The organism is Rhizobium sp. L43 (genome assembly GCF_002531725.1).
In the GTDB taxonomy this organism is placed as follows: Bacteria; Pseudomonadota; Alphaproteobacteria; order Rhizobiales; family Rhizobiaceae; genus Rhizobium.
Genome location: NZ_NWSQ01000019.1, coordinates 115343 through 157134, shown reverse-complemented (window position 1 = coordinate 157134; position 41792 = coordinate 115343). Strand labels below are relative to the sequence as shown.

42 protein-coding genes (1 of these 42 cut by a window edge) are annotated in these 41792 nt (G+C 62.2%); 18 read left to right on the top strand and 24 right to left on the bottom strand.

What is annotated here, in order from left to right; translation table 11 throughout:
* Nucleotides 1-157 precede the first annotated feature (157 nt).
* Nucleotides 158-1423, bottom strand: coding sequence for a peptide antibiotic transporter SbmA (gene sbmA / locus CO667_RS24180; RefSeq protein ID WP_097620824.1), 1266 nt, complete (start codon nucleotides 1421-1423; stop codon nucleotides 158-160).
* A gap of 125 nt (nucleotides 1424-1548) precedes the next feature.
* A complete protein-coding gene (locus CO667_RS24175; RefSeq protein ID WP_097620831.1) occupies nucleotides 1549-2733 on the bottom strand; it encodes a YbfB/YjiJ family MFS transporter in 1185 nt (394 codons plus the stop codon).
* Between the two features lie 166 nt (nucleotides 2734-2899).
* Between CO667_RS24175 and CO667_RS24170 the strand changes: the two genes are divergently transcribed.
* On the top strand, nucleotides 2900-3475 hold the full coding sequence (locus tag CO667_RS24170) for a PadR family transcriptional regulator (protein ID WP_097620823.1): 576 nt from the start codon (nucleotides 2900-2902) through the stop codon (nucleotides 3473-3475).
* A 106-nt stretch (nucleotides 3476-3581) separates the two neighbouring features.
* Here the strand turns inward: CO667_RS24170 and map are convergent, their stop codons facing one another.
* The 7 genes from map to glpK all read right to left on the bottom strand — a co-directional run bounded on the left by map (nucleotide 3582) and on the right by glpK (nucleotide 10117).
* Complete coding sequence (gene map / locus CO667_RS24165) at nucleotides 3582-4340, bottom strand: type I methionyl aminopeptidase (protein ID WP_097620822.1); 759 nt, start codon at nucleotides 4338-4340, stop codon at nucleotides 3582-3584.
* A gap of 39 nt (nucleotides 4341-4379) precedes the next feature.
* Nucleotides 4380-5441 carry an LLM class flavin-dependent oxidoreductase gene (locus CO667_RS24160; protein ID WP_097620830.1) on the bottom strand — a complete coding sequence of 354 codons (1062 nt, stop codon included), beginning with the start codon at nucleotides 5439-5441 and terminating at the stop codon, nucleotides 4380-4382.
* 379 nt (nucleotides 5442-5820) lie between these two features.
* Nucleotides 5821-6111: a GIY-YIG nuclease family protein gene (locus CO667_RS24155; RefSeq protein ID WP_097620821.1), complete on the bottom strand. Its 291-nt coding sequence runs from the start codon at nucleotides 6109-6111 to the stop codon at nucleotides 5821-5823.
* 153 nt (nucleotides 6112-6264) lie between these two features.
* Nucleotides 6265-6732 carry an SRPBCC family protein gene (locus tag CO667_RS24150; RefSeq protein WP_097620820.1) on the bottom strand — a complete coding sequence of 156 codons (468 nt, stop codon included), beginning with the start codon at nucleotides 6730-6732 and terminating at the stop codon, nucleotides 6265-6267.
* Nucleotides 6733-6820: 88 nt separating this feature from the next.
* Complete coding sequence (locus CO667_RS24145; RefSeq protein WP_097620819.1) at nucleotides 6821-8080, bottom strand: RNA polymerase sigma factor; 1260 nt, start codon at nucleotides 8078-8080, stop codon at nucleotides 6821-6823.
* Nucleotides 8077-8451, bottom strand: coding sequence for a YciI family protein (locus CO667_RS24140; protein WP_097620818.1), 375 nt, complete (start codon nucleotides 8449-8451; stop codon nucleotides 8077-8079). The genes CO667_RS24145 and CO667_RS24140 overlap by 4 nt, the downstream gene beginning before the upstream one ends.
* 172 nt (nucleotides 8452-8623) lie before the next feature.
* Complete coding sequence (gene glpK / locus CO667_RS24135) at nucleotides 8624-10117, bottom strand: glycerol kinase GlpK (protein ID WP_097620817.1); 1494 nt, start codon at nucleotides 10115-10117, stop codon at nucleotides 8624-8626.
* A 157-nt stretch (nucleotides 10118-10274) separates the two neighbouring features.
* Here glpK and CO667_RS24130 point away from each other — a divergent pair, with 157 nt between their 5' ends.
* The 4 genes from CO667_RS24130 to xdhC all read left to right on the top strand — a co-directional run bounded on the left by CO667_RS24130 (nucleotide 10275) and on the right by xdhC (nucleotide 15978).
* Entirely contained in the window at nucleotides 10275-11051 is a 777-nt protein-coding gene (locus CO667_RS24130; RefSeq protein WP_097620816.1) for a 3-hydroxybutyrate dehydrogenase, read from the top strand.
* A 28-nt stretch (nucleotides 11052-11079) separates the two neighbouring features.
* Nucleotides 11080-12546, top strand: coding sequence for a xanthine dehydrogenase small subunit (xdhA, locus tag CO667_RS24125; protein ID WP_097620815.1), 1467 nt, complete (start codon nucleotides 11080-11082; stop codon nucleotides 12544-12546).
* Between the two features lie 214 nt (nucleotides 12547-12760).
* The gene (gene xdhB / locus CO667_RS24120) at nucleotides 12761-15100 is read left to right on the top strand and encodes a xanthine dehydrogenase molybdopterin binding subunit (RefSeq protein WP_097620814.1); all 2340 of its coding nucleotides are present in this window, start codon (nucleotides 12761-12763) and stop codon (nucleotides 15098-15100) included.
* 62 nt (nucleotides 15101-15162) lie between these two features.
* Entirely contained in the window at nucleotides 15163-15978 is an 816-nt protein-coding gene (gene xdhC / locus CO667_RS24115; protein ID WP_097620813.1) for a xanthine dehydrogenase accessory protein XdhC, read from the top strand.
* Here the strand turns inward: xdhC and CO667_RS24110 are convergent.
* Nucleotides 15954-16145 (bottom strand): hypothetical protein, encoded by a 192-nt coding sequence (locus tag CO667_RS24110; RefSeq protein WP_097620812.1) that lies wholly within the window; start codon nucleotides 16143-16145, stop codon nucleotides 15954-15956. The two genes, xdhC and CO667_RS24110, sit on opposite strands and share 25 nt — an antisense overlap.
* 101 nt (nucleotides 16146-16246) lie before the next feature.
* On the opposite strand from CO667_RS24110, the gene CO667_RS24105 reads away from it, so the two are divergent.
* Nucleotides 16247-17143: a LysR substrate-binding domain-containing protein gene (locus CO667_RS24105; RefSeq protein WP_097620811.1), complete on the top strand. Its 897-nt coding sequence runs from the start codon at nucleotides 16247-16249 to the stop codon at nucleotides 17141-17143.
* A gap of 174 nt (nucleotides 17144-17317) precedes the next feature.
* Here the strand turns inward: CO667_RS24105 and CO667_RS24100 are convergent, their stop codons facing one another.
* Both CO667_RS24100 and CO667_RS24095 read right to left on the bottom strand, forming a co-directional pair.
* Nucleotides 17318-17650, bottom strand: coding sequence for a hypothetical protein (locus tag CO667_RS24100; protein WP_003565666.1), 333 nt, complete (start codon nucleotides 17648-17650; stop codon nucleotides 17318-17320).
* Between the two features lie 163 nt (nucleotides 17651-17813).
* A complete protein-coding gene (locus CO667_RS24095) occupies nucleotides 17814-18500 on the bottom strand; it encodes a Type 1 glutamine amidotransferase-like domain-containing protein (RefSeq protein ID WP_097620810.1) in 687 nt (228 codons plus the stop codon).
* A gap of 126 nt (nucleotides 18501-18626) precedes the next feature.
* On the opposite strand from CO667_RS24095, the gene CO667_RS24090 reads away from it, so the two are divergent.
* The 3 genes from CO667_RS24090 to CO667_RS24080 all read left to right on the top strand — a co-directional run bounded on the left by CO667_RS24090 (nucleotide 18627) and on the right by CO667_RS24080 (nucleotide 22431).
* Entirely contained in the window at nucleotides 18627-19865 is a 1239-nt protein-coding gene (locus CO667_RS24090; RefSeq protein WP_097620809.1) for a urate hydroxylase PuuD, read from the top strand.
* Complete coding sequence (gene guaD / locus CO667_RS24085; RefSeq protein WP_097620808.1) at nucleotides 19862-21169, top strand: guanine deaminase; 1308 nt, start codon at nucleotides 19862-19864, stop codon at nucleotides 21167-21169. Before CO667_RS24090 ends, guaD begins: the two co-directional genes overlap by 4 nt.
* Before the next feature lie 119 nt (nucleotides 21170-21288).
* Nucleotides 21289-22431, top strand: a complete 1143-nt coding sequence (locus CO667_RS24080; RefSeq protein WP_097620807.1) for an alpha-hydroxy acid oxidase — start codon at nucleotides 21289-21291, stop codon at nucleotides 22429-22431.
* 46 nt (nucleotides 22432-22477) lie between these two features.
* Here the strand turns inward: CO667_RS24080 and CO667_RS24075 are convergent, their stop codons facing one another.
* From CO667_RS24075 to CO667_RS24065, 3 genes are read right to left on the bottom strand one after another with little or no spacing between them, the layout of a single operon-like run.
* Entirely contained in the window at nucleotides 22478-22918 is a 441-nt protein-coding gene (locus CO667_RS24075) for a hypothetical protein (protein WP_097620806.1), read from the bottom strand.
* Entirely contained in the window at nucleotides 22915-24243 is a 1329-nt protein-coding gene (locus CO667_RS24070) for a phosphatase PAP2/dual specificity phosphatase family protein (protein ID WP_097620805.1), read from the bottom strand. The genes CO667_RS24075 and CO667_RS24070 overlap by 4 nt, the downstream gene beginning before the upstream one ends.
* A 9-nt stretch (nucleotides 24244-24252) precedes the next feature.
* Nucleotides 24253-26037, bottom strand: a complete 1785-nt coding sequence (locus CO667_RS24065) for a bifunctional alpha/beta hydrolase/class I SAM-dependent methyltransferase (RefSeq protein WP_097620804.1) — start codon at nucleotides 26035-26037, stop codon at nucleotides 24253-24255.
* A gap of 200 nt (nucleotides 26038-26237) precedes the next feature.
* Between CO667_RS24065 and CO667_RS24060 the strand changes: the two genes are divergently transcribed.
* The 4 genes from CO667_RS24060 to CO667_RS24045 all read left to right on the top strand — a co-directional run bounded on the left by CO667_RS24060 (nucleotide 26238) and on the right by CO667_RS24045 (nucleotide 30555).
* Nucleotides 26238-26849, top strand: a complete 612-nt coding sequence (locus CO667_RS24060) for a CDP-alcohol phosphatidyltransferase family protein (RefSeq protein ID WP_097620803.1) — start codon at nucleotides 26238-26240, stop codon at nucleotides 26847-26849.
* Between the two features lie 138 nt (nucleotides 26850-26987).
* Nucleotides 26988-28139 carry a PspA/IM30 family protein gene (locus CO667_RS24055; protein ID WP_097620802.1) on the top strand — a complete coding sequence of 384 codons (1152 nt, stop codon included), beginning with the start codon at nucleotides 26988-26990 and terminating at the stop codon, nucleotides 28137-28139.
* Nucleotides 28140-28144: 5 nt separating this feature from the next.
* Nucleotides 28145-28792, top strand: a complete 648-nt coding sequence (locus tag CO667_RS24050) for an OB-fold-containig protein (RefSeq protein ID WP_097620801.1) — start codon at nucleotides 28145-28147, stop codon at nucleotides 28790-28792.
* Nucleotides 28789-30555 (top strand): flotillin domain-containing protein, encoded by a 1767-nt coding sequence (locus CO667_RS24045; protein ID WP_097620800.1) that lies wholly within the window; start codon nucleotides 28789-28791, stop codon nucleotides 30553-30555. The genes CO667_RS24050 and CO667_RS24045 overlap by 4 nt, the downstream gene beginning before the upstream one ends.
* 22 nt (nucleotides 30556-30577) lie before the next feature.
* On the opposite strand, the gene CO667_RS24040 is transcribed toward CO667_RS24045, so the two are convergent.
* The 8 genes from CO667_RS24040 to CO667_RS24005 all read right to left on the bottom strand — a co-directional run bounded on the left by CO667_RS24040 (nucleotide 30578) and on the right by CO667_RS24005 (nucleotide 36074).
* Complete coding sequence (locus CO667_RS24040) at nucleotides 30578-31318, bottom strand: metallophosphoesterase family protein (RefSeq protein WP_097620799.1); 741 nt, start codon at nucleotides 31316-31318, stop codon at nucleotides 30578-30580.
* Nucleotides 31319-31675: a hydroxyisourate hydrolase gene (uraH, locus tag CO667_RS24035; protein WP_097620798.1), complete on the bottom strand. Its 357-nt coding sequence runs from the start codon at nucleotides 31673-31675 to the stop codon at nucleotides 31319-31321. It lies immediately after the preceding gene.
* Nucleotides 31672-32172, bottom strand: coding sequence for an ureidoglycolate lyase (locus tag CO667_RS24030; protein WP_097620797.1), 501 nt, complete (start codon nucleotides 32170-32172; stop codon nucleotides 31672-31674). Before CO667_RS24030 ends, uraH begins: the two co-directional genes overlap by 4 nt.
* A 5-nt stretch (nucleotides 32173-32177) precedes the next feature.
* On the bottom strand, nucleotides 32178-32540 hold the full coding sequence (locus CO667_RS24025; protein WP_097620796.1) for a HepT-like ribonuclease domain-containing protein: 363 nt from the start codon (nucleotides 32538-32540) through the stop codon (nucleotides 32178-32180).
* Nucleotides 32537-33037, bottom strand: coding sequence for a 2-oxo-4-hydroxy-4-carboxy-5-ureidoimidazoline decarboxylase (gene uraD / locus CO667_RS24020; protein ID WP_097620795.1), 501 nt, complete (start codon nucleotides 33035-33037; stop codon nucleotides 32537-32539). Before uraD ends, CO667_RS24025 begins: the two co-directional genes overlap by 4 nt.
* A complete protein-coding gene (gene puuE / locus CO667_RS24015; protein ID WP_097620794.1) occupies nucleotides 33037-33960 on the bottom strand; it encodes an allantoinase PuuE in 924 nt (307 codons plus the stop codon). Before puuE ends, uraD begins: the two co-directional genes overlap by 1 nt.
* A 113-nt stretch (nucleotides 33961-34073) precedes the next feature.
* A complete protein-coding gene (locus tag CO667_RS24010) occupies nucleotides 34074-34781 on the bottom strand; it encodes a DUF1045 domain-containing protein (protein WP_097620793.1) in 708 nt (235 codons plus the stop codon).
* Between the two features lie 114 nt (nucleotides 34782-34895).
* Complete coding sequence (locus CO667_RS24005) at nucleotides 34896-36074, bottom strand: FAD-binding oxidoreductase (RefSeq protein WP_097620792.1); 1179 nt, start codon at nucleotides 36072-36074, stop codon at nucleotides 34896-34898.
* Between CO667_RS24005 and mnmD the strand changes: the two genes are divergently transcribed.
* From mnmD to CO667_RS23990, 3 genes are all read left to right on the top strand, one after another.
* On the top strand, nucleotides 36073-36789 hold the full coding sequence (mnmD, locus tag CO667_RS24000) for a tRNA (5-methylaminomethyl-2-thiouridine)(34)-methyltransferase MnmD (protein WP_097620791.1): 717 nt from the start codon (nucleotides 36073-36075) through the stop codon (nucleotides 36787-36789). The genes CO667_RS24005 and mnmD overlap by 2 nt on opposite strands.
* 82 nt (nucleotides 36790-36871) lie before the next feature.
* Entirely contained in the window at nucleotides 36872-37120 is a 249-nt protein-coding gene (locus tag CO667_RS23995; RefSeq protein WP_097620790.1) for a type II toxin-antitoxin system ParD family antitoxin, read from the top strand.
* Nucleotides 37117-37425, top strand: coding sequence for a type II toxin-antitoxin system RelE/ParE family toxin (locus CO667_RS23990; RefSeq protein ID WP_097620789.1), 309 nt, complete (start codon nucleotides 37117-37119; stop codon nucleotides 37423-37425). Before CO667_RS23995 ends, CO667_RS23990 begins: the two co-directional genes overlap by 4 nt.
* Here the strand turns inward: CO667_RS23990 and CO667_RS23985 are convergent.
* Nucleotides 37419-40802 (bottom strand): response regulator, encoded by a 3384-nt coding sequence (locus CO667_RS23985; RefSeq protein WP_097620788.1) that lies wholly within the window; start codon nucleotides 40800-40802, stop codon nucleotides 37419-37421. The two genes, CO667_RS23990 and CO667_RS23985, sit on opposite strands and share 7 nt — an antisense overlap.
* Nucleotides 40803-41130: 328 nt before the next feature.
* Between CO667_RS23985 and CO667_RS23980 the strand changes: the two genes are divergently transcribed.
* Both CO667_RS23980 and CO667_RS23975 read left to right on the top strand, forming a co-directional pair.
* Nucleotides 41131-41439 (top strand): hypothetical protein, encoded by a 309-nt coding sequence (locus CO667_RS23980; protein WP_097620787.1) that lies wholly within the window; start codon nucleotides 41131-41133, stop codon nucleotides 41437-41439.
* A gap of 76 nt (nucleotides 41440-41515) precedes the next feature.
* Nucleotides 41516-41792: the start of a DNA alkylation repair protein gene (locus tag CO667_RS23975; protein ID WP_097620786.1), read on the top strand. 824 nt of this gene lie beyond the right edge of the window; only the first 277 of its 1101 coding nucleotides appear in the window; its start codon is at nucleotides 41516-41518; its stop codon lies beyond the right edge, outside the window.

Below are 41792 nucleotides of genomic sequence, written 5' to 3'. Positions count from 1 at the left end.
CAGGCCGCTAAGCGCGGCGTATCCCTCCTCCTCTCAGCTTTCGATGATGTGTGAATCTGATAGCCCCGAGGGGAGAAAGTGGCGGCAGCCGGATGAGGGGGCCATAGGGCACACCAGGCATTGAAGCCATCTGTCCCATCCGGCCAAACCTGACCCATCAGCCATCGGCGTGCACGACACCCGCCTCGCGCGCCAAGTAGCGCTGCTCGATCTCAGGCAACGGCTCGTTATCAATTGCGGCTTCGAAGGCCCGAAGACGCTTGTAAATGGAAATCAGCTCGATGATCGTCGTCCATGAGCCGACAAGATACTGAAATGATCCACGAACCTGATCGAAGACATTGGTGATCTGCGTCATCAATCCCAGCGTCAACTTACCGGCGACGATCGAGGGAACTAGCACAACGAAACTGAATATATTGTCGGCCTGAGAATAGAAGATGCGCGCAACGTTGAAATACGCGTAGTGAAAATATATGCGGAAATAGTTCCGCCGGACATTGGCGAACAGTTCCGCCACGGTCGGCGGCGTTGCGCGATCCGCATAGTCTTCGCCATACACCAACTCCTTACGATACCTAGCCTCCACGCGCTGATTCAGGAATTGCAATCCTGGAAGCTTAACGCCGACAATCGCCAGGAAGATCGTTCCGAACAGCGACCAAAAGATCGCAGCCCAAACAAGCGCATGTGGCACATTGCCGATCAACGGCAATTCAGTGATGTTTGCGCCCAACCGAAAAAGCACGGGCAGAAATGCGATCAGTGTCATGACCGAGCTGACAAGGCTGACGCCCAAGCTTTCAATGGTCGATGAGAAGCGCATCGTGTCATCCTGCACGCGCTGAGATGCACCTTCCACATGCCGCAGTTTGGGCCAATGTGCCATATAATAATCGTTCATCGCCGTGCGCCAACGAAATACCCAATGGCTTACGAAGAACAGGTTAAAAACGCCGACTGTGATTGCCACGAATGCGATACCGGCGAAAACCAGCATGCTTCCGTAGAACTCGGACGCTGGAACGGAACCGACAGTCTGCAGCGCCTTCTGCACCAGATCATAGAAGGGACCATACCAAGCGTTTACCGCCACGCTGACCTGTACCGAAAAATAGGTATTGAAAATGATTAGTGCAGTACCAAGAATGGACCAGTACTGCCAAGGATGCGGACTGTACCAAAACCAGAACGCCGTAAACAGCGCAACGACGATGACGTAATAGATATAAAACCACAAGAATGGCGCAGACCAGAAGACAGACACGCCAACCGGCGCTTCCTGCCCTTGCGCCAGTGGCGGCAAACCAAACACAGCGCCAGCCTGCTCGCCACCAAAGTACCACAGAAGGACCGCGGCCAGACACCAGATCATAGCCGATATGAAGAAAGCCTTGGGCTTTGGGAAAAAAGATAGAAACACGGGGAGCTTTGCTTTCCTGAACTGTGAGTCTCGGGAGTGTCGTGGAACACTGATTTTGCCGGAAACTAAGGCAGTTCGAAGGAAGCAGCAATGGGCTCGGCCGATTGTTACGCAGATGTAACCGGTTAAGCGATTTTCCTGATAACCGGCATCACCATTGCAGCACAGGCGACGAGTGCGGCTGCGGCGATGATCGTCGGGACGGTGAAACTGCCCGAGCGCTCGGCGATCCAGCCGGCAACAACAGGCCCGACGATCTGGCCGACGCCGAAGGCGGCGGTCATCATGGCGAGAATCCGCCGCGGGCTCTCCGGGGAAAGCTTGCGGCCGATCTGCAGGCCGTAAGCGGTGATCGCCAGAAAGGTCGCCCCGAACAGCGCCCCGCCGATCAGCGGTGCGACAGAAGGCGCCAGCGCCACGGTCGCCAGCACGCCGGCGGCTTCGACCAGAAGCGCCGCGACATAGACGCCGCCGAGCCCGAGCGGTCTGACCAACGGCTTCCAGGCAAACAGCGCCACCGCCGCCGTCAGGCCGGCAATGAACCAGCAGAGGAATTCGACGAAGGGCCCGGTTGCAGAAAGGCGTGCGATGGTGACGAGGAAGGTCGCGGTAATGACGTAGCCGAAGCCGAACAGGCCGTAGGACAGCGTCAGCAGCACCATCGGCCGGCTCCAGACCAGCGCCGGCTCCTTGCCCGCCTGCGCCGATTGCGCCGGAGCCGATGGCAGCAGCAGGAAGACGACGACGAGGCTTGCCGCACAATAGATTGCGCCGCCGATCCAGTCGGCTCGCCAACCACCCGGCCCGTCGTGAAAGCCGAGGCCGATCAGAAACACCATGACCGAGGACAGCGCAATGCCCGCCCCCGGCCCGCCGAAATGCGCCGCCTGCACATGGTCATTGCCGGCAGCCGCCCCGTGGCTGAGCACGATCGACGAGGTGAAGACCATCGCAAAGGCGCTGGCGAGGCCGGCCAGGAAGCGGATGATTGCAAAGATCGCGACGGAATCGGTGGCGGCCATGGCTGCGAGCAGAATTGCCGTGGCAAACAGCGCCAGCAGCGCCACCAGCCGCTCGCGCCCTGCCGCCCAGCCATAGGCGGCAAGCACGGCGCCGACGAGATAACCGACGAAATTCGCCGAGGCGATAAAGCCTGCATCCGCAGCCGAAAGCGGCACCCCACTGATCATGCCCGGCAGGATCGGCGTGTAGGAGAAGCGCCCGAAACCCATGGCCGCCGCCATCGCAATGGCGCCGGCGGCGGCGGTGGAAACGAGGTTGGGCGGGGAGCGAGGGGTGCGCACGAGCATGCAGCGCTTATCGCGCCGCAACACCGGCACCACAATCAAGTAATTCTGATCGATCGATCAATTTCCGGAAACATCAAAAATTCTGGGGCGGGCTTGAAAGCAAATATCTTACGATATATGTTTTACGACATAGCTAACGATACGTCTAACGATGAAAGGCAAAGCCATGAGAGGTTTTAAAGGCGGCATGTTCGGCGGAGAATTCCGCATGGGCCGCAAATTCGCGGCGGGCGACCTGCAGCTCGTCATCCTGGCCCTGCTCGCTGAGCAGCCGCGTCACGGCTACGAATTGATAAAGATATTGGAGGAGCGCTCTGGCGGTTTCTATGTGCCGAGCCCCGGCGTCATCTATCCCGCCCTCACCTATCTCGAGGAAACCGGCCTTGCCGAGGTGGAGGCCGAGGGCGCCAAGAAGCTCTACCGCATCACCGAGGCCGGCCGCAGCCGCGTCGAGGAAAACCGCGCCATGATCCTGCATACTTTTGCCAAGCTGGAACGCATCGGCGAGAAGATGGCCCATGTGAAGCGTGTCTTCGAAACCGACCGTCACGGCGCCGACGAGGGCGATGACGGCGATTTCATGCAGGACGGCGGCGATATCCGCGCCGCCCGCATGCTGCTGCGCTCGGCCCTGCGCATGCGCTATCCCTGGTCGAAACCCGAAGCCGCCCGCATCGCCGGCATATTGGAACGCGCGGCTACGGAGATCCTGCAGGGCGGCAGGCCGGAACCGCGGGGGTGAAGAGGAAGGCGGCGCCAAAGCTCAAGAGAGCCTCATCCTGAGGCGCCCCGAAGGGGCCTCGAAGGACGAGGCGGGCACTCCCGTCGGAAAACACCGACGCAAGCCTTTACCCCCGCGCATCCGGCAAGGTCAGAATCACCGGCCCGTTGCGCGTCGCCACCACCGTGTGTTCATATTGCACGGTCGGCGCCTTCGGATCGGCATAGAGTGTCCAGGCATCGTCGCCGCCTTCGGCCCAGGTCGCGCCGAGCGACAGGAACGGCTCGACGGTGAAGACGAGACCGTCCGTCATGACACGCTTTTCCGAAGGGTCCGGCCAGGTCGAGAGCTCGGCCGGCTCCTCGTGCAGCGAGCGGCCGACCCCGTGGCTCGCCAGATTGGCGACCAGCGTATAGCGGTTTTTCTGCGCGAATGCGCCGACGGCGGTGCCGATCTTGGCCAGCGGCTCGCCGGATTTCACCTGGTTGAGCCCGACCCAGAGCGCCCGCTTGCCGTCGCGGCAGAGCCGATCGATCTTCGGCTTGACCGGCGGCATTGCGAAGGAGGCGCCGGTATCGGCGAAGAAACCGTCCTTCTCCGCCGAGACGTCGATATTGATGAGATCGCCGGCGCGGATGACGCGCAGGCCGGGAATGCCGTGGGCAATTTCCTCGTTGATGCTGATGCAGGTCGCGCCCGGAAACTGGTAGCAGAACTCCGGCGCCGAGCGCGCGCCCGAATCCTCCAGCACCTTGCGGCCGATCCCGTCGAGCTCCAGCGTCGTCATGCCGGGCTCCATCGCTGCCGCCATCACCTGGATCGCGTTGGCGCAGATGCGGCCGATCTCCTTGAGCTTTACCAGTTCGTCGTCGTTTGCGATAACCATTCGTCTGTCCCGGCCGTGCGCAGGGCGGCCGTGGCCACCTCAAGCTGAGGCTTTCGCCCCTTCGCTCTTTTCAGTCAATGCCTTTCTGACGATCGGCGCGACTTTCGTCCCGTACAGTTCGATGCCGCGCATGATCTGATCATGCGGCATCGGCCCGATCGCCATCTGCAGCAGGAAGCGATCGTTTTTGAAAAGCGCCTGCTGGGCGATGATTTTTTCGGCGACCGTCTCGGGATCGCCGACGAAGAGCGCACCGTTCGGCCCGCGTGACATGTCGAACTGCGCCCGGCTCGTCGGACCCCAGCCGCGCTCGCGGCCGATGCGGTTCATCACCTCGGCCTGCGGCCCGTAGAACTGGTCGGCAGCAGCAGCCGTCGTATCGGCGATGAAACCGTGAACGTTGATGCTGGTTTTCAGCTTCGCCTGATCCTGCCCTGCCCGGTGCGCGGCCTCGCGATAAAGATCGAAGAGCGGCGCGAAACGGCGCGGCTCACCGCCGATGATCGCCAGCGCCACCGGCAGCCCGAGCGCGCCGGCGCGTGCCACCGACTGCGGCGTGCCGCCGACGGCAATCCAGAGCGGCAGCAGATCCTGCAGCGGCCTGGGATAGACGCCGCGCCCGTTGATCGGCGCGCGAAGCTCGCCCTTCCACTCCACGACCTCGCTGTCGCGCAACGCCAGCAGCAGATCGAGCTTTTCCTCGAAAAGCTGGTCGTAATCCTCGAGATTGTAGCCGAACAGCGGGAAGGACTCGATGAACGAACCACGCCCCGCCATGATTTCGGCCCGGCCGTTGGAAAGCAGATCGAGCGTCGAAAACTGCTGGAAGACGCGCACGGGATCGTCGGAGGAGAGCACGGTGACCGCACTGGTCAGCCGGATGTTCTTCGTTTTGACCGCGGCCGCGGCCAATATGACTGCAGGCGCGGATGCCGCATAATCCGGCCGATGATGCTCGCCGAGCCCGAAGACATCGAGCCCCACCTGATCGGCAAGCTCGATCTCTTCAATGAGATGCTTCAGCCGCTCGGCCCCTTCCGCTCCCTTGCTGCGAGAGGGGTTCGGATTGACGTCGGCAAATGTGTAAAGCCCCAGTTCCATCATCGGCATCCTGTTGAATTCCGCCCGGAGATAAGGATGGCGGGGATGGAGCGCAAATACAAATTGTGGAACGGAATGTTCGAGAATTTCGATGGGCGACGTGGCGTGCTCGGTGAGTGAGTTTATTGCTGTCCGGCTTTATCGGCGAGGCGCGGCAAAGAGTCTTTGCGCCGTGGACACGGCGCTGCTGGATTCCTGTGACGAGCACAGGAATGAGGGAGTTCTGGGTATCGGCAGTGCCCAGCGGCAATTGTTTTCGTATGTTTATGCTGCCCCAAATGATGAGGGGTTTTGGTGCACGGTTCCCACCACTTGCTCCCTCATTCCTGTGCTCGTCACAGGAATCCAGCAGTCGCGCGTCCGCGCGACGAAAGACTCGTCACAGACCGAGAAGATGAAACGAAATATCCTCCCACTCCGGATTCTCCCGCTCGATCAGATTGAGCTTCCACTGCCGCGGCCATTTCTTGATCGTCTTCTCCCGCGTAATTGCAGTGGTCAGCAGGTCATGCTCCTCGAACCACACCAGCGTCTTGACGCCATACTTCGACGTGAAGCCTGGCGTCAGTTCATTCTGATGCTCGTATAGGCGCCCGGCAAGGTCCCGTGTCACACCGGTATAGAGCGTGCCGTTGCGCGTAGATGCTAGGATGTAGACGTACCCCTTCATCCCAGAAGCATGACACAAGATGCCGTGGAACGCACCCAAAGAACCACCAATTCGAATCTGAATTCAACCACTTCGAAGCCTTGGCGGAATCATCTTCCGAACCGCCTCAACCCGCACTTGAAGCGTCGGAACGGCGCGGTCTCACTGCGCCGCTTACATCCTCGCCAGCAGCTCCGCCAGTTGGTCGGCCGCCTTGCCCCATCCTTCGTGAAAGCCCATCTTCTCGTGCGTTTCCTTGTCCTCGGCGCGCCAGTGCAGCGCCTTGGCCGTATACTTCGTGCGACCGCTGCCGAGGTCTTCGAGCAGGATGACGCCGGTGAAGAAGGGTTTTTCCGACGGCACCCAGGCGCTGCTATAGGCGTCGGTGAAGACGATCTTCTCGTTCTCGATGACCTCGAGATAGACGCCGCGGTTCGGATACTGATTACCCTCGGGATCCAGCATGACGACGACGCTGGAGCCGCCGGGGCGGACATCGAGCGTGGCTTCCGCCACGCCCCAGGGACGCGGCACGAACCACTGTTTCAGCAGGGTGGGATCGGTCCATGCCTTGTAGATCTTCTCACGCGGCGCGTCGAATTCGCGAACGAGGACGAGTTCATGTTGCGTGCTGGCGGTCATTTCAACATCTCTCCATTTGAATAAACCTGTTTGCTGTCAGGTTGTTACAAGGACGTGTCGAAGTTCACCGTTCCGACAGCAAACTGAATTATTTTGCGACCGGCTGTGCGGCCTCTTCCTGCAGCTTGTCGATTTGTCGGCGGATATGGGCGGCCTCGGCCGCCGAGTGAGCGAGTGCAATGGCGCGGTCGAAGGCTTCGCGGGCCTGGCTGGTCAAGCCAAGCTGTTTCAGCAGACCGCCCCGCAGCCCGTGATAGTAGAAGTAGCCGTCGAGTTTCTCGCCGAGCGGATCGATGAGGTCGAGCGCATCCTGCGCACCTTGGAGCTTGGAGACGACGACGGCCCGGTTGAGCGTTATGACAGGCGACGGCTGGAGACGCTCCAGCGCGCGATAGAGCAGGTCGATCTCCACCCAGTCGGTATCCCCGGCACGTTTTGCCCGGGAATGAACGGCGGCAATGGCTGCCTGCAACTGATAGGGACCGGGCAGACGATGGCGCAGCGCCTTGTCGAGCAGCGCCAGGGCCTCGTTGATGAAGGGCTGGTTCCAGAGCGAACGGTCCTGATCTTCGAGCAGCACGATCTCGTCTTCGGCGCTGAAGCGCGCCGGCCGGCGCGAGATCTGCAGGAGCATGAGCGCAAGCAGCCCCATCAGCTCCGGTTCCGACGGGAAGATATGCAGCATCAGTCGAGCCAGCCGGATCGCCTCGTCGCTGAAGGCGGCGGCCTCATGCTTGGGATCGGCCTGGCTGTAGCCCTCGTTGAAGATCAGATAGATCATCGTGCTGACGATCGACAAGCGTTCGGCCCTCTCCTCGGGGCTCGGCGTTTCGAAAGGCACGCCGGCCTTCGCCACACGCGCTTTGGCCCGGGTGATGCGCTGCTCCATGGCGCTTTCGGAGACCAGGAAAGCACGCGCGATCTGCGGCACCGAAAGGCCGGAAACGATGCGCAGCGCCAGCGCGATCTGCTGGGTCGCCGGCAGATCGGGATGGCAGCAGATGAAAAGAAGCCGCAGGATATCGTCGCGATAGTGGGAATCGTCCAGCCGCTCAGCGATATCGCTTTCGGCGTCCTCGGTATCGGAGATAGTGTCCTCATCCGGCAGGGCTTGGAGCTTCGACCGCTTGCGCACGGCATCGATGCCGCTGTTGCGCCCGACGAAGATGAGCCAGGCTGTGGGATCACGCGGCGGCCCCTTTTCCGGCCATGTCCGGATCGCCCTCAGGCATGCCTCCTGGAACGCCTCTTCCGCGGTATCGAGATTGCGGAAATAGCGCAGCAGCGCGCCGAGCGCCTTCGGACGGGCAGAGGCAAGCGCGAGGTCGATCCAGGCAATGTCGGTCATGTCGAAGCATCTCCCGGCCTGAAGACGTAGAAAGGCCGAATTTCGTAAGAGGTGGAACCTGGATTGACGGATGAAAGCTGCTTGGAAAAGGCGACCGCCTCATCCAGCGTGTCGAAATCAACCACGTAGAAGCCGAGAAGCGCCTCCTTCGTTTCCGCGAAGGGACCGTCGATGACGAGGGCCTCGTCTTTACCCTTGCGCACGGTGGTCGCAGCCGTCGTCGGCATCAGCCGACCGACGGGGCCGAGCTTGCCGGCTTTGGCAAGCGGCTCCTGCACGGCATAAAGCTTCTCCATGACGGCAGCCTCTTCCTCCTTGCTCCAGGCGAAGACAGTTTCCTCATGGGCGTAACAAAGGATTGCGTAAAGCATCGGTCACTCCTCTTTCCGAATGACGAAGGAGTACCGCCTCGACCGACAGCGTGCATCAAAAAATTACTGATCGGAAATTCGTGATCTTCGGCGACACGGGCGACCATAGCTGGAGAAAAGCTGGGCATCTCCCAGGAACAAGCGAGGCTGTATCGGGGCAGTGACCGCCCCTTCACCCCTCGCTCAGCGTCCGCTTGACGGCATTCTTCCAACCCTTGAGTTTTGTCGCCCGCAGCTTTTCGTCCATATCGGGCTCGAACCGCCGATCCCGTTTCCACGTCGCCGAAAAACCGTCCCTGTCCGGCCAAACCCCTGCCCGGCTGCCGGCGAGCCAGGCAGCCCCCAGCGCCGTCGTTTCGAGAATGACCGGACGGTCGACCGGGGCGTCGAGCAGGTCGGCAAGGCGCTGCATCGTCCAGTCGGAGGCGACCATGCCGCCGTCGACGCGCAGCACCGTGTCGTCGCCACCGTTCTTCCAGTCCTTCTGCATGGCATCGAGCAGGTCGCGGGTCTGGTAGCAGACGGCTTCAAGCGCCGCCCTGGAAAGCTCCGCCGGGCCGCTGTTGCGCGTCAGACCGAAGATCGCGCCGCGCGCCTTGGCATCCCAATGCGGTGCGCCGAGGCCGGTGAAGGCGGGCACGAGATAGACCTCCTGCGTCGGATCTGCCTTTTCGGCCAGTGCGTTGGTCTCGGCGGCGCTGCCGATGATGCCGAGCCCGTCTCGCAGCCATTGCACCGCCGCACCGGCGATGAAGATCGACCCTTCAAGCGCATAGGTCGTCTCACCGTTCAGGCGATAGGCGATGGTGGTCAGCAGCCGGTTTTTCGAACGCACCATATCGGCGCCGGTGTTCAGCAGCGCGAAGCAGCCGGTGCCGTAGGTCGATTTCAGCATGCCTGGCTGAAAACACGCCTGGCCGATGGTCGCCGCCTGTTGGTCGCCGGCAACGCCGAGGATCGGGATCGCGGCGCCGAAGATATCGGGATCGACCGTGCCGAAATCGGCGGCGCAGTCCTTGACCTCAGGCAATATAGCAGCCGGGACCCTGAGAATGTCGAGCAGATCCTCGTCCCAGGCGTTCTCGGCGATATTGTACATCAGCGTGCGTGAGGCATTGGTGGCATCGGTGACGAAACTCTTGCCGCCGGTCAGCCGCCAGATCAGGAAGGTGTCGATCGTGCCGAAGCACAGATCGCCTTTGGCAGCACGCGCCCTGGCACCCTTCACATTGGCGAGCATCCAGGAGAGTTTCGTGCCGGAAAAATAGGGATCGAGGATCAGGCCGGTCTTCTTGGTGAACAGCCGCTCGAGATCCTGCCGTTTCAGATTATCGCAATAGCTGGCCGTTCGCCGGTCCTGCCAGACAATGGCGTTCTGGATCGGCCGACCCGTCTCGCGCTCCCAGACGACGACAGTCTCGCGCTGGTTGGTAATGCCGAGTGCGGCAATATCCTTGGCCTCGATTCCCGCCTCGCGCAACGCCATGTGGACGGTGGAGACGACCGAATCCCAGATCTCCTGGGGATCGTGTTCGACCCAGCCCGAGCGTGGATAGATCTGGGTGAATTCCTTCTGGCCCTTGCCGACGACATGCATGTCGCCATCGAAAACGATCGCCCGCGTCGACGTCGTTCCCTGATCGATCGCCAGAATATATCCACTCATGAATCCCTCTCCCAAGCATGTCGATTATCGTGACAAATCAATAGGACACGCAGGCGAACGAGAAAAGCGAATAAAGCGGAATTGCCAGCCTGCCGGCTTTGGGCATAACCTCGCCATAACGTTGCAACGCAGCATCGCGATCTCGGGAGAAAACAGCATGAGCAGAACAGTCGTCGTCACCGGCTCCACCAGCGGCATCGGCCTTGCGATCGCCACCGCCTTCGCCGAAACCGGCGACAACGTCGTCATCAACGGTTTCGGAAATACCGATGAAATCAAGACGATCGTCGCGCGGCTTGAATCATTGTCGAAGGGCCGGGCGATCTACCATCCGGCCGACATGACCAAGCCTGCCGAGATCGCCGACCTGATCGAAACGGCGGCGAAGAGCTTCGGCACCGTCGACGTCCTGGTCAACAATGCCGGCATCCAGCATGTCGAGAAGATCGAGGATTTCCCGATCGAAAAATGGGATCAGATCATCGCGATCAATCTGTCGAGCTCCTTTCATACGATGCGCGCCGCGATCCCGCTGATGAAGGCCAGGAAACACGGCCGGATCATCAACATCGCCTCGGCCCACGGGCTCGTCGCCTCCCCCTTCAAATCCGCCTATGTCGCGGCAAAACATGGTATATTGGGCCTGACGAAGACGGCAGCCCTTGAGCTTGCCGAGTTCGGCGTGACGGTGAATGCCATCTGCCCCGGCTATGTGCTGACGCCACTGGTTGAGAAGCAGATTCCGGATACCGCCAAGGCGCGTGGGATGACCGAGGAACAGGTGAAGAGCGAGGTCATCCTCAAGGCCCAGCCGACCCGTGAATTCGTCAAGGCGGAGGAGATCGGCGCATTGTCGCTCTACCTCGCCAGCGACGCCGCCCGCCAGGTGACCGGAACCCACATCTCGATTGACGGTGGCTGGACGGCGGCTTAACCATTTGGAAAAAACAACCGGGAATATCATGAACGACAGCATCCGCTTCATCCTGAATGGCGAAGACATCACGCTCACCGATGTCGGGCCGACCGAGACGCTTCTCGATTTTCTGCGGTTGAAGCAGCGGCTGACGGGCACCAAGGAAGGATGCGCGGAAGGCGATTGCGGCGCCTGCACCGTGCTCGTCGGCAGGCTCGCCGACGGCAAGCTCACCTACGAATCCGTCAATGCCTGCATCCGTTTCATGGGCTCGCTGCATGCCACCCATGTGGTGACGGTCGAGCATCTGGCCGGCCGCGACGGCGCGCTGCATCCGGTGCAGCAGGCATTGGTCGATTGTCACGGCTCGCAATGCGGCTTCTGCACCCCGGGCTTCGTCATGTCGCTCTATGGCCTGTGGCTGACGACCGAGAAGCCGAGCCGGCGGCAGATCGAAAAGGCCTTGCAAGGCAATCTCTGTCGCTGCACCGGCTACGAGCCGATCGTCAAGGCGGCCGAGCAGGTGAGCCAGATGCGGCCGAGCGCGCTCTTCGACCCGCTGGAGCGAACGCGCTCGGAAATCATCGCGCGGCTCTGGGCCATGCAGGCGAGCGGCACGATCAGGATTGCGAGCGGCGAAGACCGGCTGGTCGTGCCGGCTTCGCTCCAGGCGCTGGCCGAGATCCTCTCGCAGGAGCCCGACGCGATTGTCGTCGCCGGCGCGACCGATGTCGGCCTCTGGGTGACGAAGCAGATGCGCAGGCTGAGCCCTGTTGTTTTCATCAATCACTTGAGCGAACTGCAGTCGGTTGGGGAAAGCGAGGACGGCGTCACCATCGGCGCCGGCGTCAGCTACACCAGGGCCTTCGAGGTGATCTCCAGGAAAATCCCGGCGCTTGGGCGGCTGATCGATCGCATCGGCGGCGAACAGGTGCGCAACATGGGCACGGTCGGCGGCAACATCGCCAACGGCTCGCCGATCGGCGACAGCCCGCCGCCGCTGATCGCGCTCGGTGCGACGCTGACGCTGCGATCGCTCGAAGGCCGGCGCAGAATGCCGCTCGAGGATTTCTTCATCGCCTATGGCCAACAGGACCGGAAGCCCGGAGAATTCGTCGAAAGCGTCTTTGTGCCCTACCCCAAGGCAACCAACCGCTTTGCCGCCTACAAGATCACCAAGCGCCGCGACGAGGACATCACCGCCGTGCTGGGCGCCTTCCTGCTGACGCTCGACGACACTGAGGTGATCACCGACATCCGCATCGCCTTCGGCGGCATGGCGGCGACCCCGAAACGCGCCCGCGCGGTGGAGGCCGAACTGATCGGCAAACCCTGGACGGAAGCGACCATCGAGGCGGCCCGCCCCGCCTTCGACGCCGACTACCAGCCACTCACCGACTGGCGCGCCACGGCCGAATACCGGCAACTGACGGCGAAGAACCTGTTGACGCGGTTCTATCTGGAAACGGTGGGCGCGCCGGCGGAGCTGAAGCGGTTCGAGGAGGTGGCGTGATGGTTTGTTTCGTTAGCCGAGGCCCCGCAGCCACTGTTTTGCCCCTCACCCTAACCCTTTCCCCGCTTGCGGGGAGAGGGGACGTGCCCTGCGAGAGGTGGCGAGGAACGGAGACGGCGCGGCATGTCCCTTCTCCCCGCAAGCGGGGAGAAGGTGGCGGCAGCCGGATGAGGGGCCGCCGTCAACACGGTGCCGGCCATAGAGGATACCGCTAATGGACAAGTCCACCTTCGAAGACCGCAAGGCCATCATCGTGGGCCCGATGCACGGCTCGCAGCGGCATGACTCCGCACACAAACACGTCACCGGAACCGCCGACTACATCGACGACATCCCCGAACCCGCCGGTCTCCTGCACGGCGCCCTCGGCCTTTCCGACCGGGCGCACGCCGAGATCCTCAGCATCGACCTGTCCGAGGTTGCCGCCTATCCCGGCGTCGTCTGGGTCTTCACCGGCAAGGACGTACCCGGCGTCAACGACGTCAGCTCCAACGGCAGCCACGACGAGCCGCTGCTCGCCGAAACTTTGGTTCAGTTCCACGGCCAGCCGGTCTTTACCGTCATCGCCGAAACACGCGACGCCGCCCGCCGCGCCGCGCGGCTGGCAAAGATCGACTATCGGGATCTGCCGCACTGGAGCGATATCGACGGGGCGCTGGCAAACGGCGGCCCGCTGGTCATCACCCCGATGACGCTCAGGCGCGGCGAGCCGGAAACGGAAATGGCGAATGCCGCCATGCGTCTGAAAGGTCAGATGCGCATCGGCGGCCAGGAGCATTTCTACCTCGAAGGTCATATCGCCGTGGCGATCCCCGGCGAGGACGACGAGGTGACCGTCTGGTCCTCGACGCAGCATCCGAGCGAGATCCAGCATATCGTCGGCCACGTGCTCGATATCCCTTCCAATGCCGTGACCGTCAATGTCCGCCGCATGGGCGGCGGCTTCGGCGGCAAGGAGACGCAGGGCAACCAGTTCGCAGCCCTCGCCGCCATCGCCGCCAAGAAGCTCGGCCGCGCCATCAAATTCCGCCCGGACCGCGACGAGGACATGAGCGCCACCGGCAAGCGCCACGATTTCCTCGTCGATTACGAGGTGGGCTTCGATGCCGATGGCCGCATCCACGCGGTCGACGCTACCTATGCGGCGCGCTGCGGCTTCTCCTCCGACCTGTCGGGACCAGTAACCGACAGAGCCCTCTTCCATGCCGATTCCAGCTATTTCTACCCGCATGTGCACCTGGTCTCAAAGCCACTGAAAACCCACACCGTTTCCAACACCGCCTTCCGCGGTTTCGGCGGCCCGCAGGGCATGCTCGGCGCCGAGCGATTCATCGAGGAGATCGCCTATGCCCTCGGCAAGGATCCGCTCGATATCCGCAAGCTGAATTTCTACGGCCAGCCGGGCTCCGGGCGCACGCTCACGCCTTACCACCAAGAGGTCGAGGACAATATCATCGCCCGTGTCGTCGAGGAGCTCGAGGAAACCGCCGAATACCGGGCGCGGCGCAACGCCATCATCGCCTTCAACCGCGACAGCCGCTATATCAGAAAGGGCATCGCGCTGACGCCGGTCAAATTCGGCATCTCCTTCACGATGACCGCCTTCAACCAGGCCGGCGCCCTCGTCCACATCTACCAGGACGGCTCGATCCACCTGAACCATGGCGGCACCGAAATGGGCCAGGGCCTCTACACCAAGGTGGCGCAGGTGCTGGCCGACAGCTTCCAGGTCGATATCGACCGGGTGAAGATCACCGCGACGACGACGGCCAAGGTGCCGAACACCTCGGCCACCGCCGCTTCCTCCGGTTCCGACCTGAACGGCATGGCAGCCTTCGACGCCGCCCGCCAGATCAAGGAACGGCTGGTGGCCTTCGCCGCCGAAAAATGGGACGTTGGCCCCGCCGACGTCGTCTTCCTGCCGAACCGGGTGCGTGTCGGCGAAATCGAGATCCCCTTCCCCGATTTCATCAAGCAGGCCTATTTCGCCCGCGTCCAGCTTTCCGCCGCCGGCTTCTACAAGACGCCGAAGATCCACTGGGACCGCAAGGCCGGCCGCGGCACGCCCTTCTACTATTTCGCCTACGGCGCCGCCTGCACCGAAGTGTCGATCGACACGCTGACCGGCCAATATCTGATCGACCGCACCGACATCCTCCACGATGTCGGCCGCTCGCTGAACCCGGCGATCGACCTCGGCCAGGTCGAGGGCGCCTTCGTGCAGGGCATGGGCTGGCTGACGACCGAAGAGCTCTGGTGGGATGCCAAGGGCCGGCTGCGCACCCATGCGCCCTCGACCTACAAGATTCCGCTCGCCTCCGACCGCCCGAAAATCTTCAACGTGCGCCTCGCCGAGTGGTCGGAGAACACCGAGGCCACCATCGGCCGCTCCAAGGCCGTCGGCGAACCACCCTTCATGCTGGCGATCTCAGTGCTGGAGGCCCTGTCGATGGCGGTGGCAAGTGTCGCCGACTACAAGGTCTGCCCGAGGCTGGACGCGCCGGCGACGCCGGAACGGGTGCTGATGGCGGTCGAGCGGATGAAGCGGGTGTAGCAGATGGAAACGCGTCCGGCTCGTTTGTTGGCCTCGGCGGCGAACCCATCGGCCCTCCAGCCATGACCGACCTCTCCAGCTTCATCGCCGCCCACCCGGACAGCATCCTCATCGACATCACCGGCACGCAAGGCTCCACCCCGCGTGAGGCCGGCACCTTCATGCTGGTATCGCCAACCGCCTTATGGGGCACGATCGGCGGCGGCCAGTTCGAGTTCATGGCGATCGGCAATGCGCGGGAGATGCTGGCGGGAACCGGCGGAATGGCGGAGATGGATATCCCACTCGGCCCCGACATCGGCCAGTGCTGCGGCGGGCGCACGCAATTGCGGTTTCGCCGGATGACACAGGCGGTCGCCGAAGAAATCGAAGCCAGGCGAACCAGTGAGATCGAGTGTCTGCCGCAGGTCTATCTCTTCGGCGCCGGTCATGTCGGCCGGGCGCTGGCCGCGGCCTTGGCGCCGCTGCCGCTGTCGGTGACGGTCGTCGAGACGCGGCAGGAAGAACTCGCCAATCTGCCGGATGAAACCAAGACGCGGCTCGTGCCGATGCCGGAAGCACTGGTGAAGGATATTGCGGCCGGCGGCGCGGTGATCATCCTGACACACGACCATGCGCTGGACTTCCTCATTGCCCGCGAGGCGCTGGAGCGGACCGACCTCGCCTATACCGGCATGATCGGCTCGGCGACCAAACGCGCCACTTTCGCAAGCTGGCTTTCCCGCGAGGGTAGCGGAGAGCGCGGCTGGTTGGAGCGGCTGACGCTGCCGATCGGCGGCTCTGAAGTCAGGGACAAGCGCCCTGAGGTGATCGCCGCCATGACTGCCGCCGAGATCCTGACGGCGCTCGCTGCCTACCGCATGCGCTCGTCCTCGTAATAGGGATCGCGCCCGTCGAGGAAACCGAGATCGCGCTTGACGCGATCCGGCACCGTGTCGAGATCGAGGCTGGGCATGCGCCAGCTCCGCGCCAGCCGGCCGCCGATGCGCCGGAAAATTCCGATGGTCGGCTGCGGCGGGCTCTGTTCGACAACATAGCAATCCATGACATCACCTCGATGGTTTGATGGTATGAGTTGCAGTTTGACGGTAAAAATGCTGCAATTCCAATCGAACGACCGTCTGCCTGCATCAAGAGAACTTATCCATGAAACTCTCCAAACAATTCCCGCTGAATGCGCTGCGCGTCTTCGAGGCCGCTGCACGGCTCGGAAGTTTCACCAAGGCGGGCGATGAACTCGGCATGACGCAGACGGCCGTCAGCTACCAGATCAAGCTGCTGGAGGAGAATGTCGGCGAGCCGCTCTTCCTGCGCCGTCCCCGCCAGATCGCGCTGACGGAGACCGGCGAGCGGCTGGCGCCGAAGGTGACCGAAGCCTTTGCCATGCTGCACGACGCGATGGCGACGGCGCGCGACAGCGTCGAAGGCACGCTCGCCATCAGTTCGACCCATACCTTCGCCTCGAAATGGCTGGCGCCGCGCCTCGGCTCTTTCCACTTGAAGCATCCGGCGATCGCGGTGCGCTTTCAGGCGAGCTCCGACATCATCGATTTTACCCGCGAGCAGATCGATGTCGGCATCCGCTGGGGCGACGGCAACTGGCCGGGGCTGGTGCTGCACCGGCTGATGGGCCTGGAGTTCACCCCGATGCTGAGCCCGAAGCTGGCGGAATCCGCAGGCGGCATCAAGGAGCCGCGCGATCTCCTGAACTTCGATCTCTTCGACGCCGGCGACATCTGGTGGAAACAATGGTTCGAGGCAGCCGGCGTCACCGAGACGGATCTCGATCGCCGCCCGCGCAACCAGCTCGGCTCTCAGGCTGTGGAAGCCGATGCGGCCATCGCCGGCCATGGCGTCGCCATCCTCCATCCAGCCTTCTATGCGGCCGAGATCGCCCTTGGCCGGCTCTATCAGCCCTTCGAACTGACGCGCAGCGACGGCAAGGCCTACTGGCTCGTCTATCCGGAAAATCGCCGCAACGTGCCGAAGATCAAGGCCTTCCGCAACTGGATCCTCGACGAGATGAAGATCGCTGGAAACTAGAGCAATTCCTGGAAAGGGGTGAAGCGGTTTTGCCAGGCAAAGCGTGAAACGCTTTTGCCGGGAATTGCGCGGAAAACAAAGAGAGAGCATTTTCGTGATTCGAAGAAAGACGGAAATGCTTCCCGTCATGACCGGACCCGGCTCAAGAGCCGGGTCCGATGCTGTGGCCGAACTTCAATATCCCATTTCCGGCGCATAGAAACAGCGCGGCGTATCTTCGTTTGGGAACAGGCAGAGATGATAGTCGTTGTCGCCGGATTGCATCGCCTTCGTCATCGGCAGCAGGAAGACGTGAGCATGCGTGACCAGCCGGTGGTCGCCCGGCAGCAAGGTTACACGATATCCGCCCGGCGTCACCGCCACGCTTTTCGAAGGGATCATTTGGCAATCGCCATTATGACTGTCGCCGTTGCAACAATAGGGGTCATAACTCCACCCCGAGGGTGCGTCGTGAGCCGTCGCCAGCGACGCATACGCAATCATCACACACGTCAGAATGCTGCGCATGGGCATCTTCTCCGTTGATGAATGCGCCGCCGATGATCTAACGTTTCTTATTTATTCCGGCGGCCTCAAACATAACTGTAATCGAGTCGTCGTCGTTTCAAGGTCCGCTATATTAGCAGGCCGAGTATAAGGCGGGGATAATGCACAGTCTTCTCGGCAGCTTTTAGGCACGGCGCAGCAGATCGGCGATCCGGCCGCGATCGGCAGCTTCGGCAAAACCGGCGGAAATCATCAGCGGAGCGCCAAAGATTTCGACGAGCCCGTTGCCGAGGATGAGACCCTCGCCGTCCCGGCACGCGAGAATGGAATTTGCCGTCGTCTCGCTGTAGCGCAGCAGCGCGGTGAGATAGCCGGGATCGTCGTTCAGATGCGGAAAGAACTCGAAGGGCACCAGATCGAGAGCCGCGCCATCCCGAACCGCATCGGGCGAACCGCCGGAAAAGAGCGCGTCTGCGGCGATCGTCGGCGTCATCAAGATCGCCCCGGCACTGGTTCCGACGAGAATACCGTCATTGCGCGCCCATGTGCGCAGCTTCTCCAGCATGCCGCTTCGGCGCAGCCGTCTCAGAAAATCGCCGGTGTGGCCGCCGGTGAGATGAATGGCGTTACAGGAAAGCAGCCGGCCGATCTCCTCGTCACCGGAAAGCGCGTCGAGATCGAAGAAGAGATCGAGGGAAAGCCCGTAGCGGAGATAATACTGCTGTTTCTCGTTGAAAAACTCCCGCTGCGGCTCCGGGCCAGAAGCGATATAGCCGATGCGGTTCCCGCGCGACAGAATGAGCGCGGCAAGCCGCCGGTCCATCGGCGCGTTTTCGGCGATGAGCTGATCGCTATAGAGCGCGGTAATCATTCCATTGCTCCTTCGGCCTCGCCACCGTTGCGGAAATCATTGCGCATGTGCAGTCTTTCAATCTCCTCTTCCCTCCCCGCCAAAATTTCCGCAATGTCACGAGTCGGAGGAAGATAGGGGAACTCGATGTATGAATATGCCATAGCATGGGAATGGCTCGCCTTCGCGGCGCGCTGGTTCCATGTCGTCACCGCGATCGCCTGGATCGGATCGTCCTTCTATTTCATCGCGCTCGATCTCGGACTGGTCAAACGCCCGCATCTGCCGCCCGGCGCCTATGGCGAGGAATGGCAGGTCCATGGCGGCGGCTTCTATCATATCCAGAAATATCTGGTGGCGCCCGCGCAAATGCCGGAGCACCTGACCTGGTTCAAATACGAGAGCTATTTCACCTGGATCTCAGGCTTTCTGATGCTCTGCATCGTCTATTACGGCGGCGCCGACCTCTTCCTCATCGACCGGCATGTGCTCGATATCAGCCCGCCGGTGGCGATCCTCATCTCGCTGGCATCGCTCGTTTTCGGCTGGATCGTCTACGATCTGCTCTGCAAATCCCCGCTTGGGCGCAACACCTGGGGGCTGATGGCGGTGCTCTATGTCGTGCTCGTCTTCATGGCCTGGGGTTATACGCAGCTTTTCACCGGCCGCGCCGCCTTCCTGCATCTCGGCGCCTTCACCGCGACGATCATGTCGGCCAACGTCTTCATGATCATCATCCCGAACCAGAAGATCGTCGTTGCCGATCTCATCGCCGGGCGGGTTCCCGATCCCAAATACGGGCAGGTCGCCAAGCAGCGTTCGCTGCACAACAACTACCTGACGCTGCCCGTCATTTTCTTCATGCTGTCGAACCATTATCCGCTGGCCTTCGGCACGACCTTCAACTGGGTGATCGCCGCCCTGGTCTTCCTGATGGGCGTCACCATCCGCCACTGGTTCAACACCACGCATGCCAGAAAAGGACGGCCGACCTGGACCTGGATCGTCACCGTCATCCTCTTCATCCTGATCATGTGGCTGTCGACCGTGCCGAAACTGCTGACCGGCGAAACGGATGCGGCAGCGGTCGCCCCCGCCTTCCAGCAATTCGCCGGCGATCCGCATTTCCCTGCCGTCAAACAGCTGGTCTCGACGCGCTGTTCCATGTGCCATGCGGCCGAGCCCGTCTATGAAGGCATCGTGCGGGCGCCGAAGGGCGTTATGCTTGAGAACGACGCGGAAATTGCCACCCATGCCCGCGAAATCTATATACAGGCGGGCCGCAGCCATGCCATGCCGCCCGGCAACATCACCGATATCACGCCGGATGAGCGCAAGCTGCTCGTCGCCTGGTTCGAGAGCGCAGTCGAAGGCAAGAAACAATGACGACGACACTCCTGCGCGGCCGCCTGCTGTCCTTCCACCGCGCGCCGCTGAGCCTGACCGACAGCCAGAGCTATCTCTACGAGGAGGATGGCGGCCTGCTGATCGAGAATGGGCTGATCGCGGCCGCAGGCGCTTATACCGAAGTCAAGGCAAAGGCAGCCGCTGATGTGGCCGAGATCGACCATCGCCCGCATCTGATCATGCCCGGCTTCATCGACATGCACCTGCATTTTCCGCAGATGCAGGTGATCGCCTCCTATGCCGCCAACCTGCTCGAATGGCTGAATACCTATACCTTTCCGGAGGAATGCCGTTTCGTCGAAAGCGCCCATGCTGAAAGGATCGCCACGCATTTTTACGACGAACTGATCCGCCACGGCACGACGACGGCGGTCGCCTATTGCTCCGTGCACAAGACCTCGGCCGATGCCTTCTTCGCCGAAGCGATGAAGCGCAACATGCGCATGGTCGGCGGCAAGGTGATGATGGACCGCAACGCCCCGCAGGGCCTGCTCGACACGCCGGAGATGGGTTACGACGAGACCCGCCAGGTGATCGCGGACTGGCACGGCAAGGGCCGCAACCACGTCGCCATCACCCCGCGCTTCGCCATCACCTCGACGCCGGCGCAGATGGAAGCGACGGCAGCCCTTGCCCGCGAATTTCCCGACCTGCACATTCAGACGCATCTTTCGGAAAACCACGACGAGATCAAATTCACCTGCGAGCTCTATCCCGACGCGATCGACTATACCGACATCTACGCCCGCTACGGTCTGCTCGGGCCGAAAAGCCTCTTCGGCCACGCCATCCACCTGTCCGAGCGTGAAGCCGATGTCATGAGCGAGACGGGCTCCGTCGCCGTCCACTGCCCGACCTCGAACCTCTTCCTCGGCTCCGGCCTGTTTCCATTGAAGGCGCTGGCGCGGCGTCAAAAGCCGGTCTGCATCGGTGTCGCCACAGATATCGGCGGCGGCTCCAGCTATTCGATGCTCAGAACCATGGACGAGGCCTACAAGATCCAGCAATTGCTGGGCGAACGGCTGAACCCGCTGGAAAGCTATTACCTGATGACCCGCGGCAATGCCGAGGCGCTGTCGCTGGCCGACCGGATCGGCACGCTGGAACCCGGCACCGAAGCCGACCTCGTCGTTCTCGATGCGGCCGCGACCCCGGCCATGGCGCTGAAGATGGAAGTGGTGAAGACACTGCCCGAGGAACTCTTCCTGTTGCAGACGATGGGCGACGACCGGGCGATCGCCGAGACCTACGTGGCCGGTATTGCCTTGAAAGCAGGGCTTTGACGATATCGGCGACCCCAAAGAGGGACTGTGAAAGCTGTCTGACGCGGCTAGTTTCCCATAACGCCCTTCCGATTTCCATGTTACGCCGATAGACGCGTTCAGATGTGAAGGTTCCATTCATGGCCACTCCGCTCACCATCGCCGACCTGAAGATGCTCGCACGGCGCCGCGTTCCGAAGATGTTTTTCGACTATGCGGATTCCGGCTCCTGGACGGAGTCGACCTATGCGGCGAACGAAAGCGATTTCAGCCGGATCAAGCTGCGCCAGCGCGTGCTGGTCGACATGAGCAACCGCACGCTGGAAACGACGATGATCGGCCAGACAGTGTCGATGCCGGTGGCGCTCGCGCCGACCGGCATGACCGGTATGCAGCATGCCGACGGCGAGATGCTGGCGGCGCGCGCCGCGGAAGAATTCGGCGTTCCCTTCACGCTGTCGACGATGAGCATCTGCTCGATCGAGGACGTCGCCTCGGTGACGACGCGGCCGTTCTGGTTCCAGCTCTACGTGATGAGGGACAAGGATTTCGTCCTCGACCTCATCCGTCGCGCCAAGGCCGCGAAATGCTCGGCGCTGGTGCTGACGGCCGACCTGCAGATCCTCGGCCAGCGCCACAAGGACCTGCGCAACGGCCTCTCGGCGCCGCCGAAATTAACCGCGAAACATATCTGGCAGATGGCGATGCGGCCGTTCTGGTGCCTCGACATGCTGCAGACGAAGCGCCGATACTACGGCAACATCGTCGGCCATGCGAAAAATGTCACCAATGTCGCCTCCGTCTCCACCTTCGCGCACGAGCAATTCGACCCGCGGCTCTCCTGGTCTGACGTGGCCTGGATCAAGGAGCAATGGGGCGGCCCGCTGATCATCAAGGGCATACTCGATCCGGAAGATGCCAAGGCCGCCGTCGATACCGGCGCCGATGCAATCATCGTCTCCAATCATGGCGGCCGCCAGCTTGATGGCGCCCCCTCCTCGATCAGCATGCTGCCGAAGATCGTCGATGCCGTCGGCGACAACATCGAGGTCCATCTCGACGGCGGCATCCGCTCCGGCCAGGACGTGCTGAAGGCCGTAGCGCTCGGCGCCAAGGGCACCTATATCGGCCGTCCCTTCCTCTACGGCCTCGGCGCCATGGGCAAGCAAGGCGTGTCGCTGGCGCTCGGCATCATCCGCAAGGAGATGGACATCACCATGGCGCTCTGCGGCAAGCGCGACATCAACGATGTGAATTCTTCGATCATCGACGGGCGGCAATAACCTGCCAGACACGCACCGGCGAGCCCTTACATCGACCGCATGCGATTCAGCATAGCGGCAGGCCGTCGCTCGCATTCAACAGAAGGATCGCGAAAATCACCAGGCAGATGGCGAGGGCAAAACGCTGCCGCCAGACGATGCGGCGCGACCCGGCAATCCGCCTCTCCAGGCCGGGCGGCGTCCCGGCAGGCTTGCGAAGCTGCATCCGGGACAACAGGTCGTCGACGGCGGCAAGGCCGGCGGTCTCTGTCTCGTGGCTCGACGCGAGGCGAAACAGCAGCGCATCGAAGAGGAGATGGACCGCCAGCGCGAGGACCAGCACGCAGAAAACCAGCATCACGAGCCAACCCAGCAATGGCGCGAAGCCGCGATATCCCCCGGCGATCGGGCTGGCAATCAGTGGCAGCAGCGCTGCCAGGCCGCAGCAGATCGAATTGCGGCCGAGATTTCGCGCAGCCGACGAGGCCGTGGCATTCCACTGCGTCATTGCAAGCCCTCCGTCACGGCATGGATACTTTCCGCGGGCAGATGAACACGCCGCCCTGCCCGTTCGATCCGCCGCACGGCTTCGGCTGGATCTTCGCAACGTCTGGTGATGAGCAGCCAACGCATGATGACGCAGGCGCTCCGCTGGAAACCGAGCGCACAGCAGACGAGGACCGGTCCCTGCTGGCGCGCGGTCTCGATGAGGTTCGCCGCGGCAAGCGTCTGGATCTTGTCGAGGGCTGTCAGATCAAGGGTGGGAAAGCTGCACCAGCGCGCGCGCGTCCCGCCCGGGCGCTGAAGTTCGCCGGCCATATCGATCACCGTGGCAAAACGGTCGGCCTCGTGGCGACGCGGAAAACGACCGAGATGGACGCCGTCGGCGATCACCACCGATGCCGGCATTCTCCAGGTCCAGAACCGAATGTTGATGAGGGCGCCGAGCCGGTAGGGCGCGAGCAGCCAGCGGCTGGCAAGCGTGGCCCGGCCATCGACGCGTTTCTGGAATATTTGCGGGCCGGCGCCGAAATATCCGAGCGCGACGATCGCCAGCGCAACAGCCGGCCAGAGCAACAGAAGCGCTGCTGGCGAGAGAGGCGTACAGAGCGCTGCAAGGCCGAGAAATGCGACGGCGCCGCACAGATAATAGAAGCCGAGACGGCGCGACTTTGGATCGTCGCTCATCGTAAAATTCGCCAGCGGCGAACCGGCATCGCGCGGGAAAAGCCAGGCGGCGAACAGACCGAGCAGCATGCCTGTGGGTATGTCGATGACCTGATGCTGCCACGTGGTCAGCACGGAGGCAGCGATCAGGAAACACCACAAGTGCCAGACAAGCCGTGCCTTGCGCGGCAACCGGCCGCGCAGATGATCCCAGATCACCACCAGCAGCGCGATATGCAGCGACGGCGCCTGGTTGAACGGCTTATCGAAGCCGCCGAGAACGGCGAACATGAAACCGGGCAGGCCGCTCGTTGCCGGCCGCACGAAGGTCGCCTCGAGCGGAAACGCGACAAAGCAGGCGACGGCAACGATCTGGATCGTCAGATACCGTCTCGCCAGCCGATCCACATCGCGCGGCGTCGTGTTGATGAACAGGCAGAGTGCATAGAACAGATTGATCGACCAATATGGAATGATCGTCCATCCGAGGAACGGAATGGCGCTTTCCCATGCGAAGGCGACGTTCGGCACATGGGCGTGTAGCGATGCCAGCCAATTGGCGCCGCCATAGCTCAGATAGAAGAACGGCGCCAGGAAGGCCAGCCAGAGCGCCGCCCGCTTCGGGACCGGCGCAATCTGTGAAAAAGTTGAACGTGCCTTCTCCACGCTTTGCCCTCAGACTCTCTCGGCCAGCGAGACGGTGAAAATGCCCCACTGGTCGATCCGCTGCTCGATCTTTCGGAAACCGGCTGCGGCGACCAGCTGGTCCATTTCCTCTTGCGTCCGCCGCCGCATCACCCACGCCTCGCCGCCGCGGTGCGAGGTCAGGGCGCGGGCGATCATCTCCAATTGTGGATGCCATGGCTGGTTGGTGTAGACGAGCAGACCACCCGGCCGCATCGCCCGGGCGATCCCGTCGAGCGAAGCGGCGATCATCGCATTGTCGGAAAACAGCTCGTAAAGGCCGGAGACGATCGCGAGATCCGGAGCCGGCGTGATTGCAGCCAGCCCCTCGCCGTCAAAGGCATCCTGCTGGCGGAAGCTGACGAAATCACCCAGCCCACGCGCGGCGATGCTGTTGCGGCCGGCGTCGACGTTGATGGCGGAATAGTCCTGCAGCCGCGCACTATCGGGACGGACGGCAGCCGTCTCGATCGCATCAAGGACATAACGGCCGTGCCCGGCCGCGATGTCGAGCATGTGGGTACTGCGCCCAGTGGCTTTCAGGCGCTGCAGCGCGCGGTCGATCAGCTCCTGCAGGTGCAGCTTGCGCTGCCGGATGCCGCGCCAGCCGATCGCCTCGAGGAACACCTTGTCGATCAAGCGCCCGCCGGGACCGAGCCCGCGCGGCTTGTTCTCGTAGACGTAATCGAGCGTCGAGCCGGAATCAAAACCGGTCTTGACCCCGGTCCTTATGCCTTCGGACACCAGGGCGCCGATCTTGATGTTGAGGCGGCTGAGCGCCCAGTAAATGCCGCGTGGCGATGTCGCGCCCAGCGGGCTCGCGAGCCGGTCGGCCTCGTCCTTGGTATGGCCCTGGACATGGGCCGTGCGAAGATCGGCAGGCGCTCGAGGCTCGGCGAAACGCGCTTCGATAAAACGGCGGATTTCGGCCAGCGCAATCGCGCGGTCCTTTTCACCGAGCGTGTCGTGGTAGAAGCCGGCAAGCACATGCCGTTCCTTGATGCGGCTGCCGAGGTTTTCGTAAAACCGGTGCTGCGGCGCATGTCGCACCACCCAGTCGCTGCCGGAGATCAGCAGCTGGGTCGGCACGGTGATCGCGCGGGCGTCGGCCACGACCCGGGCTGCCGCCTCATAGAGCTGCACGAGAATGTTGGAGGCAATCGGCCTGGATATCAATGGGTCGGATTCGTACGAGGCGATGCGCTCGGGGTCATGCGTCAAGAACTTCGCCTTGACATAGGAATTGACGAAGAATGTCCCCTTGAGTTTTTCCCAGAGCGCAATGCCTTCCCTAGCAAAAGGCACGTAGAGCTTGACGCTGAAGGCCGGTGAGGCCAGCACCAGCGCGCGGATCGGCGGCGCATAATCGTGCACCCAAGTGGTGGCCAGCACTGCGCCGACGCTCTGCGCGATGACGGCGATGTTTTCGACAGCAACACCGCTTGTCTCGCTGACATGGCGGACGAAGCAATCGAGATCATGCGCCGAGGCCGCAAAGGATGGCGAATAGCCGCGCTCTCCCGGCGAACGCCCGTGGCCGCGTGCGTCCCAGGCGTAGAAGGCAAACTCATCGAGGCCGAGCTCGGTGGCGAGATGGGCGACACGGCCGCTATGCTCGTGGCCGCGATGGAGAAGAATGATGGCGCCCTTCGCGGCAGCGCCCGTCGCAGGCCACGTCCGATAAAACAGTCGGGTGCCGTCATGCGATGCGAATTCGGATTCATGCATTGGTCTGGCCGTCGAGGACGGTTGCACACTATCGGCAGTTTGCAGCACGGTCTTCTCCAATTCTGGTGGGTGGATGGGTTGCAACCATTGGCAGAACAGTGATTTGCTTTCATTGCAAAAGTCTAGTCGCAAATGTAAGCCCTATGCGAGAACCGACAGGAAGTATGGGCTTCCCCACAAGTAAGACGAACTGCACCACCGAAGCCGGGATAGATTTTTCCGATGCCACGAAATTCCACTGAGGTAGCATGTCTGTTTATCAATTGAAGTCCCGATTTCAGAACATTCTTCGCCCTCTGGTCCGCTTCCTCGCGGCACGAGGCGTCACCGCCAATCAGGTGACTTCACTTGCTGCCGCCGTCTCGGTTGCACTTGGCCTTTTTCTGAGCCTCGCCCCGTTTCCGCATTGGTTCCTGCTGGTGCCTGTTTGGTTTCTCCTGCGCATGGGCCTCAATGCCATCGACGGCATGCTCGCGCGCGAACATGGGCAGAAGAGCATTTTGGGCGCGTATCTGAACGAGATGGGTGATGTCGTGTCGGATGTCGCCCTGTATGTGCCGTTTGCCTTCATCGATCCGAACGGTTGGATGCCGGCGATATCAGTCATATTCCTCTCGGCGCTGACGGAATTTACCGGCATTCTCGGTCAAACGGTCGGCGCGAGCCGGCGTTACGACGGGCCGCTGGGGAAGAGCGACCGTGCCGTGCTTTTCGGCGCGCTCGGCATCTTTGTCGCGGTCGGCGGCACGTTTGCAGCATGGACTTGGGGGTTTTGGGCGCTGGTGGCTCTGCTTCTCATATGGACGATCATCAATCGTATCCGCGCCGGTATTCGCGAGGCGCAGACGGCCGCCCGATAGGCAGCGGAGCCGATCCGCCGCCGGCTCCTCCATCGGCGAATGTGATCCGCAACTGTGCCGCTTCTTTCCTTCTAACGACATGTTAAACACAGGTTGTATTTTTAACGCAGCATCTTGAAAGCACCAAAGCGGTGCTTTATGTTTCATCTTATGGCAAACACAGGCAAGACACCGCATCCATCGCTGCTGCGCTACACGCTGGCGCCTGATGATCATGCCCGGCAGGCGCTGGACGATACGGTTGCTGCCTATCGCAGGATGATCGGCATTCTGAGCGAACGCATCGACGACAAGGCGGGCGCCAATCTCGTCGTGCTGCATGAGCTTGCCTATGAAACCGTCCGCGAGCAGACGGGCCTGCCGGCGCGGCTGGTGACACTCGGCCTTCGCGATTTCGCCGCCAATCGCGGCGCAATCGCCGATCCGCCGCTTCTGCCGCTTGATGACAAGCTCTTCGCCATCAAGGGCCCCTCGGATCTGACGATCGCCACGGTGCATGGACGCGTTGCCGTCCCCTTCGATGTCGCGGGTTATTCCAGGGGATGGGAGAGTATTTTTCCGGCCTACCTTGTGGCCGGCCAGGATCGCTACGAGATTCATATCGGCGTCACGCCGAATTCCGCTCGGATGGAGGAAAACATGACGAACGAAGGCATTCTTTCACGCATGGGTCGTCTCATCGCCGGCATCGCCAATGCGGCGGTCGACAAGGCGGAAGGCGTCAACAAGATCGCCGTCATCGAACAGGCGATCCGCGAAATCGATGCGGCGGCGGACGAGGCCCGCACCGATCTCGGCAAGGCGCGCGCCGAGGAATATCGCATCCAGAGCCGTAGGGACGAAATCGTCGAGGACATGAACGCGCTCGACGCGAAGATCCGCCTCGCCGTCTCGTCCGGGCGCGATGACCTGGCAAAGGCCGGCGTCGCCCGCCAGATCGATCTCGAATCCCAGATCGCAGCTCTGGATAAGGCCCTGGCCGATGCCAGGGAACAGCTGGACGAAGGCCAGAAAGCGCTACAAGCGGTGCTGGCCACGCGCCGTGAGGCGGATGCTCGCCTTGCCGACTTCAAGCGCAGCATCGCCAGACATCCCGAAGACGCCGCAGCTGGTCACAGCCGGCCGGCGCCGGGCGCTGATGCTGCCAGGGCTGCGGCGGCCGTGTCGCGGCTGACCGGTGTTCCATCAGGTGAACATGCCCATAATTCGGAGCTGGACGAGCTCGACCGATTGCACCGCGAACAGGCGATCGAGGCACGCCTCGCGCGCTTCAAAGCGGACAACCGGTAACGCCGATGGGACTATTCTTCGCCCCCGAATGTGCTCCCTTCGCTATCGCCGCCGCCGTGCTCGCCGGCCTGACCGCGATCGAGATGCTCGCGACCGTCATGGGGTTTTCGATCACGGAACTTTTGGGAAAACCGGATTTCCATGGCCATGACGGCATTGCAGGCTATCTGTCCTGGCTCAATCTCGGCGGGGTTCCGCTGCTCATTCTGCTGATGCTGGCGCTTGGCTTCTTCGCCATTGCGGGCTTTGCCATACAGGCCGTCGCCGGCGCCTTCTGGGCGCCGCTGCCCGCCTTCATTGCCGCCGTTCCCGCCATAGTGGTCACCTTCCCTCTGGTCAGGGCATCGAGCCGGACCGTGGCACGGATCGTGCCGCGCGACGAAACCTATGTGGTCGATCTCGATGGTTTCCTCGGCCGAACCGCCGAAGTGTCGATCGGCCCGCTCGATCAGGGACTGCCGGGACGCGTCCGCGTCAAGGATCAGCATGGAAACTGGCATGTGCTGAGAGCGAGAGCCGCCAAGGGTCAGGAACCTCTCAAGATCGGCATTGAGGTTCTTCTCGTCGATCGCACGGCAGATGTATTTATCGCCATTCCCGCACTGGTCGACCCGACCGATGCGGACAATCAATCTTTGAGGGACCAGCAATGATCTACGACGTTATTCTACCAGCCGGCATTGGGATTGTTCTGATCTTCGGCATCGGTTTTGTCCTCGCCTCTCTTTACACACGCTCCAGCCGCGATGAGGCCTATGTGCGCACCGGCCTCGGTGGCCAGAAGGTCGTGCTCGACGGCGGGTCGGTCGTCCTGCCGATCTTCCACTCGATCGCCAGGGTCAATTTGAAGACGCTGCGGCTCGAGGTTCGCCGCGGTGAAGGTGATGCGCTGATCACCAAGGACCGGATGCGCGTCGATATCGGCGCCGAGTTCTATGTGCGCGTCAAACCCGATGCCTCCTCGATTGCGCTTGCCGCCCAGACGCTCGGCAACCGGACCAATGATGCCGAGGCGCTTCGCATCCTGATCGAAGCGAAATTCGTCGACGGCCTTCGCTCGGTGGCCGCAACGATGAACCTCGACGCGCTGCAGGAACAGCGCATGGATTTCGTCAAGGCCGTACAGGAGGCCGTCGGCGCCGATCTTCAGTCGAACGGTCTCGAGCTCGAATCCGTCTCGCTGACGCGCCTCGATCAGACCGATATCAAGCATTTCAACGCCAACAACTTCTTCGATGCGCAGGGTCTTGCCGCATTGACCCGCATCACCGAGGGCCGCAAGAAGGAGCGCAACGAGATCGTTCGCGATACCGAAGTCGCCATTGCCCAGAAGGATCTCGAGGCCCGCCAGCAATCGCTGACCATCGAGCGGACGAAGCGGGAAGCCGAGCTCAGCCAGGAACGCGACATCGCCAACAAATCCGCGGCGACACGCGCCGAAACCGCGCAGCAGGAACAGGCCGCAAAACGCGCCGAGGAGGAAGCCCGCATCGCTTCCGAGCAGGCGATCGCCGAACGCGAGGCAGCCGCCAAGCAGGCCCGCGAAAGCGCCAATATCGATTCTGCCCGCGCCGTGCAGCAGCGTGACACCGAAGCCAAGCGGGACCTGCAGATCGTCGCCCAGGAAAGCGCCATCGCCGTTGCCAATAAGAGCCGTGAAGAATCCGAAGCGAAGGCGGCTGCGGAAGCGGCCCGCGCGCTGGCGATCGCGGCAGAGGAAAAGGTCGGCACCGCCAAGGCGATCGAGATCGCCGAACGCGAAAGGCAGATTGCCGTGATCGACGCGCGCAAGAAAGCCGAGACCGAAGCAACCGCCGTCACCGTCGGCGCCGAGGCCGAAAAACAGGCAGCAAGCGACCAGGCCGAGGCCATCAAGACGCTCGCGACCGCCGAGGCGGATGCGGCGATCATCAAGGCCAAGGGTATTCTCGAAACCGGCAAGGCCGCCGCCGAGAGCGAGGCATTGCTCAACGACGCCCGCAACAAATTGAGCGCTGCCATCATCGAGTTCGAGATCACCCGCGAGCGGATCCGTATCATTCCCGAGGCGCTCGCCGAGGCGGTCAAGCCGATCGAGAAGATTTCCGACATCAGGATCTTCGATACCGGCGGCATGCTCGGCCGCGGAAACGGCGCGACCGGAGGAAACGGCATCGGCCTCGGCGAAGGACTGGCCGGCCAGCTCCTCTCCTATCAGGCCAACAAACCGATCCTCGACAAATTGTTGAAGGAGGCCGGCTTCGAGGGCGACGACGCCATCTCGTCTCTCCTTGGAAATCTCGACGGCGCAAAACCTGCAAGGCCGGTTGCGGCTCCGGCAAAGCCGGCAATACCCGCTGCACCTCCGGTAAAACCGGCAACACCGCCCGCAGGCCCGGCCACGACGGTCCCCCCTCCGGCACCGAAGAAGGATTGATCGCAGCGTGGGCGGGCCTGGGCTATCTCACCCAACCCGCCGCCAGCGCGCTCGCCCAGTCGGCACGGCCCTTTTCGGCGGCCAGTGCCGACATCGCCATGTGATCATAGGCGACGGTTCGGAACTGCCATATCCATCCGGCCGCTGTCTTTTCCAGAATGGCATAGCTCGCCAGTGGATGACCAACTTCGACCTTGTGGTAATAGGGCAGCTCATCGTCATAGGCCGCGCAGCCGACACTGCCGGGGTTGACGATCAGGCGGCCGTCGGAAAGGCGGACCGCGCGGGGGATATGGCTGTGGCCGCAGAGGATCAGCGGCAGGTCGATGCCTTCCGCCAGCGCCTCGATCGCTTCGATCGGCTTCAGAAAGACGAAGCCCTCCGGCGAGACCGATTCCAGCCAGTAGAGATTGTCGTCCTTCGGCGTCGCGTGGCAGAGATAGGCCTCGCCGCGATAGACGGCATCGAACGGCAGGCTGCGCAGCCAGTCGAGGTGGGATGGCGTCAGTTGCCGATAGGCCGCGGCATCCGAGGCATGCATGGCGACCGGATCCTGCTCGATCAGATAGCGGTCATGATTGCCGCAAACCGAGATCAGGCCAAGCGGCATGAGGATATCGGCTGTCCGGCCGGCCTCCAGCGGCCCGCTGAAGAAATCGCCGAGATTGACGATCTCCTCGATGCCCTCAGCGCGGATATCGGCAAGCACCGCTTGGAGCGCCAGATGGTTGCCGTGGATGTCGGCGATTGCTGCAAACCTCATTCAGCTTCCTCGATAAGTGGAATAACCGTAAGGCGAAATCAGCAGCGGCACATGGTAATGCGCCGTGACGTCGGCGATGCCGAAGCGGATCGGCACGAGATCGAGGAAGGCCGGATGCGGCAGCGGCGTACCATTTCCGCGCAGATAATCGCCGACGTGGAAAACGAGTTCGTAGATTCCCACGTGGAAATTTTCACCGACGAGAATCGGACCGCCGTCGACCCGGCCATCGGCATTGGTCTCGACCGTCTTCAGATGTCTGCGGATATCCCCGTCGAGCTGGAAAAGATCGATCCTCAGGCCTGCGGCCGGCTTGCCGAGAGCGGTATCGAGAACATGCGTGGTCAATCCGGTCATGGGGTTGGCTCGTTGATGACGAAGGAGGTTTCGAAGAAGAATTCCTCCAGATTATTATCAGGCCCGTCGCGGTCGACGACCAGAAAATCCGAGGGTTCGCCGAGCGCCATCAGCGGATGATGCCAGACGTTGCGGCGGTAGTTTACGCCCTGATCCCCGCGCGCCAGAAACACCTCAGGCCGGGCAGGACGCCCGTTCTCGTCCTCGGAGACGACGACGAGGAAAGGGCGGCCCGAAACCGGCGAGAAACTCTGGCTGCCGAAGGGATGGCGCTCCATCATGTCGACCGCATAGGGAAAGCTGCGCGGCTGACCGCGGAAGAGATTGATGATGACGCGCGCGCCCTCGCCCGTCGCTTCGGCTACGGCCAAGGCATGGAAACGCTCCGTCGTGCCGCCATTGATCAGCCGCATCGAGGCCGGATCGGCCTCGATCACCTCGCCGAAGGAAGCGAAGCTGGATCTGGTGAGCGGGCGAATGTCGAGAAATTCGGGCAATGGTTTCACTCGCCTTGAGCATGCCAGTTACGGACGGCATCGATCCCGGAAAGAAGCTCCGGCAGCGTGCGATATGTCGCCTCCCACATGTCCGAAGGATTGAGATCGAAGACGTCTTCGAGGATACGGTTGCCCGTGCCGCAGATTTTTGTCCAGGGCAGATCGGGATGCTCGCTGGCAAATTCCGGGTGGGTCACCAGCAGGCGGGACGCCGCGGCGCCTATGGTGAAATGACAAAAGGCAACCGCTTTGAAGGTGAGCTTGTCTCCGGCGAAGGCCGCCCCATCCATTCCGCCGACGAAAGACAGCGCCTCGGATGCCGCCTCATACATCTCGTTGAGATAGTCGATTGCGCGCCGCTCTTTCATTCGGCCTCCGGCAGCATCGATGTCAGTCGCAGCAGCGCGATCTTTTCGACCTGCGCCGTCGCGGTCGCAAATTCTTCGTCGCGGCCATTGCCGATTCGTGTTTCGAAGGCCGACAGGATATCGCCCTTGCCGAGCCCCTTGACCGCAATGATGAAGGGAAAGCCGAATTTTTCGACATAGGCCGAATTGAGTTCGGTGAAGCGGGCGTGCTCGGCTGGGCTCAGCCGGTCGAGACCGGCGCCGGACTGCTCCTTGCGGCTGTCTTCGGTGAGTTCGCCTGATATTGCCAAGCGCCCGGCAAGATCGGGGTGAGCGTTGAGCACACCGAGACTTTCCTCGCGGCTTGCCGCGCGGAAGGCGGACGTAAGGGCCGCATGTACGCCTGATGCCGTCAGCGGCTCGGTCACGCTGCCGGCGTCATAAGCACGCTCGGCGATAAAAGGCGAATGTTCGAAGACGCCGCCGAAGCGGGAGACAAAATCCTCGCGCGACAGCATCAGAGCGCGTCCGGCTGATGGTGCTTGTGCCAATGCTCGGCGATCTCGATGCGGCGCGGGATCCAGACCTTGTCGTGCTTCAGCACATATTCGATGAAGCGTTTCAGCGCCGCCGCCCGACCCGGGCGCCCGACGAGGCGGCAATGCAGGCCGACCGACATCATCTTCGGGCTGCCCGCTTTGCCTTCCTCATAGAGCGTGTCGAAGGCATCCTTCAGATAGGTGAAGAACTGGTCGCCGGCGTTGAAACCCTGCGGCGTTGCAAACCGCATGTCGTTGGTTTCGAGTGTATAGGGGATGATCAGGAAAGGTTTCCCGTCGACGCCCTTGACCCAGAAAGGCAGGTCATCGGCATAGGAATCGGAGGAGTAGAGGAAACCGCCCTCCTCCTGCACCAGCCGCAGCGTATTGTCGGAAGGCTTGCCCTGATACATGCCGTAGGGCCGCTCGCCGGTGAGTTCGGTGTGCAGGCGCACGGCTTCGAGGATATGCTTGCGCTCCAGATCTTCCGGAAAATCCTTATATTCCAGCCAGCGGTAGCCATGGCTGGCGATCTCCCAGCCGGCCTCCTTCATCGCCGCGACGGCTTCCGGGTTGCGGGCCATTGCCAGCGTCACGCCGTAGACGGTCGCCTGCACCTTGAGATCGGTGAACATCCGCCAGAGCCGCCAGAAACCGGCGCGCGAACCGTATTCATAGATCGATTCCATGTTGAGATTGCGCTGTCCCGGCCAGGCGGCCGCACCGACGATCTCCGACAGCAGGTTTTCGGAAGCCGGGTCGCCGTCGAGGATCGAGCTTTCGCCCCCCTCTTCGTAATTGATGACGAACTGCACGGCGATGCGTGCCTCGTCCGGCCATTTCGGATCGGGCGTCTGACGCCCGTAGCCGACCAGATTGCGCGGATAAGTCTCGGATACCATCAAATCACCTTCTGAAAAGACGAGGAACGGTATCATCCGCAGCCGGAATGTCGAGACGGAAACTGCGCAACGCAATTTTCCCGTTATGGAACAAATCCTTAGCGCACGGGACTTCAGGCGATCTTGCGCGCGCTGACCTTGCCCATCGGATGCAGCGAATGAACGCGGAAGGGGCCGCCGGTGCCCTCCTCGATCATCAGCGCCACGTTCGAAACCATGATCGGCTCTCTCAGCACAGGCTCGAAGATCGTCCGCAGCGCCGGCTCGATGCGCGGCATGTCGATCGCGTTGATCGGGCCCGTCACAGGCATGTGGAAGCGGAACTCCTCCATCACGTAAGGATTGCCCCAGCGATGCAGATTGGCGAACTGCGCTGCCGACAACCCGTCCGGATCGCTACGCTCGATCTCGGCTTCGCTGAGCGGCGCGCGGAAACGATCGAATTCCTGCACCATCGCCGAGGCCAGATACTGGATCTGCTCACAAGGGATATTCGGCAGCAGGCTGTAGAAATTGCCGAGCCTGGCGACTTCGAGACGCGGCATCCGGAAGGGAAGGACAGTTCCGGAGAAACGCATAAGATCGCGCAGGAGTTGAGATTCCGACATGTCGGAGGAAAGGTGGAACGGCGCTTTCAAAACACCGTGAAAACCATAGCGCCGCGGCACGGCCGTGTGGAAGGCGATCTCATGGATGCCGAGGCCGCGAATGGCCGGAGGCTCCGTCGCATCGCCAGAAAACACGTTTCGGCCAAGCCAATTGGCGGCCACGAGCGATAGCGGGTCGCTTGCCGGAGGCGTGAAGCAAATGGCATAGCGCATGCGATTTCCTCCATCAAGGAAAGGAGCGCCGATGACTTCAGGCGCTGTCAATGCGCAAGCAGATAGGTGATTTGCATGACAGAATAACGAAGCAGAACGGCGAAGAATTCACGTTTAACGTGAAGCCGCTGCGATGTGACTTGAAATCGCGAAGCTCTCCGGCAGCAAAAATCCGCAATCCGCATCGCCTGCGATACAGATTGCCGCTTCCGCCAGCCGATGCGCAAGGCCGAAGCTGACCTTGAAGCCGCCGGTCAGCGCGATCAGGCGCGGGTGATCGGGGTGGCGGCCGATCATCGGATCCCGGTCGATCGCCTTCGGGCGAAGCCCCGCCCAGCGCTCGACGACGGGGGCGTCGCGAAGGCTTGGCACGATCGCCCGCGCCGCCTCGATCAGCGCGTCGAGCTGGGCATCGGTCGAAAAAGGATTGTCGAAACCGTTCTCGCTGGTGCTGCCGATCGCCGCATGCCCGCCCTCATGCGCGACGACATAGAGCCCGTCGAGGAAGATCGTCGGCAGCGCCGGGTCGATATCCGCCTTCAACAACGCCGCCTGCCCTTTCACCGGCTGGCCGAGCGGCTGCTTCAAGCCGGGCGTCAGCCCCTGCAGCAGAGGAAAGGACTGATGGCCGGCGGCCAGGATGCAGCGACCGAAAGCAACGGTTTCGCCGCCGATCTCGGCCGTGCCGCGATCCGGATCGAGATCGGTGACGACAGCATTTTCCCGGATGCGCACATGTTTTGCCCCACGCAGGAAGGCGATCAGTGCTGATATCAGCGAGCGGGGGGCGACGCGGGCGGCAAGCGTGTCATGCACGAAGCCGCTCTCGCCGGCGGGCGCCGCGACCCAGCCATCTACATCAGGTCTGTCGAGCACATGCCAGTGGAAGCGGCGCTCGCCTGCCCGCCAGTGGCGTTCGGCATCTTCGGAATGGCCAAGCGCGATGCGGTTGAGATGCGGCTTCGGCAGCGGGATCAGCCGCCCAGACCTGTTGTAACCGGCCGAAAGCCCGGTCTCGGCTTCGAGCGCTGCGATCTCGGCTTCGAGTGAAACCAGCGCGTCGAACTGGAACTGCTTCTTCTCCGACCACCGGTCCGGCATATGCGGCATCAGCGCGCCAAGCAGGCCGCCGCTCGCACCTTCGCCCAATCTGCCGGCGTCAGCGATAAGGGTACGGATGCCCCGGCGCTCGGCATGGACGGCTGCCCAGAGACCCATGATGCCGCCGCCGACGATCAGCAGTTCTGAGGACGATTGACCTGAGACCGGCTGAGGATTATCGGCTTTTTCCATGACAGACGTGAACCCCGATCAGATTGGCGCGGGCGCGCCGCAGCCGCTCGAATGGCGCGACGGCGATATGCCCTATTCCACCGCCTTTGGCGATCATTTTTATTGCCAGACCGATGGCCGGCTGGAATGCGGCCACGTCTTCCTCGCCGGCAACGGCCTGCCGGAGCGCTGGAGCGGGCGGCAGGAATTCACGATCGGCGAACTCGGCTTCGGCACCGGCCTGAACTTCGCCGAGACCTGGCGGCAATGGAAGCTGCACCGTGCCGGCGGCCAGCACCTGCATTTCATCTCCTTCGAACTCCACCCGATGCGCGGCGAAGAAATCGGCCGGGCGCTGTCGCACTGGCCTGAAATCGACGCCGAACGCGAGGCGCTGACGGCGGCCTGGCCGCAGATGCCTGCCGATACCGTCACACTCGACCTGGATACCCAGACGCGGCTCAGCGTCGTCTGCGGCCGTGCCCTTGACGGCGTCGCCGCAGCAAAGCCCGGCTTCGACGCCTGGTATCTCGATGGCTTCGCGCCCTCGCGCAATGGCGACATGTGGTCGGAAGAATTAATGCGTGAGGTCAACGAAAAGACTGCCGCCGGCGGCACCTTCGCAACTTACGCCGCGGCCGGCTTTGTGCGCCGCAATCTCATCGCTGCGGGTTTTATCGTCGAGCGCCGGCAAGGCTTTGCCGGCAAGCGTGAAATGCTCTGCGGCGTCAAATAACCTCAGGTAAATACGACTTACCAAGCGGTTTGTGTTGCTAACAGTTATCACTTCGTGCGATAGTCACGCGAGAGGAAGCAATATGGCCAGCAGCGCGAATCTCGGACAGCAACTCGAAAGCTATGTGAACGAACTCGTGAAATCGGGGCGTTACAATTCGCGCAGCGAAGTTCTGCGGGAAGGTGTCCGGCTTGTCGAGGAGCGGGAAAAACGGTTGATGGCACTCGATCTGGCGATCGGCCGAGGGATCGCGGACGCGGAAGCCGGTCGCCTCAAGCCCGTCGGCGAGGTCGCCGGCCGCCTTGCGGCCAAATATGACCGCCGTTCGTGACTGTCCTCATCACCGCCCAGGCGGAGGCGGATCTCGAGCGCATTGGCGACTACATCGCTGAGGACAATCCGCGGCGGGCCGTAAGCTTCATTCATGAATTGCTGGAACGATGTGGACGTCTGGCGGAAACACCGAACGGTTTTTCGTTGGTTCCGCGCTACGAACACACTGGCGTTCGCCGCCGTCCTTACGGCAACTACCTGATCTTTTATCGCGTCGGCGAGAATCGCATCGAGATCCTGCATATTCTCAACGGCGCTCAGGATTTCGAGAGCATCCTGTTTCCCGAAGGTTCAGATCAATAACTGGTGCGCCCCGGCTGCAGCTCGTCCTTGCCGAGCCATTGTCGGATCTTTTCTTCCAGCAGTTCCGGGCTGATCGGCTTCGACATGTAGTCGTCCATGCCGGCGTCGAGGCAGAGTTCGCGGTCGCTTTCGAGCGCATGGGCGGTAACGCCGATAATCGGCACCCGGTGGCCCCGGCCCTGTTCCCGTTCGCGGATCGTCTGGGTCGCCTGATGGCCGTTCATGACGGGCATGGAGACATCCATCATGATGATGCGCGGCGTGTGCCGCTCCCAGGCGGCGACCGCCTCCGCGCCATTCTCGACGACGAGGAAGGAAAGACCCGTTCCCTGCAGGATCTGCGTGAAGACGATCTGGTTGACCTCGTTGTCCTCGGCGACGAGCACGTCGACAAATTCGGCGGCCCGCTTTTGCGGTACGGGCGCAGGCGGCTTCGCCGGAACCGCCGCTTCCGTCTGCAGTCGGGCGATCTCGGCGTCCGAGGCCTGCTTGACGCGGCTGGCGCGCACCACCTCGACGACGGTGTTGCGCAGCACGTTGGCGCGCGCCGGCTTCATCAGATGCGCGTGACCGTTCAGTGCGGCGAATTCCTTTTCCGTGCCGGAGATATCCATCGATGTCAGAAAGATGATCGGCAGTTCGACGAAGCGGCGATCGGCGCGCAGCCGGCGCGCGACATCGGCGCCGTTCATATCGGGCATGTGATAATCGAGCACGACGGCATCGACGGTAATGCCGAGATCGGCCGCCGCCTCCAGGATCGCAAGACCGGTGCCGCCGCCCTCGGCGGCCACGCCGTCGAAGCCCCAGAGCGACAGCTGCTCGGTGAGAATGCGCCGGTTCACGTCATTGTCGTCGACGACGAGGATGCGGGCACCCTGCACATTGATCGGCAGCGGCCTCGGCTCGATACGGGCGGCCGCCACCGCAAACGGCAGGTTGACGGTGAAAACCGAGCCCTTGCCCCATTCGCTCTCGACGTTGAGATAGCCGCCGAAAAGGTCGACGAGCCCGGCGGTGATCGCAAGCCCGAGGCCCGTTCCCTCATGCCGCCTTGTCGAGGAGGCATCGACCTGCGAGAACTTGTCGAAGACCGTTTCGAGCTTTTCACTCGGGATGCCGATACCGGTATCCTCGATGCGAATATTCGCCATGATCTCGCCGCCGGCGGCAGGCTCGAAGCCGACATCGACGAAGACATGGCCGCGCTCGGTGAACTTGACGGCATTGCCGACGAGATTGGTGACGACCTGGCGGAAACGCCCGGCATCGCCGATCACCGCGGCGGGCAGATCCGGTGCGGCTCGCACCAGGAGTTCGATATTCTTCTCGGCCGCATGCGAGGACAGAAGCGTCGCCACGTCCTCCACCGCTTCGGTGATGTCGAAGGCGGCCTTGCGCAGTTTCATCTGTCCGGCATCGATCTTGGAAAAGTCGAGGATGTCGTTGATGATGGTCAGCAGCGCATTGCCCGATTTGACGATGATGTCGACGAAGGTCTTCTGCCGCGTATCGAGATTGGTTTTGGCAAGCAGCTCCGCCATGCCGAGCACACCGTTCATCGGCGTACGGATCTCGTGGCTCATATTGGCGAGGAATTCGGATTTGGCGCGGTCGGCGGCTTCGGCGCGCGACAAGAGATGGCGCAACTCCTCCTCGCGGCGCTTGAGCTCGGTGACGTCGGTGAAGAGCGCCACCCAATGCTGCCCCTTGCTGATCGTCGCATCCATGTTCACCCAGCGCTCGCCGCCGACATGGAAGACGGTGGAGATCGGCAGCCTGGCGGCGATATTGTCGCGCCAGCCCTGCAGGATTTCGGCCGCGGCATCGTGGAAATCGCCGCGCACCGCGCAAAATTCGAACATGCCGAGCCAGCCCTGCCCGGCTTCGATATAGGCGGGCGGAATCTGCAGGATATCGGCCATCGCCCCGTTGGACATCTTGATGATGCCGTCCTGGACGATGGCAAGACCTTGCGACATCGCATGCGTCGCATCGCGCATCATCTCGCCGACCCGCTCCAGCGCGGCGCGGGTCTCGTGAATTTCCTTTTCCCGCTCGCGCACCGCCGAGATGTCGGCATAGGTGAGCAGGATACGGTCGTTGGAGATGCGGCGGCTGTCGAAGATGACGGATTTGCCCCCCGCCCAGCCGAGCTCGATCGGCTCGGGCACTTCGGCCTCGAACAGATGCTTGCGGAAGGCGTAGATCTCCTCCGGCGTCTGCGTGCCGTCGTAGCGTCCGAGCTCTAAATTGCGGCGGATGACGTCGATGAAGGGGCGGCCGTCGAAGCGGTCGTCGAGCGGCAGCTCCCAGATGCTGTAGAATTCGTCGTTGACATAGAGAATCTGGTGGTCGTTATCGAGGATCAGCACGCCGATCGGCAGCGAACGCAGAATGCTCTCGATATCCCGATGCAGTATTTCTTCCTGCCTGCGCGACTCAATCAGCGCCGTCTCGCGCTCCTTGAGCGGCGAGATGTCGGAAAAGGAGCCGACGACATAGGTTCGCCCATCCGCCGTCATGACGCGGTTGACGCGCGAGATGACCGGATAGATGTGGCCGCTCTTGCTCGGCATCTCGCTCTCGAGCTCCACCGAAATGCCGTCCCTGAGCGCCAGCAGGTTTTCCTGGTAGATCGCCTCGCCACCTTCAGGCCCGAACATTTCATGTTCGGTCATTCCCAGATACTCGGAGCGGGAATGGCCGCTGAAGGTCTCATAATATTTGTTGGCATAGACCAGGCGGTGCTCGTCGTCGCGCACGAAGACTGCAACCGGCAGGTCCTCCAGGACGGTGCGGAGAACGTCCAGTTCGTCGACGCTCTCACCCCAGGCCGAATCGCCGGCGGGCGCAGGTCTTCCACCGTCGCGATAGGCGGCATTGACGATCAGCGGGCGACCGTCATCGGCAAAAATCCCGATCGGATGATCGAGCTTTTCCAGCGCCTCGCGCACACGGGCGAAATCCGTCACAATCCCGGGATCGCCGGCAATCCCCCTGGCGTCGACCGCCCGGCGCGGCTGCTCGCGCACTTCGAAGATGCCGAGCACATAGGCCCGATCCGGCGACGGCGAAAAGCTTTCGATCTGGATGCGCTCATGGCCGAGGCCTGCAGCATCGAAGCAGATGGCGTTTTCCTCGGTGCCGAACACCAGCGCGCGGCGTTCCCTATCCTCGCGCTCCTCTTCCTCGGGACGGTCGAAGAGTTCGCGGCTGCGCCTGCCGATGAAATCGGAAATCTCGCGGCCCAGGAAGTCGGCATAGGCCTCGTTAACGGCGACGTAGCGCAACTCGCTGTTCTTGACATAGGCCGGGGTGTCCAGATCGGCGATCCGGCGGCAAGCCAATTCGAGAATGTCCCCGGCCGATCTCAAGAAATTGTCGCTCCCGCAATGAATGAAATATCAACTACAAAGACTATAAGGCCAAGGCTTTTAACAAGGTTTTAACCATAAATTTCGATAGCGGAATTTTACGAGCCGGCTCACCAAGTTGAAGACGCCTCACATTGCGGGCCTGAGCTTGCACGAGACTGAAAGGACGCCGCCATCTGTGGCAACCCTGCAGCCTTGATGTCGGGAGCCGTTGAAACCATGACGAAAATTTAATGCGGGAGGCGCTTGCACGGCCATTGCGCCGCCGCGATCCGGGCAGAGTCTGGACACGGCTTTTTGGAAGCCAGTCTAGATAAGGAAATAGCATATGTCCGTTCTTCATAAGACCATGGCGACGGGCCTGATCGCGCTGACCCTTGCCGGCGCCTCGCTCGCCACCGCCACCACCGCCGATGCCCGTCCGCGTGATGCCTTCTGGGGCGGCCTGGCCGCCGGCGTCGTCGGCGGAACCCTGCTCTCCGAGGCAGCCCGCCCCGCCTACCCTGTCTATCCCGCCTACCCTGCATACCGCCCGTACCCGGTCTACCGGACCTACTACCGGCCGGCCTACTGCCACCTCGAATGGCGCTACGACCGTTGGGGCGAGCCCTACCGCGTCAAAGTTTGCCCGGAATAGAGACCCGCACCCGGCGCCGCTTGACCTCCCGGCGGCGCCGGTCCAATGCGTTTACTCGCACAGAGGGAGGATCAGCATGCCGGAACCGCTCAAGAACCTGCTGCACGAAGTGTTGGTCGGTAACATGGCCGATCGCATCGCTGCCAATGCGTCTTCCTTCGATCGCGAGCGTTTCGTAAGACTGGCGATCGACGGTCTTGGGGCACTGGAGCTGATGGAGCGCTCGGCGCTGATCCGCGACGCGCTGTTTGCCACGCTTCCCGATGATTTTCCGAAGGCAGCCGCCATCCTCAAGGCGAGCCTGCCCGCCGATGGCAAGCCCGGACTGACGGGCTGGATGCTGCTGCCGGTCA

Bases quoted from the DNA above. Each gene is read 5' to 3' on its own strand.
- CO667_RS23980 (WP_097620787.1), top strand. From the start codon at position 41,131: ATGTCCGTTCTTCATAAGACCATGGCGACGGGCCTGATCGCGCTGACC.
- CO667_RS24005 (WP_097620792.1), bottom strand. From the start codon at position 36,074: ATGGAAAAAGCCGATAATCCTCAGCCGGTCTCAGGTCAATCGTCCTCA.
- xdhC (WP_097620813.1), top strand. From the start codon at position 15,163: ATGACCGACCTCTCCAGCTTCATCGCCGCCCACCCGGACAGCATCCTC.
- CO667_RS24170 (WP_097620823.1), top strand. From the start codon at position 2,900: ATGAGAGGTTTTAAAGGCGGCATGTTCGGCGGAGAATTCCGCATGGGC.
- CO667_RS24010 (WP_097620793.1), bottom strand. From the start codon at position 34,781: ATGCGCTATGCCATTTGCTTCACGCCTCCGGCAAGCGACCCGCTATCG.
- CO667_RS24140 (WP_097620818.1), bottom strand. From the start codon at position 8,451: ATGCTTTACGCAATCCTTTGTTACGCCCATGAGGAAACTGTCTTCGCC.
- CO667_RS24055 (WP_097620802.1), top strand. From the start codon at position 26,988: ATGTTTCATCTTATGGCAAACACAGGCAAGACACCGCATCCATCGCTG.
- CO667_RS24045 (WP_097620800.1), top strand. From the start codon at position 28,789: ATGATCTACGACGTTATTCTACCAGCCGGCATTGGGATTGTTCTGATC.
- map (WP_097620822.1), bottom strand. From the start codon at position 4,340: ATGGTTATCGCAAACGACGACGAACTGGTAAAGCTCAAGGAGATCGGC.
- xdhA (WP_097620815.1), top strand. From the start codon at position 11,080: ATGAACGACAGCATCCGCTTCATCCTGAATGGCGAAGACATCACGCTC.
- CO667_RS24100 (WP_003565666.1), bottom strand. From the start codon at position 17,650: ATGCGCAGCATTCTGACGTGTGTGATGATTGCGTATGCGTCGCTGGCG.
- guaD (WP_097620808.1), top strand. From the start codon at position 19,862: ATGACGACGACACTCCTGCGCGGCCGCCTGCTGTCCTTCCACCGCGCG.
- CO667_RS24105 (WP_097620811.1), top strand. From the start codon at position 16,247: ATGAAACTCTCCAAACAATTCCCGCTGAATGCGCTGCGCGTCTTCGAG.
- xdhB (WP_097620814.1), top strand. From the start codon at position 12,761: ATGGACAAGTCCACCTTCGAAGACCGCAAGGCCATCATCGTGGGCCCG.
- CO667_RS24175 (WP_097620831.1), bottom strand. From the start codon at position 2,733: ATGCTCGTGCGCACCCCTCGCTCCCCGCCCAACCTCGTTTCCACCGCC.
- CO667_RS24110 (WP_097620812.1), bottom strand. From the start codon at position 16,145: ATGGATTGCTATGTTGTCGAACAGAGCCCGCCGCAGCCGACCATCGGA.
- CO667_RS24090 (WP_097620809.1), top strand. From the start codon at position 18,627: ATGTATGAATATGCCATAGCATGGGAATGGCTCGCCTTCGCGGCGCGC.
- glpK (WP_097620817.1), bottom strand. From the start codon at position 10,117: ATGAGTGGATATATTCTGGCGATCGATCAGGGAACGACGTCGACGCGG.
- CO667_RS24150 (WP_097620820.1), bottom strand. From the start codon at position 6,732: ATGACCGCCAGCACGCAACATGAACTCGTCCTCGTTCGCGAATTCGAC.
- uraH (WP_097620798.1), bottom strand. From the start codon at position 31,675: ATGACCGGATTGACCACGCATGTTCTCGATACCGCTCTCGGCAAGCCG.
- CO667_RS24145 (WP_097620819.1), bottom strand. From the start codon at position 8,080: ATGACCGACATTGCCTGGATCGACCTCGCGCTTGCCTCTGCCCGTCCG.
- CO667_RS24075 (WP_097620806.1), bottom strand. From the start codon at position 22,918: ATGACGCAGTGGAATGCCACGGCCTCGTCGGCTGCGCGAAATCTCGGC.
- CO667_RS24060 (WP_097620803.1), top strand. From the start codon at position 26,238: ATGTCTGTTTATCAATTGAAGTCCCGATTTCAGAACATTCTTCGCCCT.
- puuE (WP_097620794.1), bottom strand. From the start codon at position 33,960: ATGGTATCCGAGACTTATCCGCGCAATCTGGTCGGCTACGGGCGTCAG.
- CO667_RS24050 (WP_097620801.1), top strand. From the start codon at position 28,145: ATGGGACTATTCTTCGCCCCCGAATGTGCTCCCTTCGCTATCGCCGCC.
- CO667_RS24155 (WP_097620821.1), bottom strand. From the start codon at position 6,111: ATGAAGGGGTACGTCTACATCCTAGCATCTACGCGCAACGGCACGCTC.
- uraD (WP_097620795.1), bottom strand. From the start codon at position 33,037: ATGCTGTCGCGCGAGGATTTTGTCTCCCGCTTCGGCGGCGTCTTCGAA.
- CO667_RS24040 (WP_097620799.1), bottom strand. From the start codon at position 31,318: ATGAGGTTTGCAGCAATCGCCGACATCCACGGCAACCATCTGGCGCTC.
- CO667_RS24025 (WP_097620796.1), bottom strand. From the start codon at position 32,540: ATGAAAGAGCGGCGCGCAATCGACTATCTCAACGAGATGTATGAGGCG.
- CO667_RS24130 (WP_097620816.1), top strand. From the start codon at position 10,275: ATGAGCAGAACAGTCGTCGTCACCGGCTCCACCAGCGGCATCGGCCTT.
- CO667_RS24160 (WP_097620830.1), bottom strand. From the start codon at position 5,441: ATGGAACTGGGGCTTTACACATTTGCCGACGTCAATCCGAACCCCTCT.
- CO667_RS24080 (WP_097620807.1), top strand. From the start codon at position 21,289: ATGGCCACTCCGCTCACCATCGCCGACCTGAAGATGCTCGCACGGCGC.
- mnmD (WP_097620791.1), top strand. From the start codon at position 36,073: ATGACAGACGTGAACCCCGATCAGATTGGCGCGGGCGCGCCGCAGCCG.
- CO667_RS23995 (WP_097620790.1), top strand. From the start codon at position 36,872: ATGGCCAGCAGCGCGAATCTCGGACAGCAACTCGAAAGCTATGTGAAC.
- CO667_RS24095 (WP_097620810.1), bottom strand. From the start codon at position 18,500: ATGATTACCGCGCTCTATAGCGATCAGCTCATCGCCGAAAACGCGCCG.